This window comes from Devosia sp. (assembly GCF_028290625.1).
Lineage (GTDB): Bacteria > Pseudomonadota > Alphaproteobacteria > Rhizobiales > Devosiaceae > Devosia.
Window position 1 is genome coordinate 1 of the sequence record NZ_JAQGJM010000011.1, and the last position, 54,971, is coordinate 54,971.

Annotated in this window: 61 protein-coding genes; 23 read left to right on the top strand and 38 right to left on the bottom strand. The window is 62.5% G+C overall.

The genetic code is table 11. From position 1 onward, the window contains the following. Positions 1-286: 286 nt before the first annotated feature. The 10 genes from JWR51_RS05320 to JWR51_RS05365 all read right to left on the bottom strand — a co-directional run bounded on the left by JWR51_RS05320 (position 287) and on the right by JWR51_RS05365 (position 9,460). Entirely contained in the window at positions 287-712 is a 426-nt protein-coding gene (locus tag JWR51_RS05320) for a F0F1 ATP synthase subunit epsilon (RefSeq protein WP_299744685.1), read from the bottom strand. A gap of 86 nt (positions 713-798) precedes the next feature. Beyond that, on the bottom strand, positions 799-2,235 hold the full coding sequence (atpD, locus tag JWR51_RS05325; protein ID WP_299744688.1) for a F0F1 ATP synthase subunit beta: 1,437 nt from the start codon (positions 2,233-2,235) through the stop codon (positions 799-801). A gap of 21 nt (positions 2,236-2,256) precedes the next feature. Further along, positions 2,257-3,141, bottom strand: coding sequence for a F0F1 ATP synthase subunit gamma (locus JWR51_RS05330; protein WP_299744691.1), 885 nt, complete (start codon positions 3,139-3,141; stop codon positions 2,257-2,259). A gap of 84 nt (positions 3,142-3,225) precedes the next feature. Next, on the bottom strand, positions 3,226-4,761 hold the full coding sequence (gene atpA, locus JWR51_RS05335) for a F0F1 ATP synthase subunit alpha (protein WP_299744694.1): 1,536 nt from the start codon (positions 4,759-4,761) through the stop codon (positions 3,226-3,228). Next, positions 4,761-5,303 carry a F0F1 ATP synthase subunit delta gene (locus tag JWR51_RS05340; protein ID WP_299744697.1) on the bottom strand — a complete coding sequence of 181 codons (543 nt, stop codon included), beginning with the start codon at positions 5,301-5,303 and terminating at the stop codon, positions 4,761-4,763. Before JWR51_RS05340 ends, atpA begins: the two co-directional genes overlap by 1 nt. A gap of 229 nt (positions 5,304-5,532) precedes the next feature. After that, positions 5,533-5,841 carry a BrnA antitoxin family protein gene (locus JWR51_RS05345; protein ID WP_299744700.1) on the bottom strand — a complete coding sequence of 103 codons (309 nt, stop codon included), beginning with the start codon at positions 5,839-5,841 and terminating at the stop codon, positions 5,533-5,535. After that, a complete protein-coding gene (locus JWR51_RS05350) occupies positions 5,831-6,097 on the bottom strand; it encodes a BrnT family toxin (RefSeq protein ID WP_299744703.1) in 267 nt (88 codons plus the stop codon). The genes JWR51_RS05345 and JWR51_RS05350 overlap by 11 nt, the downstream gene beginning before the upstream one ends. Positions 6,098-6,155: 58 nt before the next feature. After that, on the bottom strand, positions 6,156-8,324 hold the full coding sequence (locus JWR51_RS05355) for a primosomal protein N' (RefSeq protein WP_299744706.1): 2,169 nt from the start codon (positions 8,322-8,324) through the stop codon (positions 6,156-6,158). 62 nt (positions 8,325-8,386) lie between these two features. Then, on the bottom strand, positions 8,387-9,064 hold the full coding sequence (locus JWR51_RS05360; RefSeq protein ID WP_299744709.1) for a L,D-transpeptidase: 678 nt from the start codon (positions 9,062-9,064) through the stop codon (positions 8,387-8,389). Positions 9,065-9,127: 63 nt separating this feature from the next. Further along, positions 9,128-9,460: a hypothetical protein gene (locus JWR51_RS05365; protein WP_299744712.1), complete on the bottom strand. Its 333-nt coding sequence runs from the start codon at positions 9,458-9,460 to the stop codon at positions 9,128-9,130. 222 nt (positions 9,461-9,682) lie between these two features. Between JWR51_RS05365 and JWR51_RS05370 the strand changes: the two genes are divergently transcribed. Further along, the gene (locus JWR51_RS05370) at positions 9,683-9,874 is read left to right on the top strand and encodes a hypothetical protein (RefSeq protein WP_299744715.1); all 192 of its coding nucleotides are present in this window, start codon (positions 9,683-9,685) and stop codon (positions 9,872-9,874) included. Positions 9,875-9,881: 7 nt separating this feature from the next. Here JWR51_RS05370 and JWR51_RS05375 read toward each other — a convergent pair whose 3' ends face one another. Beyond that, positions 9,882-10,856 (bottom strand): omptin family outer membrane protease, encoded by a 975-nt coding sequence (locus JWR51_RS05375; protein ID WP_299744718.1) that lies wholly within the window; start codon positions 10,854-10,856, stop codon positions 9,882-9,884. Between the two features lie 84 nt (positions 10,857-10,940). On the opposite strand from JWR51_RS05375, the gene JWR51_RS05380 reads away from it, so the two are divergent. The 3 genes from JWR51_RS05380 to JWR51_RS05390 all read left to right on the top strand — a co-directional run bounded on the left by JWR51_RS05380 (position 10,941) and on the right by JWR51_RS05390 (position 14,636). Beyond that, on the top strand, positions 10,941-11,870 hold the full coding sequence (locus tag JWR51_RS05380; RefSeq protein ID WP_299744721.1) for a tyrosine recombinase XerC: 930 nt from the start codon (positions 10,941-10,943) through the stop codon (positions 11,868-11,870). A 210-nt stretch (positions 11,871-12,080) separates the two neighbouring features. After that, the gene (locus JWR51_RS05385; RefSeq protein WP_299744724.1) at positions 12,081-13,022 is read left to right on the top strand and encodes a DMT family transporter; all 942 of its coding nucleotides are present in this window, start codon (positions 12,081-12,083) and stop codon (positions 13,020-13,022) included. Positions 13,023-13,106: 84 nt separating this feature from the next. After that, positions 13,107-14,636 (top strand): hypothetical protein, encoded by a 1,530-nt coding sequence (locus tag JWR51_RS05390; RefSeq protein WP_299744726.1) that lies wholly within the window; start codon positions 13,107-13,109, stop codon positions 14,634-14,636. A gap of 207 nt (positions 14,637-14,843) precedes the next feature. On the opposite strand, the gene JWR51_RS05395 is transcribed toward JWR51_RS05390, so the two are convergent. The 8 genes from JWR51_RS05395 to JWR51_RS05430 all read right to left on the bottom strand — a co-directional run bounded on the left by JWR51_RS05395 (position 14,844) and on the right by JWR51_RS05430 (position 19,669). Next, positions 14,844-15,626 carry a succinate dehydrogenase iron-sulfur subunit gene (locus JWR51_RS05395; RefSeq protein WP_299744729.1) on the bottom strand — a complete coding sequence of 261 codons (783 nt, stop codon included), beginning with the start codon at positions 15,624-15,626 and terminating at the stop codon, positions 14,844-14,846. Between the two features lie 24 nt (positions 15,627-15,650). After that, positions 15,651-15,944, bottom strand: coding sequence for a hypothetical protein (locus JWR51_RS05400; RefSeq protein ID WP_299744732.1), 294 nt, complete (start codon positions 15,942-15,944; stop codon positions 15,651-15,653). After that, complete coding sequence (locus tag JWR51_RS05405; protein ID WP_299744735.1) at positions 15,941-16,372, bottom strand: DUF3052 domain-containing protein; 432 nt, start codon at positions 16,370-16,372, stop codon at positions 15,941-15,943. Before JWR51_RS05405 ends, JWR51_RS05400 begins: the two co-directional genes overlap by 4 nt. Next, complete coding sequence (locus JWR51_RS05410) at positions 16,369-16,743, bottom strand: hypothetical protein (protein WP_299744738.1); 375 nt, start codon at positions 16,741-16,743, stop codon at positions 16,369-16,371. The genes JWR51_RS05405 and JWR51_RS05410 overlap by 4 nt, the downstream gene beginning before the upstream one ends. A 70-nt stretch (positions 16,744-16,813) precedes the next feature. After that, on the bottom strand, positions 16,814-18,628 hold the full coding sequence (sdhA, locus tag JWR51_RS05415) for a succinate dehydrogenase flavoprotein subunit (RefSeq protein ID WP_299744741.1): 1,815 nt from the start codon (positions 18,626-18,628) through the stop codon (positions 16,814-16,816). A gap of 4 nt (positions 18,629-18,632) precedes the next feature. Next, a complete protein-coding gene (gene sdhD, locus JWR51_RS05420) occupies positions 18,633-19,025 on the bottom strand; it encodes a succinate dehydrogenase, hydrophobic membrane anchor protein (protein WP_299744744.1) in 393 nt (130 codons plus the stop codon). Beyond that, positions 19,025-19,411, bottom strand: coding sequence for a succinate dehydrogenase, cytochrome b556 subunit (gene sdhC / locus JWR51_RS05425; protein WP_299744747.1), 387 nt, complete (start codon positions 19,409-19,411; stop codon positions 19,025-19,027). Before sdhC ends, sdhD begins: the two co-directional genes overlap by 1 nt. Positions 19,412-19,531: 120 nt before the next feature. Continuing rightward, the gene (locus JWR51_RS05430; RefSeq protein ID WP_299744750.1) at positions 19,532-19,669 is read right to left on the bottom strand and encodes a hypothetical protein; all 138 of its coding nucleotides are present in this window, start codon (positions 19,667-19,669) and stop codon (positions 19,532-19,534) included. 203 nt (positions 19,670-19,872) lie between these two features. Between JWR51_RS05430 and JWR51_RS05435 the strand changes: the two genes are divergently transcribed. After that, positions 19,873-20,442, top strand: coding sequence for an NUDIX domain-containing protein (locus tag JWR51_RS05435; RefSeq protein WP_299744753.1), 570 nt, complete (start codon positions 19,873-19,875; stop codon positions 20,440-20,442). A 225-nt stretch (positions 20,443-20,667) separates the two neighbouring features. Here the strand turns inward: JWR51_RS05435 and JWR51_RS05440 are convergent, their stop codons facing one another. Next, entirely contained in the window at positions 20,668-20,874 is a 207-nt protein-coding gene (locus JWR51_RS05440; RefSeq protein WP_299744756.1) for a DUF1737 domain-containing protein, read from the bottom strand. A gap of 73 nt (positions 20,875-20,947) precedes the next feature. Between JWR51_RS05440 and JWR51_RS05445 the strand changes: the two genes are divergently transcribed. From JWR51_RS05445 to JWR51_RS05455, 3 genes are all read left to right on the top strand, one after another. Beyond that, positions 20,948-21,589, top strand: coding sequence for a carbonic anhydrase (locus tag JWR51_RS05445; protein WP_299744759.1), 642 nt, complete (start codon positions 20,948-20,950; stop codon positions 21,587-21,589). Positions 21,590-22,001: 412 nt separating this feature from the next. After that, positions 22,002-22,238: a hypothetical protein gene (locus JWR51_RS05450; RefSeq protein WP_299744762.1), complete on the top strand. Its 237-nt coding sequence runs from the start codon at positions 22,002-22,004 to the stop codon at positions 22,236-22,238. Between the two features lie 105 nt (positions 22,239-22,343). After that, a complete protein-coding gene (locus JWR51_RS05455; RefSeq protein WP_299744765.1) occupies positions 22,344-22,682 on the top strand; it encodes a hypothetical protein in 339 nt (112 codons plus the stop codon). Between the two features lie 47 nt (positions 22,683-22,729). On the opposite strand, the gene JWR51_RS05460 is transcribed toward JWR51_RS05455, so the two are convergent. Together JWR51_RS05460 and JWR51_RS05465 are read right to left on the bottom strand one after the other, a co-directional pair. Then, positions 22,730-23,614, bottom strand: a complete 885-nt coding sequence (locus JWR51_RS05460) for an EamA family transporter (protein ID WP_299744768.1) — start codon at positions 23,612-23,614, stop codon at positions 22,730-22,732. Between the two features lie 173 nt (positions 23,615-23,787). Further along, positions 23,788-24,831 (bottom strand): aspartate-semialdehyde dehydrogenase, encoded by a 1,044-nt coding sequence (locus JWR51_RS05465; protein ID WP_299744771.1) that lies wholly within the window; start codon positions 24,829-24,831, stop codon positions 23,788-23,790. A gap of 467 nt (positions 24,832-25,298) precedes the next feature. On the opposite strand from JWR51_RS05465, the gene JWR51_RS05470 reads away from it, so the two are divergent. Then, positions 25,299-26,489 (top strand): NAD(P)/FAD-dependent oxidoreductase, encoded by a 1,191-nt coding sequence (locus JWR51_RS05470; protein WP_299744774.1) that lies wholly within the window; start codon positions 25,299-25,301, stop codon positions 26,487-26,489. Here JWR51_RS05470 and JWR51_RS05475 read toward each other — a convergent pair. Together JWR51_RS05475 and JWR51_RS05480 are read right to left on the bottom strand one after the other, a co-directional pair. After that, a complete protein-coding gene (locus JWR51_RS05475; RefSeq protein ID WP_299744777.1) occupies positions 26,486-27,286 on the bottom strand; it encodes an alpha/beta hydrolase in 801 nt (266 codons plus the stop codon). The genes JWR51_RS05470 and JWR51_RS05475 overlap by 4 nt on opposite strands. 163 nt (positions 27,287-27,449) lie before the next feature. Then, entirely contained in the window at positions 27,450-28,001 is a 552-nt protein-coding gene (locus JWR51_RS05480; RefSeq protein ID WP_299744780.1) for a hypothetical protein, read from the bottom strand. Between the two features lie 160 nt (positions 28,002-28,161). On the opposite strand from JWR51_RS05480, the gene JWR51_RS05485 reads away from it, so the two are divergent. From JWR51_RS05485 to JWR51_RS05510, 5 genes are all read left to right on the top strand, one after another. After that, positions 28,162-28,485, top strand: coding sequence for a metalloregulator ArsR/SmtB family transcription factor (locus JWR51_RS05485; RefSeq protein WP_299744783.1), 324 nt, complete (start codon positions 28,162-28,164; stop codon positions 28,483-28,485). Continuing rightward, complete coding sequence (locus JWR51_RS05490) at positions 28,482-28,907, top strand: SRPBCC domain-containing protein (protein WP_299744785.1); 426 nt, start codon at positions 28,482-28,484, stop codon at positions 28,905-28,907. Before JWR51_RS05485 ends, JWR51_RS05490 begins: the two co-directional genes overlap by 4 nt. 26 nt (positions 28,908-28,933) lie before the next feature. Then, a complete protein-coding gene (locus JWR51_RS05495) occupies positions 28,934-29,326 on the top strand; it encodes a VOC family protein (RefSeq protein ID WP_299744788.1) in 393 nt (130 codons plus the stop codon). A gap of 75 nt (positions 29,327-29,401) precedes the next feature. After that, a complete protein-coding gene (locus JWR51_RS05500; protein WP_299744791.1) occupies positions 29,402-29,752 on the top strand; it encodes a DUF1801 domain-containing protein in 351 nt (116 codons plus the stop codon). Between the two features lie 221 nt (positions 29,753-29,973). Continuing rightward, positions 29,974-30,486, top strand: a complete 513-nt coding sequence (locus JWR51_RS05510) for a hypothetical protein (protein ID WP_299744794.1) — start codon at positions 29,974-29,976, stop codon at positions 30,484-30,486. A gap of 65 nt (positions 30,487-30,551) precedes the next feature. On the opposite strand, the gene JWR51_RS05515 is transcribed toward JWR51_RS05510, so the two are convergent. Further along, on the bottom strand, positions 30,552-31,115 hold the full coding sequence (locus JWR51_RS05515) for an acyloxyacyl hydrolase (protein ID WP_299744797.1): 564 nt from the start codon (positions 31,113-31,115) through the stop codon (positions 30,552-30,554). Positions 31,116-31,385: 270 nt separating this feature from the next. Between JWR51_RS05515 and JWR51_RS05520 the strand changes: the two genes are divergently transcribed. Next, on the top strand, positions 31,386-32,396 hold the full coding sequence (locus JWR51_RS05520; RefSeq protein WP_299744800.1) for an LLM class flavin-dependent oxidoreductase: 1,011 nt from the start codon (positions 31,386-31,388) through the stop codon (positions 32,394-32,396). Positions 32,397-32,477: 81 nt separating this feature from the next. Next, complete coding sequence (locus tag JWR51_RS05525) at positions 32,478-32,768, top strand: 4a-hydroxytetrahydrobiopterin dehydratase (protein WP_299744803.1); 291 nt, start codon at positions 32,478-32,480, stop codon at positions 32,766-32,768. A gap of 2 nt (positions 32,769-32,770) precedes the next feature. On the opposite strand, the gene JWR51_RS05530 is transcribed toward JWR51_RS05525, so the two are convergent. Genes JWR51_RS05530 through JWR51_RS05540 form a run of 3 tightly spaced genes read right to left on the bottom strand, consistent with a single transcriptional unit; the run spans position 32,771 to position 38,596 of the window. Continuing rightward, on the bottom strand, positions 32,771-36,226 hold the full coding sequence (locus tag JWR51_RS05530) for an error-prone DNA polymerase (RefSeq protein ID WP_299744805.1): 3,456 nt from the start codon (positions 36,224-36,226) through the stop codon (positions 32,771-32,773). Beyond that, positions 36,223-37,902: a DNA polymerase Y family protein gene (locus JWR51_RS05535; RefSeq protein WP_299744810.1), complete on the bottom strand. Its 1,680-nt coding sequence runs from the start codon at positions 37,900-37,902 to the stop codon at positions 36,223-36,225. The genes JWR51_RS05530 and JWR51_RS05535 overlap by 4 nt, the downstream gene beginning before the upstream one ends. Next, positions 37,787-38,596 (bottom strand): hypothetical protein, encoded by an 810-nt coding sequence (locus tag JWR51_RS05540; RefSeq protein ID WP_299744813.1) that lies wholly within the window; start codon positions 38,594-38,596, stop codon positions 37,787-37,789. The genes JWR51_RS05535 and JWR51_RS05540 overlap by 116 nt, the downstream gene beginning before the upstream one ends. A gap of 237 nt (positions 38,597-38,833) precedes the next feature. On the opposite strand from JWR51_RS05540, the gene JWR51_RS05545 reads away from it, so the two are divergent. Continuing rightward, the gene (locus tag JWR51_RS05545) at positions 38,834-39,274 is read left to right on the top strand and encodes a TerB family tellurite resistance protein (protein WP_299744816.1); all 441 of its coding nucleotides are present in this window, start codon (positions 38,834-38,836) and stop codon (positions 39,272-39,274) included. A gap of 13 nt (positions 39,275-39,287) precedes the next feature. Here the strand turns inward: JWR51_RS05545 and JWR51_RS05550 are convergent, their stop codons facing one another. Then, complete coding sequence (locus JWR51_RS05550; protein WP_299744819.1) at positions 39,288-39,863, bottom strand: hypothetical protein; 576 nt, start codon at positions 39,861-39,863, stop codon at positions 39,288-39,290. Positions 39,864-39,981: 118 nt separating this feature from the next. Here JWR51_RS05550 and ppa point away from each other — a divergent pair, with 118 nt between their 5' ends. From ppa to JWR51_RS05565, 3 genes are all read left to right on the top strand, one after another. After that, entirely contained in the window at positions 39,982-40,515 is a 534-nt protein-coding gene (ppa, locus tag JWR51_RS05555; RefSeq protein ID WP_299744821.1) for an inorganic diphosphatase, read from the top strand. 63 nt (positions 40,516-40,578) lie between these two features. Further along, positions 40,579-41,961: a serine hydrolase gene (locus JWR51_RS05560; RefSeq protein ID WP_299744824.1), complete on the top strand. Its 1,383-nt coding sequence runs from the start codon at positions 40,579-40,581 to the stop codon at positions 41,959-41,961. Beyond that, positions 41,958-42,566 carry a chloramphenicol phosphotransferase gene (locus JWR51_RS05565; RefSeq protein ID WP_299744827.1) on the top strand — a complete coding sequence of 203 codons (609 nt, stop codon included), beginning with the start codon at positions 41,958-41,960 and terminating at the stop codon, positions 42,564-42,566. The genes JWR51_RS05560 and JWR51_RS05565 overlap by 4 nt, the downstream gene beginning before the upstream one ends. A gap of 37 nt (positions 42,567-42,603) precedes the next feature. Here the strand turns inward: JWR51_RS05565 and JWR51_RS05570 are convergent, their stop codons facing one another. Beyond that, a complete protein-coding gene (locus JWR51_RS05570; RefSeq protein ID WP_299744829.1) occupies positions 42,604-43,026 on the bottom strand; it encodes a VOC family protein in 423 nt (140 codons plus the stop codon). A gap of 222 nt (positions 43,027-43,248) precedes the next feature. On the opposite strand from JWR51_RS05570, the gene JWR51_RS05575 reads away from it, so the two are divergent. Then, entirely contained in the window at positions 43,249-43,446 is a 198-nt protein-coding gene (locus tag JWR51_RS05575; RefSeq protein WP_299744832.1) for a hypothetical protein, read from the top strand. 41 nt (positions 43,447-43,487) lie between these two features. Here the strand turns inward: JWR51_RS05575 and JWR51_RS05580 are convergent, their stop codons facing one another. Further along, positions 43,488-43,964, bottom strand: a complete 477-nt coding sequence (locus tag JWR51_RS05580) for a VOC family protein (RefSeq protein ID WP_299744834.1) — start codon at positions 43,962-43,964, stop codon at positions 43,488-43,490. A 288-nt stretch (positions 43,965-44,252) separates the two neighbouring features. Here JWR51_RS05580 and JWR51_RS05585 point away from each other — a divergent pair, with 288 nt between their 5' ends. Beyond that, positions 44,253-45,167 carry an aromatic alcohol reductase gene (locus tag JWR51_RS05585; protein WP_299744836.1) on the top strand — a complete coding sequence of 305 codons (915 nt, stop codon included), beginning with the start codon at positions 44,253-44,255 and terminating at the stop codon, positions 45,165-45,167. Between the two features lie 463 nt (positions 45,168-45,630). Here the strand turns inward: JWR51_RS05585 and JWR51_RS05590 are convergent, their stop codons facing one another. After that, the gene (locus tag JWR51_RS05590) at positions 45,631-45,999 is read right to left on the bottom strand and encodes a helix-turn-helix domain-containing protein (protein ID WP_299744839.1); all 369 of its coding nucleotides are present in this window, start codon (positions 45,997-45,999) and stop codon (positions 45,631-45,633) included. Positions 46,000-46,144: 145 nt separating this feature from the next. Between JWR51_RS05590 and JWR51_RS05595 the strand changes: the two genes are divergently transcribed. Then, on the top strand, positions 46,145-46,609 hold the full coding sequence (locus JWR51_RS05595) for a nuclear transport factor 2 family protein (RefSeq protein ID WP_299744842.1): 465 nt from the start codon (positions 46,145-46,147) through the stop codon (positions 46,607-46,609). 614 nt (positions 46,610-47,223) lie between these two features. Here the strand turns inward: JWR51_RS05595 and JWR51_RS05600 are convergent. The 6 genes from JWR51_RS05600 to typA form a co-directional block, all read right to left on the bottom strand. After that, entirely contained in the window at positions 47,224-48,681 is a 1,458-nt protein-coding gene (locus JWR51_RS05600; RefSeq protein WP_299744845.1) for a hypothetical protein, read from the bottom strand. A gap of 206 nt (positions 48,682-48,887) precedes the next feature. Further along, positions 48,888-51,029, bottom strand: a complete 2,142-nt coding sequence (locus JWR51_RS05605) for a sodium-translocating pyrophosphatase (RefSeq protein ID WP_299744848.1) — start codon at positions 51,027-51,029, stop codon at positions 48,888-48,890. 300 nt (positions 51,030-51,329) lie between these two features. Further along, complete coding sequence (locus JWR51_RS05610) at positions 51,330-51,644, bottom strand: DUF167 family protein (protein WP_299744851.1); 315 nt, start codon at positions 51,642-51,644, stop codon at positions 51,330-51,332. Between the two features lie 2 nt (positions 51,645-51,646). Next, complete coding sequence (locus tag JWR51_RS05615) at positions 51,647-51,943, bottom strand: YggT family protein (protein WP_299731968.1); 297 nt, start codon at positions 51,941-51,943, stop codon at positions 51,647-51,649. A 310-nt stretch (positions 51,944-52,253) separates the two neighbouring features. Continuing rightward, on the bottom strand, positions 52,254-52,862 hold the full coding sequence (locus tag JWR51_RS05620; protein ID WP_299744854.1) for a DedA family protein: 609 nt from the start codon (positions 52,860-52,862) through the stop codon (positions 52,254-52,256). A gap of 110 nt (positions 52,863-52,972) precedes the next feature. Further along, entirely contained in the window at positions 52,973-54,787 is a 1,815-nt protein-coding gene (typA, locus tag JWR51_RS05625; protein WP_299744857.1) for a translational GTPase TypA, read from the bottom strand. Positions 54,788-54,971 lie beyond the last annotated feature (184 nt).

A 54,971-nucleotide genomic window follows, 5' to 3' on the forward strand; every position in this document is an offset into this window, starting at 1 on the left:
GCCGTGATCCTCGGCTGCACCGAAATCGGCATGCTGGTCGACGACAGCGTCAGCCCGCTGCCGGTCTACGACACGACGGAATTGCACGCGCGAGCGCTGGTTGCCGCCGCGCTGGAATGAGAGCGAACCACGGCGCAGCGAGCGCACGACCCCGTCCTGCAGACTCGAGGGGTGTGTGACTCAGTGACAGGCCCCAAGAGGACCCCTCATCCGCCTTCCGGGCACCTTCTCCCTCAAGGGGAGAAGGGAACCACGGGCGTGGTGCACCCGCTGCCTGGCACTGACCCTAGTGAATATGGCCTTGGTTCAAATGCTCGGCTTCCAGCATCAGGTTAAGCCAGCCACTCACCAATTCCTGCGCAAACGTCCGCGCCTCGGGGGTCGGAGCGGCAGCGAGTTCGGCCTGGGCTTCGCTCAGCGCCGTCTGGATGGCGGCGCGATCGAAATCGGCATAGCCGCTGGCTTCCTCGGCAAGCACCGTGAGCCCCTCGGGGGAGACGTCGGCAAAGCCGCCGCGCACGTAGAAGGTGCGCGAGACGCCGTCATTGCCGGTCACGGTGATGAAGCCGGGCTTCAGCGTCGTCATCAGCGGTGCGTGGTCGCCCATCACCGAGAAATAGCCTTCGCGTCCGGGAATGGTCACCGAACGGACGTCATCCGACAGCACCAGGCGCTCGGGCGAAACGATTTCGATCTTGATGCCTTCGGCCATGTCTTTGGGTCCCTGGAAGCGTATTGGAAAGGAAAGGCCGCTTGCGGCCTCTCCCAAAAGTTCAGTGCAGTAGCTTGGGCGGCAGCTTAGGCCGCGGCGGCGAGCTTCTGCGCCTTCTTGACGGCATCTTCGATGGTGCCGACCATGTAGAACGCCGATTCCGGCAGATGGTCGTAATCGCCGGCAACCAGGCCCGCAAAGCCCTTGATGGTATCTTCGATGGCGACGAACACGCCCGAAGTGCCGGTAAACGCCTCGGCCACGAAGAACGGCTGGCTCATGAAGCGCTCGATCTTGCGGGCGCGCGCCACGGTCAGTTTGTCTTCTTCGCTGAGTTCGTCCATGCCGAGGATGGCGATGATGTCCTGCAGCGACTTGTAGCGCTGCAGGATTTCCTGCACGCGGCGGGCGGTGTTGTAGTGCTCTTCGCCAACGATCGAGGCATCGAGCATGCGCGAGGTCGAATCCAGCGGATCGACGGCCGGGTAGATGCCCTTTTCCGAGATGGCGCGGTTCAGCACGGTGGTTGCATCAAGGTGCGCGAACGAAGAAGCCGGCGCCGGGTCGGTCAAATCGTCGGCGGGCACGAACACGGCCTGCACCGAGGTGATCGAACCCTTGTTCGTCGTCGTGATGCGTTCCTGCATCGCGCCCATGTCGGTCGCCAGCGTCGGCTGGTAACCCACCGCGGAGGGGATACGACCCAGCAGAGCCGACATTTCGGCGCCGGCCTGGGTGAAGCGGAAGATGTTGTCCACGAAGAACAGCACATCCTGGCCCTGGTCGCGGAAGTTTTCCGCAACGGTCAGACCGGTCAGCGCCACGCGGGCACGGGCACCAGGGGGCTCGTTCATCTGGCCGAACACGAGGGCGCACTTGGAACCAGCGGCCGAGCCACCGTTCTCATGCGGGTCCTTGTTCACGCCCGATTCGATCATTTCGTGATAGAGATCGTTGCCTTCGCGGGTGCGTTCACCGACGCCTGCGAACACCGAGTAACCACCATGCGCCTTGGCGACGTTGTTGATCAGTTCCTGGATCAGCACGGTCTTGCCCACGCCGGCGCCGCCCATCAGGCCGATCTTACCGCCACGTGCGTAAGGAGCGATCAGGTCCACGACCTTGATGCCGGTGACCAGAACCTGGCTTTCCGGGTTCTGCTCAGCGAATGACGGCGCATCCTGGTGGATTTCGCGCTTGTCGGTTTCGCCGATCGGGCCGGCTTCGTCGATCGGCTCGCCGATGACGTTCATGATACGGCCGAGGGTTGCTTCACCAACCGGCACCATGATGGCAGTGCCCAGATCGGTCACTTCGGCGCCGCGCACCAAGCCTTCGGTGGTGTCCATAGCAATGGTGCGCACGGCGTTTTCGCCCAGATGCTGGGCTACTTCCAGCACGAGGCGCTGGCCATTGTTGTAGGTTTCCAGCGCATTGAGGATCGCGGGCAGGTGGTCGTCGAATACGACGTCGACCACGGCGCCGATGACCTGCGATACGCGACCGGCCTTTTTGTCTGCCATTTGTTGGTCCTCGCTTGAGAGTTAGAGCGCTTCCGCGCCCGAAATGATTTCGATGAGTTCTTTGGTGATCTGGGCCTGGCGCTGGCGGTTGTAGCTCAGCTGCAGCTGACCGATCATTTCGCCGGCGTTCCGGGTCGCATTGTCCATCGCGGACATCTGCGCGCCATAGAACGAGGCGCTGTTTTCCAGCAGTGCCCGCAGGATCTGCACCGAGATATTGCGCGGCAGCAGGTCTTCGACGATCGCCTCTTCGCTGGGCTCGTATTCGTAGGGGATGGCGGCGGTCGCAGCCTCGCCTTCGCCCTTGACGGGCAGCTTTGCCGGGATGATCTGCAGCGCCGTCGGCACCTGGCTGATCACCGACTGGAAGCGCGCGAAGAACAGCGTCGCCACGTCGAATTCGCCAGCGGCGAACATCGCCAGCACCTTTTCGGCGACCTGGCTGGCCTGGGCAAACCCGACCTGCTTGATCTCGCGGAAATTGAAGGTGTCGACGATATTGTCCGGATATTGCCGGCGCAGGATTTCGTGACCCTTGCGGCCGACCGTCAGCATCTTGACCGTCTTGCCCTGGCCGATCAGCTTGGCCGCATGCTCGCGCGCCAGACGGGCGATCGAGGAATTGAAGCCGCCAGCAAGGCCGCGCTCGCCGGTCGCCACGATCAGCAGATGCACCTGGTCCTTGCCATTGCCGCCCAGCAGGACCGGAGCATTGGCCTGGCCGTCATAGACCGCACCAAGCGCTGCCAGCACCTTTTCCATGCGCTCGGCATAGGGGCGCGCAGCCTGGGCCGCATCCTGGGCACGGCGCAGCTTAGCCGCCGCGACCATCTGCATGGCCTTGGTGATCTTCTGCGTCGACTTGACCGAGTCGATTCGGTTCTTGAGGTCCTTCAGCGAAGCCATGGGGCCCCTGCTCCTTATGTGGCCTTCGGAGCGTGACCGGCAAAAGTGGGTTCCACTTTTGCCGTGCAATCACGCGACGACGAACTAAGCCGCGTAGCTCTTCTTGACTTCGTCGAGCGCTGCCTTGAGCTGCGCACGCGTGTCATCGGACAGCGCCTTGTCGGCAGCGATGGTGCCCAGCAGGGCCGCATACTTGCCACGCAGGGCCGACAGCACCGACTTTTCGAAGTCGGCGACCTTGTTGACCGGCAGGCTGTCGAGATAGCCGTTGGCACCGGCGAAGATCACCGCGACCTGCTCTTCCATCTTGAGCGGGCTGAACTGGGGCTGCTTGAGCAGCTCGGTCAAGCGCGCACCGCGATTAAGCAGACGCTGGGTCGAAGCATCCAGATCGGAACCGAACTGAGCAAAGGCGGCCATTTCGCGATACTGCGAAAGTTCGCCCTTGAGCGAGCCCGCAACCTGCTTCATCGCCTTGACCTGAGCGGACGAACCCACGCGGCTCACCGACAGACCGACGTTCACGGCAGGACGGATGCCCTGGAAGAACAGGTTGGTCTCGAGGAAGATCTGGCCGTCGGTGATCGAAATCACGTTGGTCGGGATATAAGCCGACACGTCGTTGGCCTGGGTCTCGATCACCGGCAGAGCGGTCAGCGAGCCCGAACCGTGAGCTTCGTTCAGCTTGGCGGCGCGTTCCAGCAGGCGCGAATGCAGGTAGAACACGTCGCCCGGATAGGCTTCGCGGCCCGGCGGACGACGCAGCAGCAGCGACATCTGGCGGTAGGCAACGGCCTGCTTGGTCAGATCGTCATAGGCGATCACGGCATGCATGCCGTTGTCGCGGAAGAATTCGCCGATGGCGCAGCCGGTGAACGGCGCGATGTACTGGAGCGGTGCCGGATCGGACGCAGTTGCGGCGATGACGACCGAATACTGCAGCGCGCCGGCTTCTTCGAGCTGGCGCACGAACTGTGCCACGGTCGAACGCTTCTGGCCGATGGCGACATAGATGCAATACAGCTTGTCGGTTTCCGACGCATTGGCGTCGTGGGCCGGCTTCTGGTTGAGGAAAGTGTCAAGAATGATCGCCGACTTGCCGGTCTGGCGGTCACCAATGATCAGCTCGCGCTGGCCACGGCCGACGGGGATCAGCGCATCGATGGCCTTGAGGCCGGTCGACATCGGCTCATGCACCGACTTGCGCGGCAGGATGCCCGGTGCCTTGACGTCGACGCGGCGGCGTTCGGTGTGCTCGATCGGGCCCTTGCCATCGATCGGATTGCCGAGACCATCGACGACGCGGCCAAGCAGGCCCTTGCCGACTGGAGTGTCCACGATCGAGCCGGTGCGCTTGACGACGTCACCTTCCTTGATCGAACGGTCATTGCCGAAAATCACGACGCCGACATTGTCGGTTTCGAGGTTCAGCGCCATGCCCTTGATGCCGCCCGGGAACTCGACGAGCTCACCGGCCTGCACCTTGTCCAGGCCATAAACGCGGGCGATACCGTCACCAACGCTGAGCACCTGGCCGACTTCGGAAACCTGGGCTTCCTGGCCGAAATTCTTGATCTGGTCCTTGAGGATCGCAGAAATTTCCGCGGCTTTGATGTCCATTATCCGACCTCTTTCATGGCGATCTTCATCGCAGCGAGTTTTGTCTTGAGGGAGCTGTCGATCATCTGGCTGCCGACCTTCACCTGAAGGCCGCCAATCAAGGAGGAGTCGACGAATTGGTTGAGCGTGACGGTCTTGCCGATCTTGGCCTTGAGCGTCGCGGCGAGGTCAGCGACCTGCGCGCCGGTCAGTGGCGTCGCCGAAGTCACGTCGGCCGTGACTTCGCCACGCGCCTTGGCGGCGAGTTCGCGGAAGCCGATGATGATCTGATCGAGCGCGAACAGGCGCCCGTTCTTGGCGACCAGCTTGAGGAAATTGGCAACCAGCGCGTTGGTGTTGGCCTTGGCCAGCAGCGCATCGAGCGCGCCTGCCTTGGCATCGCCGGTGATCACCGGGGAGCGCAGGAAGCGGGCGAAATCTTCGCTCTCCCCGATCAGCCGGGAAATATCGGATAGCGACGTCTCGACGGACGCCAACTGGTTCTCGCTCTCAGCGAGATCGAACAGCGCCGACGCGTAAGGTCGTGCGATCTGCACAAGCACTGAATTCTGCGCTGCCAATGCCGCATCACCCTCTTGGTTGCCGCCTGCCTCTTCGTCCAAAACTCGAAGGAATCCAGGCGGTCGCTGACGCTTGTTGTTTTTATGAGAAAGGGGCCGTCTGGAGACCCCTTCAAAGTCGCGCCCGCTCTAACACGAGCGTCGCGCGGCTTGCAAGGCTTGGGGCAGAGATTCCCGCGCGGTGAAAGTGTCGCAGGGGGCGTGGCGAGCCCTATTGCCCGCTCTCGTCCTTCTCGGCCTTGATCGCTTCGCCCAGCATGTCGTTCAGCCGCGTTTGCCACCCGGCCCCCGTACCCCGGAAATAAGCAACAATCTTGGGATCAAGTCGGATACTCACTGCGACCTTTTTATCTGCCGAGGGTGGACGACCAGGCATCGGCAGTCCCCGCTCGGCAAAAAACTCACGAGCGGGACGTGATCGGGCGATTGCCGCATGTGTCAGTTCCGGCAGGTCGTCATCAGGTGTTCCGTATTCAGGAGCCTCTGGTTTCTCGCCAAGAGCTCTGGGATCACGTTCCATAGCGCTGGTAATCCTTGCTGTTGAACCGTCGGGCGCTGATAATTCGAACGACATCGACACGTATGGTGAAAGCGATGTGGTAGCCGAACCCATCGTCAGCAAAACCGTGAGCGACGAGCCGCTCTTCACCGTAATCTCTGCGATCATCGACTTCGATAATCGCTTCGCTCCATCCGAACGTCTCCGCTAGCGCAAACGCCACGCCATGCTTGATCTGGTTCGACCGGTTCTTCGCCTCGTCCCATTCGAATTCCATCGAGCCCCCTCAATGTAGTCCCAGGCTATGCGTCCGTCAATTTTCGTATATACGAAAATTACATAAAGCTCATCGGATCAATATCCACCTGCACGCGCAGGTTGCCGGTCACCTTCTCAGCCGATCCGAGCCAGAACCGGACATAGCCCGACAAATCGAAATCCTTGCCACTCTGCGCCAGGAGCCGCACTCGATGGCGCCCGCGCACCATGGCGACAGGCGCATCGGCTGGGCCGAACAGTTTTACCCCGTCCGCCATCGGGGCGGCCGATAGCAGCTTCTTGGCAAACCCCATGGCGGCGTCATGCTCGTTGGCGGAGACGATCAGCGCTGCCAGTCGCCCGAATGGCGGCAGGCCACCGGCCTCGCGCGCCAGCAGTTCGTGCGCGTAGAACGCCTCACGATCCCCGCTAACCATCGCCTTCATGACCGGATGGTCGGGATGGTAGGTCTGCAAAAAAGCCTTGCCGGTGCGTGACGCGCGCCCGGCCCGCCCCGCCACCTGGGTCAAAATCTGGAACGTCTTTTCCCCCGCGCGCGGATCGCCATGCGCCAGCCCCAGATCGGCATCCAGCACACCCACCACGCTGAGCTTTTCGAAATGGTGCCCCTTGGACACCAGCTGGGTGCCGATAATCAGGTCGAACTCGCCCTTTTCGATTTCGACAAATCGGTCGCGCAATTGCGCATTGCTGCCCATGTCCGAGGACAGGATCACGCGCCGCGCATCGGGAAACCGCGCCGCGGCCTCCTCGGCCACCCGCTCGATCCCCGGCCCAACCGCGGTCAGCGTATCGGCCTCGCCGCACTTGCCGCACACTTTTGGCGTGCGCACTTCGTGCCCGCAATGATGACACATCAGCACGCCCCGGAACCGGTGCTCCACCATCCAGGCCGAGCAATCGGGACACTGATATTGATGCCCGCAGGCGCGACACAGTGTCAGTGGCGCATAACCGCGCCGGTTGAGGAACAGCAGCGCCTGCTCGCCCCGCTCGATCGCCGAAAACACTTCGCGCGCCAGTTGCGGGGCGATCCATTGGCCCTTTTCCGGCCCGTCGACACGCATGTCGATGGTGGTGATATTGGGCATCGCTGCCTCGGCAAAGCGCGAGGTCAGCAGCACATGCGCGTAGCGGCCCACATTGGCATTGTTGCGCGTCTCGACCGACGGCGTCGCCGAGGACAGGATCACCCGCGCATTGGCCAGGTGCGCCCGCACCACCGCCATGTCACGCGCGTGATAGTTGACGCCCTCGGCCTGCTTGTAGGCGCCGTCATGCTCTTCATCGAGCACCAGCATGCCCAGTTCGCGAAACGGCAGGAACAGCGCCGAACGCGCCCCCACCACCGCCCGCACCTTGCCGTCCAGCACGCCGCGCCACACCTTGCCACGCTGCACCGGCGTCATGTCAGAATGCCACTCGGCAGGCCTTGTGCCAAACCGCTTGGTGAACCGCTCGAGGAAGGTATGCGTCAGCGCGATCTCCGGCAGCAGGATCAGCGCTTGCCGCCCGGCCCGCAAGGTGTCGGCCACCGCCTCGAAAAATACCTCGGTCTTGCCGCCACCCGTTACCCCATCGAGCAGGGCCACGCCAAAAGCATGCGGATCGAGCGCCGTGATCTGGTCCAGCGCCGCTTGTTGCTCGACATTGAGCGTGGCAACCGCACTATCCGGATCTGGTGGCAATACGATCGGTGGCGGCGCCATTTCCAGCCGCTCCACCGCCCCGGCCCGCTCCAGCCCCTCGATCACCGAGAGCGAAACCCCGGCCGCGCCGATCAGTGCCGGCTTGGGCCAGGCCATATCGTCATTGAGCACGTCGAGCACTCGTAACCGCGCCGGAGTCAGCTTTTCCGGCTCGAACCCGGTTCGGCGAAACGCCACTACAGGCTTGGGCGCGTCCAGCGCCTCGCTGGAACGCAGCACCGCCCGCAGCACCTGCCCCGGGGGCGCCAGCGTATAGCGCGCCACCCATTCCACCAGCTTCAGCAATTCCTCGCTGAGCGGCGGCACCTCATAGGCATAGCCAATGTCCTTGAGCCGGTTATGGGCGAAATTGTCCTTGGGCGGGCCCCAAACCACGCCCAGTGTCAGCCGCGGCCCCAGCGGTACCGCGACGATCGAGCCGCGCGTCACGCTCATGCCCGCAGGCACACGATAGGAATACGGCCCCTCGACCGCCACTCCTACCATCACCGCAACAATGTCCGGACGATCCAGCATCAGTACCCGCTTTGTTCACTGCGCAAAGATAGGGATTGCGCAGTGATTCTACGAGCCGCCCTCTACATCACCACCAGGATCGAGCCGGTTTTCACCGAATCGGCCAGATGGATCACGTCCTGCTGTAGCAGCCGCACGCAGCCGCTCGACACAGCCTTGCCGATGCTGGTCTCATCGGGATTGCCGTGGATACGATAGATGGTATCGACCTGCCCCTGGTGGATGTACATCGCCCGCGCGCCGAGCGGATTACCGATCCCCGGCTCCATGCCGTGACGGTATTGCTCCAGCTCCGGTTGGCGGTCGATCATTTCGGATGGCGGCGTCCAGGTCGGCCACTTCTTCTTGTAGGCGATATGGGCGCGCCCGGCCCACGCAAAGCCGTCACGCCCGATGCCGACGCCATAGCGCGTCGCCATGCCGGCATCGCCCACATGGTAGAGGAACCGGTTGGCGGTATCGACCACGACCGTGCCGGGCTTTTCGCCGGTGGGATCGACAAGCTGCTGGCGCCAGTACAGCGGGTCAACCAGCGTCATATCGGCGGCGCGGAGGGAATAACCCTCGTCTTCGAGCGGGCCGTACATCATCTGCACATCGGGCGGCACCGCGTGACGCGGCGGTGCGGCGGCCACCACAAGACGTTGCGGCGTGGTGGTGGCGCAGCCTGCCAAGGCCAGTGCCGATAGGCTGGCAGCGCTCGCCAGAAACTGGCGGCGGCCAAGAGAAACATTGATCATGTGAATACTCGGATGAGCGGCCAGGCGGCCGCGAAAAGGAAAATAGTGAAGCTGACTTGCGGCTCAGCCCAGCCTGGGCGGCGGCAATTCGGCCTCGGGCGTCACCGCCGTCAGCGATGGCACCGTGCCCCGTGGGAGCTGATGGCCGGTCGATGGCCGAACAGTCGAAACCGAGGTCGCCATCACGCCCAGGTCAGGATGACAGGGCAGCAGGCGCTTGCCGCCCACAAGGTGGCACCCCACCACGATCCGGTCCGACGCCGGTTCGGACACTGCGCTATCGCTGGGAATTGACGTCCATATCGGTCCCCGCACGCCCGCGCCCAGCGAAACGCTGGGTGCGCTCAGGGCAACCAGTGCCATGATCAGGGCCAAAATGCTGAGGAAACGCGTCATACTTCCCCTCTACAGTGTGCCCTTGCGCCATGAAAGGTCGGTCACGCTGCCGTGTAGCGGCCTAGCGGCGTCCCAGCGTGCAGTGGTGCAAATTGGCTACAGAAAGCACCATGCCAAGGCAGCAGGCGTCGGTTTTCGCCGCAATGCTGCGATCCTAAAACCTGCTGACAGGGTCTGACAGCAGTTCGGCGCATGCTCATTCTCCAAGCAAAGGAGGATGTCATGACCGCCATGACCGATCGTCTGCCCGCCACAAATGAACTGACTGCCATTGCCGAACGAGCCAGTCTTTACGAAATGCTGGTGGCGGCTATGAAGCGCCAGCGCAAGCCGCAGCCCTTGCCGACCTGGCTTTACGCCGATATCGGCCTGGAGCCGAGCCAGGATCGCGAATTCGTCCCACGCGGTCGCTGAGTTTCACCTAGAAGCTGGCTTTTAGACCTGCCGTTATGTCGATCGTGCGCAGGTCCAGCCCGCCACTATTGCTGCCATGAAACACCAATGCGCCGGTGTTGGTGTCGCGCACGTCGCTGGTGGCACGGGTGGTGAACACCTGATTGTAGCGCGCCGCTAAGAATACCTGCGATGTGGGGCCTAAATCGAACGCCGCATTGGCGCCAATTGCCAGCGTCGGCGCGATATTGAGTGCATCGGAAAACCGCAGGTCACGCTGCCAATGCTCATCGGTCGAGCGGCCGAACACCGTCACCCCGGCGCGCAACATACCGCCCAAATGCAGCCTGCCATTGTCCATCTGCCCGTCGACGCCGGCAAACACCGACGGCAATTGCTGCCGGTAGGTGGCCGCCGGCCCCGCTGGAATGTCGAAACTATTGTTGCGAAACCCGCCTGTGCTGTAGAGCGCGCTGCCGCCGGATGCCGTCCATTGCACGTCGCTATATTGCAGCCCGCCATTGAGATTGATCGAGCCGGCCTCGCCCCGCACCAGATCGTAGCCTAAAGCCGCGCTAGCGCTGGCGAAATAATCCAGTTGTGTATCGGGATGCTGGCTGCGATCGGTCCAATCATCGGGGCCATCGCCCGGCACGAAGGGACCGGCGCCGTCATAATCCTGCCAGTCATAGTCTTCCATGTAGGAGCTGCCCGATAGCGCCAGCGCGCCCTCGGCCTTGAGCGTGAAACCATTGCCGAGCTGCACAACAGCGCCACTGCGCAAGACCGGCGCCGTGCTTTGCCAGGTCAACTGGCTCAGTGTGTGATTGCCGTCGAACACGAATTCATTGGCTTGCAGGTTCATGGCCCCGATGCTGGCCGAAAACACCACGCGATCGTCCAGCGTCCCGCTGCCGATATCCTGCGCCAGCGCAGGGGCGCAGCCCAGCGCTAGCGCCAGCCCGGCACCATATCGCCATGATGATCGCAGCATTATGGGCATTGGTGCTCCATGGCCTCCTACCTCGTGTATAAAGCCATTGTGGCGTTAAACAACGCTTTACCAGCTACGCCGAGACTACGGGCCATGGCCGATTCTGCCTTTGCCACCGATGAAACCGTTCGCGCCCAGATCAATCTCTGGCAGCGCGACCTCGGCTCCGTGCGCCGCCTGGCCGACAATACGCTCGAGGCCTATAGCCGCGATCTCGACCAGTTCCTGACCTTTCTCTGCGCCCACACCGGCGGCCCCGTCACCTTGACGACATTCCGAGAACTGCGCGGCGCCGACATCCGCGCCTTCATGGCCCAGCGCCGCAATGATAGCCTGGGCTCCCGCTCATTGGCCCGCGTCCTGTCCGCGCTCAAATCCTTTTTCCGCTTCCTCGAGCGCGAAGGCGTGGTCGCTACCGAAGCGCTCAACATCATCCGCACGCCCAAGTTGGCCCGCTCGCTGCCCAAGGCACTGACGGTGATCGAGGCGCGCAGTGTCACCACCGCCACGGCTGACCAGAATGAAGCCCCTTGGGTCGCCGCCCGCGACATGGCCGTACTCTCGCTGTGCTACGGCGCGGGCCTGCGCATTTCCGAAGCGCTGGCCGTCACCCGCGGCGATCTCGAAGACACAGCGCTCCGCGTCACCGGCAAGGGCGGCAAAATCCGCCTCGTGCCGCTGATCGACGCCGTTCGCCGGTCCATCGATACCTATCTCGAGCACTGCCCGTTCAAGCTTTGGCCCGAAGAGCCGCTGTTTCGCGGCATCAAGGGCGGCGTGCTGTCGCCGCGCCTGATCCAGCTTCGCGTCGTCAAGCTCCGCAGTGGGCTCGGCCTGCCGCCTTCGGCCACCCCGCATGCGCTGCGCCATTCCTTTGCCACCCACCTGCTCAGCCGGGGCGGCGACCTGCGCGCCATTCAGGAATTGCTCGGTCACGCCTCGCTGTCCACCACCCAGATCTATACCGCCGTCGATACCGACCGCCTGCTCGACAGCTATCGCAAGGCCCATCCGCGCGGCTGAATTGATTAGCATCCTATTGGCTTTACAGTCGCGGCCGCGCAATGCTACCAAGCTGCCATGCACTCGTCCGCCAATCTCCTCCTTACGATCTGGCTTTCTGGCACCCTTCGGGCCCGGACCGAGCGCTGACGACCTAAGCGATCATGTTCACCGGCCCGCCCTCGTGGCGCTCCGGTGTGCTACAGGCGGGTCCTTCCAGGACTTCACATAATGTCATCGCCTGCCGCAGTCCCCAGCGCCACCGATCCCCTTGGCTATGCCTTCGCGGTTGGCGGGGCCATCCTGTTCTCGTCAAAATCCATCCTGATCAAGCTCGCTTATGCGCAGGGCGCGCCGACAGAGACCCTGCTCGCCTTGCGTATGCTGGTGGCGCTGCCGGTCTATGTGGTCATCTTTTTCGTGCTACTGCGCCGCCAGCCCGAACTGAGGGCCAAGCTGACGCCGACCCTGGTGCTGCCCGCCATGGCCACCGGCATCCTGGGCTATTACGTTTCCAGCTATCTCGATTTCGCCGCGCTGAACTACATCACCGCCCAATATGGACGGCTGGTGCTGTTCACCTATCCGTTCTTCGTGGTGCTGTTCGGCGCGCTGTTTTTCCGCGAAAAGTTCGACTGGCGCATCGTGCCCGGCATGCTGGTGGCCTATGGGGGCATCGTGCTGATCTTCGGTTGGAGCTTTTTGGACCAGCCCGACGGCCTGCTGCATGGCACGTTGCTGGTGCTGACTGCCGCCGTCACCTTTGCCTTCTATCAATTGTTCGCCAAGGGCCGCATGCGCCAGATGGGCACGGGCCTGTTCACCTGTATCGGCATGTCGACCGCGGCCGTCTGCGCCATCGCCCAGAGCATGGTCATCGGCGGCCCCGATGCCTTCGTTCATCTGCCGCACATGGTGTGGGTCTATGGACTAGGCCTGGGCGTGTTTGCCACCGTGCTGCCGTCGTTCCTGATGAATGCTGCCATCGCGCGGATCGGGCCACGCGCCAATTCCTCGACCGCGGCCTTCGGCCCGATCGTTACAATTGCCTTTGCCGTAGTGTTTTTATCGGAACCATTTACGGTCTTCCATGCCGTCGGAACTGCCTTAGTCATCCTGGGTTCAGTAATGTTCAGCCATGCAGAGCGTCAGGAAAGAAACCGCCAAGTCTAAATCTTTGGGACAAGGCTTTTGAGCGCCGCAAAGCCGCTGTAATGTGCAGCCAGGCCTTATGGACAGACCTTTGGGAGAACATTGATGATCGCTACCAGAAAGCTGCTGACGTGCACCTTGGCAGGACTTATCCTGTCCACGGGTCTGGCACTGCCGGCCTTTGCACAAAAGATCGGCGCACCGACAGCGCCCGCCACGACCGCGGCGACGACGGGTGACGTCGATTTCGGCGACGACAGCGGCCAGTGGCCCAAGGACAGTGAGTGCGACGACTCGCGCTTCGAAGGAAGCGGCATGGCCACCGAAATGGACGACAGCGCCATCAGCAAGGACGCCACCGACTGTAGCGCCGCCTTCGCCAAGGGCACCATCACCCTCAAGGACACTGGCACCGCCACCGACGCCCCCGTCGCCATCAACAATACCGATATCGACTTTGGCGACGACAGCAGCGAATGGAACAATGACGGCGAGTGCGACGATCCGCGCTTCCAGGGCACCGGTTCGGCCAGCGAACTGGTCGACGCCGACCTGATGAAGGACGCCACCGATTGCAAGGCCGCCTATGAGAAGGGCACCATCACCCTCAAGGACACCGGCACTGCCACCGACGTCCCCGTCGCCATCAACAATACCGATATCGACTTCGGCGATGACTCCAGCGAATGGAGCAAGGACGGCGAGTGCGATGACTCGCGCTTCGACGGCACCGGCATGGCCTCCGAAATGGACGACAGTGCTATCGCCAAAGACGCCACCGATTGCAGCGCCGCCTTTGCCAAGGGTACTATCACCCTCAAGGACGCCGGCACGACGCCGGTCGCCAATGCCGATGTCGAATTCGGCGACGACAGCAGCCAGTGGTCCAAGGATGGCGAATGCGACGATCCGCGCTTCGAGGGCACGGGCTCGGCGAGCCAGTTGCTCGACGAAGACAAGTTGCATGACGCTACCGATTGCCAGGCCGCCTTCACCGCCGGCACCATCACCCTCAAGAACGACGGCACCGACGGCGGCGACGTTCCGGTTGTTGCCACCGGCGACATCGTCTTCGGCGACGATAGCGGCGAATACAACAATGACCAGGAATGCGACGATCCGCGCTTCGAAGGTTCGGGCGTTGCCAGCGAGCCGGTTGCCGAAAACCGCATGCACGACGCCACCGACTGCAAGGCCGCTGTGGAAGCCGGCAATGCGACCATGAAGGCCGGCGAGACCAACGAAGCCAACGCCTTCGAATACGGCACCGACAATTCCAAATATGCCAATGACGGCGAATGCGACGACAAGCGCTTCACCGGCACCGGCATGGACAAGAAGCTGCTCGAGGAAGACGTCTCCAACGACGCGACCGATTGCCGCACCATGGTGGAATCGGGCGCCCTGAGCATCATCCCGGTCTACGATCCCGCCTATCTCGCCGGCGCTCCCTATGACAGCAAGGGCATCAACTTCGGCGACAATACCTCGAGCTACGCCAATGACGACCAGTGCGACGACCCACGCTTCCAGGGCCCGGGCACTGCCTCGACGCTGCTCGACGGCGACCTCCGCCACGACCGCGACGACTGCAAGAAGGCGTATGAAGCCGGCACCGTCATCCTGATCGACTAAGCGGGCTGATCTCAAACGACAAACGGCGGGACCCAGGTCCCGCCGTTTTTGTTTCCGCCTTACTTACACCACCCATCGGGTCGTTTGAGATTCATGTCAGGCTGGGTCGAAAACTGCGCTCTTCGAGAACCGGAGCGGAGCGTACTTAAGTACGTGAGCACCGGAAGCGCAGAAGAGCACAGTTTGCAGGCCAGCATGGCGTGAAGATCAAGCGGCCCGAGGTTCGACCATCATCTTCTTGATTTCCGCAATCGCCTTGGCCGGGTTCAGCCCCTTGGGGCAAACCTTGGCACAGTTCATGATGGTGTGGCAGCGATAAAGCTTGAACGGATCTTCCAGGTCATCCAACCGCTCGGTCTGGCTCTGGTCGCGCGAATCGATCAGCCAGCGATAGGCCTGCAGCAAAGCTGCCGGTCCCAGATACTTTTCCCCGTTCCACCAATAGCTCGGGCACGAGGTCGAGCAGCAGGCGCAGAGGATGCATTCATAGAGCCCGTCGAGCTTGGCGCGCTCGGGCACGCTCTGCGTCCATTCCTTGTCCGGCGCCGGCGTCGTGGTCTTGAGCCAGGGCTCGATGGCGCGGTGTTGCGCGTAGAAGTTCGACAGGTCCGGGATCAGGTCCTTGACCACCGGCATGTGCGGCAGTGGGTAGATCTTGATCGGTCCGCTGGAGTCATCCATGCCCTTAGTACAGGCCAAGGTATTCAGCCCGTTGATGTTCATCGAGCATGAGCCGCAAATGCCCTCGCGGCAGGAGCGGCGCAGCGTCAGCGTCGCATCGACCTTGTTCTTGATCCACAGCAGGCCATCCAGAATCATCGGCCCGCAATCGTCGAGATCGACGAAATAGGTATCGATGCGCGGATTATCCTCGCTGTCCGGATTGTAGCGATAGATGTGGTATTCGCGCAGCCGCTTGGCGCCGGCCGGCTTGGGCCAGGTCTTGCCCTTTGCGGGCCGCGAATTCTTGGGGAGCAGCAGCTCGACCATCTCGGTATTCCCTAGTCCTGAAACTCAGTAGTTCGGCTTGCAGATCTGGTTGCTGTGCGCGACGTAGTCGTTGTAGCGGACCGCATATTTCGGATCGAGCGTCTTGCCACCCATGGAGGCAATCACCACCGTCATGAAGTCGCTGTCGATCAGCTTGTCGGTCGCCTCGGCCTTGCAGGAGCACAGCGGCTCATCCTGCGCGATGCCCATGCAGGTGGCATGAAACTCGGCCTTCTGCTCCGAAGTCGGCGGCGCCGCCATCGCGGAACTCGCGCCCAGGCCCGCCAGCAACAGCCCGATAACCAACGCCGTCTTCATCTCAATTCCTTCCGGATCACCAATTTCAGGCCCGACCAGATCGCGTCGACCGCACAGACCTTCACATCCACCAGCCCGATCGGCAACATCACCTCGCGGATCGTGTCCTCGGTGATGTCGGTGGGCACCTTGCTGGCCTTTTTCGGCCAGCTCACCCAGATCGCCCCGTCCCGGTCGATACTATCCAGCAATGGTTTCGCGGCCGTCTCCAACTCATTCCGCGATGTCGTAAACCCGTGGATCACGTCATATCCCGGATCGCCATCGGTGAAGCTCGCCCACCCCGCCTGCGCCATCTCGACGAAATGCCGCGACACGCGCAGCGCATTCAGGCTCTCCGGCAAATTGATGAACAACACCCGCTGTCCGTCCTTGAGCCCAAGCTTCTGCGCCAGCGGCGTGCCCGAATAACCGGCGGCCTCGCTCATCGCTCGGCCTTCTCGTAAACCGCGTCCTCGATCGGCTCTACTTCTGGCGGCGGGTCTATCCAGGCGCAGTTCTTCAGCGTTAGCTGTTTGCGGCCATCGAGCAGTATGTCGCAGCTGCTGGCCACGCCTTCGAAGTCCTGCCAGAATTTTTCGTCGTGGAAGGCGTACTGTCCTTCCGAGGTTGAGCACTGGGTCAGATCGTGTTGTGTGCTACAGATCACCTCCGTCACCGCGCCCTCGACGCGACCCTTGAGGCACAACTGGGTGGACACCGAAACGCCGTTCTCGGCGGCCTCCGCCATGTACTCATCGCTCCAGCCGGTCTGGTTCCAGCAGCCTTGCATGGCTCGGGCCACTTCGGTCTCGCTCATGGGTGCGGCCACCGCTTGCGCGGTGCCCGCTATCCCCATCACCAAGACCAAAGCCGCCCCAATCCGCATCTCAATAAACGCGTGCCTTCGGCGCGATCTTCTTCAGATCAATCCCGCCTTGGTCAAACGGCGTCAGCGGGTCGACATGGACCGGACGATAGCCCAGCGTCACGGCGCCGGTATCGGTATCGATCCAGCTCAGCGTGTGCTTGCGCCAGTTGACGTCGTCGCGGCTGGGGAAATCCTCATGCGCATGGGCGCCGCGGCTTTCGTGGCGGGCTTCTGCCGAAACCACCGTGACCATCGCATTGGCCATCAGGTTTTCCAGTTCCAGCGTTTCCACCAGGTCCGAATTCCAGATCAGCGAGCGATCGCTAACCCGCACGTCGGGCAGTTGGCCATAAATTTCGGTCATCCGCTTGACGCCCGACTGCAGCGACTCCGAGGTGCGGAACACCGCGGCATCTTCCTGCATGGTGTGCTGCATGGCGTCGCGCAGAGCCGCCGTCGGCTTGGTGCCATTGGCATTGCGCAGCCGGTCGAACCGCGCCAGGATCTTCTCGTCCTGTGCCGGATTGATCGCCGGGATCGGCGCCGAGCGGTCCATCACCACACCGGCCCGCAGCGCAGCGGCGCGGCCGAACACCACGAGGTCGGTCAGCGAATTGGAGCCCAGGCGATTGGCGCCATGCACCGAGGCGCAGGCGGCTTCGCCCACGGCCATCAGCCCCGGCACGATCGCATCGGGGTTTTCCGGCGTCGGATTGAGCACTTCGCCATGATAATTGGCCGGGATGCCGCCCATATTGTAATGCACCGTCGGCAGCACCGGGATCGGCTCGCGCGTCAGGTCGACGCCGGCAAAAATCTTGGCCGATTCGGTAATGCCCGGCAGGCGCTCATGCAGCACTTTCGGATCGAGATGATCGAGGTGCAGGTAGATGTGGTCCTTCTTCGGGCCCACGCCGCGCCCTTCGCGAATTTCCAGCGTCATGCAGCGGCTCACGACGTCGCGCGATGCGAGGTCCTTGGCATTGGGCGCATAGCGCTCCATGAAGCGCTCGCCTTCGGAGTTCGTCAGATAGCCGCCCTCGCCACGGGCGCCTTCGGTGATCAGCACGCCAGCGCCATAGATCCCGGTGGGATGGAACTGCACGAATTCCATGTCCTGCAGCGGCAGTCCGGCCCGCGCCACCATGCCATTGCCGTCGCCGGTGCATGTGTGGGCGGAGGTCGCCGAGAAATACGAGCGGCCATAACCGCCGGTGGCCAAAACCGTGGTCTTGGCGCGGAAGCGATGCAGCGTGCCGTCATCCAGCTTCCAGGCCATCACGCCCTCGCAGGCGCCGTTCTCGCCCATGATCAGGTCGAGGGCAAAATATTCGATATAGAACTGCGCATTGTGGCGCAGGCTCTGGCCATAGAGCGTGTGCAGAATGGCGTGGCCGGTACGATCGGCGGCGGCGCAGGTGCGCTGCACCGGCGGGCCATCGCCATATTCGGTCATGTGGCCGCCAAACGGGCGCTGATAGATTTTGCCAGCTTCGGTGCGCGAGAACGGCACGCCGTAATGCTCGAGCTCATAGATGGCGGCCGGGGCTTCTCGCGCCAGGTATTCCATGGCGTCGTTATCGCCCAGCCAGTCCGAGCCCTTGACGGTATCGTACATGTGCCACTGCCAGCTGTCGGGACCCATATTCTGCAGGGACGCCGCGATGCCGCCCTGCGCCGCGACAGTGTGCGAGCGGGTGGGAAATACCTTGGTGATGCAGGCGGTATTGAACCCCTGCTCGGCCATGCCCAGCGTAGCGCGCAGCCCGGCGCCGCCGGCCCCCACCACCACGACATCGAATTCATGGTCGATGATCTCGTATGCAGAAGCCACGGCGCTAACCCCAGAAGACCAGTTTGAGGATCGAGGCGACACCAGCCGCCGCGATAACGATGCAGAACATGGTATTGAGCATCATGAGGAGGCTATAGACGCGCCCGGCGAAGTAATCCTCGAGCACGTCGCGCATGCCGTTGCGCATGTGCACCGTGGCGATCACCAGCAGCACGGCCAGCGGAATGCCGATCCACCCATTGCCGATGGTCGCCACCATATCGGCGCGATCCTGCCCGGCCAGTTTCATCACCACATAGAGCAGCAGGATCAGGAAGACGATATTGATCGCCCCGGTGGTGCGCTGGATGATGAAGTGACGCGTGGAGGCTTTGGCGTCGCCGTATTTGCTCTTGGGATTGGCGATGACGTCGCGGGTAATGATCTGTTCGCGCATTATGCCACCCACACGAAAAGGGTCCAGATCGCCAGTGTCAGCACGACAGAGAGGACAAGATTGGCCCAGGCCAGCATTTCGCGCTGCCCCGGCTCCATGCCCTGGATGAAATCCCAGATGAAATGGCGGATGCCACCCAGCATGTGATGCACCAGGCTCCACGTGTAGAGGAACAGCACCAACTGGCCGAACCAGCTGCCATAGACAGTGTTGACCACATCGAGCGGCCCCTGCCCCCAGGCGGCGGCGGCCAGCCAGATGACGAGGAACGCGGTGCCGGCATAATTGGCAATGCCGGTGGCCCGATGCACGATCGACATCGTCATCGTGATGGTCCAGCGGTAAATCTGCAGGTGGGGAGATAGAGGACGGGGTCGAACCGACATAGGGCCTCGCTGTTACGCGGCGGGGCGCCGCTACAGTTTGGAATGGTTCGAGACTTCTAGCCCCGCAATGTTACAAAATCAAAGCCGTAAAACGCATGGCGCCATAAACTTTGGCCGCAATCAGCGCGACGCGAAGTCCAGGCCCAAGGCTGAGGCCGAAATCGGCGGCAATTCGGCGCTCTGCACCGGGGCGTGGACCCATAGGTTCATCAGCAGGGTGAAAGCGGCGATGCCGATGGCGGATGCAAGATAGTCCATGAAATTTCTCCGGGATGTGGCGCCACCAGCCGCTATCGCCGGGTCGCCGTGATGTTGGCCCTCCTACAAAGCCGCGCCCCACCCCGGCGTGAATTGCGCGTTAAGTTTGCATTCATGCGCTCACCCGCCTTGCACGCCCCGCACTTGTCGGCCGCCGCCAAGCCTGCCATTGGCATGGGCGGCGAAGACGCGAGAGGGCGGACATGGACGAGCGCATCAAACTGATCGGCATCGAGACCCTGTCCAAGGCCTGGGGCACGCTGACCCGCGCCACGCTGGACTATCGCCGTCTCGATGGCAGCTGGCACACCCAGAGCCGCGAGGTCTATGACCACGGCAATGCGGCGGCGATCATCCTGTTCGATCCGGCCCGCCGCACCGTGCTGCTGACCCGCCAATACCGCTACCCCGTCAGCCTCAATGGCGATCCCGCCTGGCTGATCGAAGCCTGCGCGGGCCTGCTCGATGGCGATGACAAGCTGGTCGGCGTCATGCGCGAGGCGCTGGAGGAAACCGGCCACCAGCCGCGCGACGTACAATTCCTGTTCGACGCCTATATGAGCCCCGGCTCACTGACCGAGCGCCTGTCGCTGTTCGTCGGCCATTACGACGCCGGCACCAAAGTTGCCGATGGCGGCGGGTTGGAGGCGGAAGGCGAGGAAATCGAGCTGCTCGAAATGGGGCTGGATGAGGCCATGGGGATGGTGCGCGGCGGCGGCATCATCGACGCCAAGACCATCATGCTGCTGCAATGGGTGGCGCTGAACCGGTAGGTCGGCGGCAGGCGGTGCAACGCCCTCGTGGTTCGAGGGTCGCTGCGCTCCCGCCTCACCATGAGGGCTACTGCTAGATCTCAAATTCCCAGTAGCCCTCATGGTGAGGTGCGAGTGCTTACGAGCCTCGAACCACGAGGGCGTGGCGCGATCTCAGGCTAGACCCGGCCCGCGCCGGGGTGACACCGAGTATGTGGCACCAGCAAGAGCACCCCTTCGGACAGTTCAAAAATCCACCAGCTTCTTGTCCGGATCGTAGGGCTGGTCCTTGGCCAGCCGCGTCACCGCTTGCCCGCACCGCATCTTCTTGGTGAAGCCGTCATAGGCGTAGCTCGGCGAGCCATGCAGCGCCCAACCTTCGGACAATGCCTTGGTTACCTTGTGGCAAAAGCTGGAATCGTCCTCGCCCGACAAGAAGCGGTAAATCTGCATGCATGCCTCCAATGCGGCGCCCACCAATGCGCCGGAGTTGATCTTGTCCGCTCTTAGCGCTAATCGAATGCCCATGCATCGGTTTCCTGAAGAACTGCTGACGGGTCACGCCAATTTCATGGCCGGGCGCTATGCTCGTGAACGGGACCGGATTCGCGACCTGGCCGCGCAGGGCCAAAACCCCACCACCATGATCATCGCCTGCTGCGATAGCCGCTCGGCCCCGGAGACGATTTTCGACGCGGGTCCGGGCGAGCTCTTCGTGCTGCGCAACGTCGCCAACCTGGTGCCGAACTACCAGCCCGATGGCGGCCAGCACGGTACTTCGGCGGGTATCGAGTTTGCCGTCAAGGCGCTGGGCATCAAGAACATCGTCATCATGGGCCATGGCCGCTGCGGTGGCATCAAGGCCGCGCTCAACACCGATTCGACCCCGCTCGACGCCGGCGATTTCATCGGCAAATGGATGGCCATGCTGGGCGACCTGCCCGATCAGGTCGGCCAGAACGACCTGATGACCCCCGCCGAACGCCAGACCGCGCTGGAGCGCATTTCCATCCGCTCCTCGATCAACAATCTGCGGACCTTCCCCTACGTTGCCGAGCTGGAGGCCGCCGGCAAGCTGGCCGTGCACGGCGCCTGGTTCGATATCTCGACCGGCGAACTCTGGGTCATGGACGGCGATACCGGCGACTTCGTGCGTCCCCTGATCTGAGCCTGGCGCCCACCGGCGCTAGACTTGCCTCACCCAGAAAAACCCGTCCCGTTCACGGCCCCGTGAGCGCTCAATAGTCCGGCGGGTGCCGATCCCCGGGCAGCAAATCTTGCCTGCCACAAAAAAGCACTTCCCGCCCCGAATAACCGGGCCGGCACGATTCCGAGCAATGACAATAGGACGCAAGTTTTATATCGCCATAGCCGAGAAAACTTCGGTTTATCTTGCAGTTACCTCAAAAATCCATTGCCCAGAAATGACCCGATTGTGTCCGGATCAGCACCAATTTTTGGGCCGCTGCGGACCACATTGAGCTTCCATTGTCTTGCTCACGGGCCGCAGGAGAGCGGGCCGTCGGGAGCCGGCTAACCGGGTGCCGCTTTTATCTCCACCAACATGGAGCTTAACCGCCATGAAGAAGATCATTCTGTCGTCGCTCGTCGTTCTCGGCCTGTCCACCGCAGCCTTTGCGCAGGCGGCGACCGATTTCGCCACCGTGGATGCCGATGCCAGCGGGGGCGTGTCCTGGGCTGAAGCCTCAGCGGCTGTGCCGACGCTGACCGAAGACGCCTTCAAGACCGCTGACGCCGATGCGAGCGGCGAGCTGTCCGCCGAGGAATATGCCGTCGTGGCGGCGCCTGCTCCTTAAGGCATCGTGACCAGCGGAGCCGCCCCACGCCCGGGGTGGCTCCGCTCCTCTATCGTTTCAGCCTGCCGCGGCCTTTTTGGCGCGGCCCCTAAATGGAGATTTCATATGCACAAGATTGCTTTGAGCCTTGCCGTATTCGGCCTGTCCGCTACCGCCGCGTTCGCGCAGACACCCACCACGTTTGCCGATCTCGATGCCGACGCCAATGGCGAGTTGTCGATTACCGAAATCCAGGTGGCCTGGCCCGATCTGGCCCAGGATGAGTTCACCACCGCTGACGCCGATGCCAGCGGAGGTCTGTCGACGGCCGAACTGAGCACGCTACAGCCCGCGGCCGGCGCTCCTGCCGCCGAAACCCTGCCGGCCCCGACCCTGGCCCCGAGCGACAGCATGGCGCCGGCCGCCGACGCCGCCCCGGAAACGCCTGACTCGCTGATTCAGTGATCCCCGTCAGCTAACGCCTTTGGCCGCTCCGGTTCGCCGGGGCGGCATTATGCTATTGGGGCGGACCGCAGCCGCGCCAGCACGCGCGGCCCGAACACATTGAGCACCAGCCCGACGAAAATCAGTGCGCTGCCCAGGATTTCGAGGCTGCTGACCGCTTCCCCGAGCAGCACCATCGCTGCGGCAAAACCTACCACCGGCACCAGCAGCGAAAACGGCGCCACGAGACTCGCGGGATGCCTCCCCAACAGCACCGCCCAGGCGCCATAACCCAACAGCGTCGAGCCATAGGCGATGAACAGCACCGAACCGATCGCCTGCAGGCTCACATGTCCCAGCGCCGCGAAGGCCTGCGGTCCCTCGAATACCAGCGACAGCACCAGCATGGGGATCGGCGGCACCAGACTCCCCCACACCACGAAGCCCAGCATGTCCACCTTGCCGGCGCGCTTGGTGGCGATATTGGAAATGCCCCAGAAGAACGCTGCCAGCAGCGTCATCAGCAGCGGCACCAACACCGCGCCGCCCAGTTGCTCGGCCGCAATCGCCCCCAGCCCCGCCAGGGCCACCGCCGCTCCGCCGATCTGGAACGGCCCCGGCCGCTCCCCCAGGAACAGCACAGCCAGCGCCATGGTGAAGAACACCTGGATCTGCATGACCAAGCTGGCCAGCCCCGCCGGCATGCCCAGTTTTACCGCCGAAAATAGCAGGCTGAACTGCAGCACGCCCACCGTCACGCCATAGACGATCAGCAGGCTCCAACTCACAGCCGGCTTGCGAATGAAAAACACCGCCGGCAGCGCACAGCCGATATAGCGCAGCGCCGTCAACAGGAATGGAGACACCTCCGCCACGCCCCATTTGATGGCCACGAAATTGAGGCCCCAAACGATGACGACAAGAAGGGCAAGCAGCAGGTCGCGCAGGGGCATGACAGGTCCTAGTTGCGGGTGGTGCCGGACACCCCTCATCCGCCCTTCGAGCACCTTCTTCCACAAGGGGAGAAGGTAATAGAGCCGAGAGTTATCGGTCGTACCCCCTCTCCCCTTGCGGGAGAGGGACTGACCATTCTGCGTTCAGCAGAATAGTCAGGGTGAGGGGGCTCTTACGCCGCCGCCCGCTTGTCCATCAACCCACGCTCGATCAGCGTCTCGGCGATCTGGATCGCGTTGAGCGCCGCGCCCTTGCGCAGGTTGTCCGACACCACCCAGATGGCGAGGCCATTCTCAACCGTATTGTCTTCGCGGATGCGCGACACGAAGGTGTCGTATTCACCAACCGCGTCGATCGGGGTCGCGTAGCCACCCGGCTCGCGCTTGTCGAGGACCGAAATGCCCGGCGCTTCACGCAGCAGGTCACGCGCTTCGTCGGCCGAAATGGGGTTCTCGAACTCGATATTGACCGCTTCCGAATGGCCCACGAACACCGGCACGCGCACGGCGGTGCAGGTTACGCGGATCTTGGGATCGAGAATCTTCTTGGTCTCGGCCAGCACCTTCCACTCTTCCTTGGTGTAGCCGTCTTCCATGAACACATCGATGTGCGGGATGACGTTGAAGGCGATCTGCTTGGGGAACTTGCCGACCGTGGCTGTATCGTTGACGAAAATGCCCTTGGTCTGGTTCCACAGCTCGTCGACGCCTTCCTTGCCGGCGCCCGAAACGGACTGGTAGGTCGACACCACGATGCGGGTGATCTTGGCAAAGTCGTGCAGGGGCTTGAGCGCCACGACCAATTGGGCGGTCGAGCAGTTCGGATTGGCGATGATATTGTTGCGCTTGGGGTTGGCCATATAGGCGTCCAGCACATGCGCGTTCACTTCGGGCACGATCAGCGGCACGTCCGAATGATAACGCCAGAAGCTGGAATTATCGATGACGATGATGCCCATGGCCCCGAGCTTGGGCGCCCAGTCCTTGGAAATGGTCGAGCCCGCCGACATGATGGCGAAATCCACGCCCTTGAAGTCGTAGTCGTCGAGATTCTTGGCCTTGAGAATCTTGTCGCCGTAGGAAATTTCGCGCCCGGTGGAGCGCGAGGAGGCGAGAGCGATCACCTCGTCGGCCGGAAACTTGCGTTCGGCCAGAATGTTGAGAACTTCACGGCCCACATTGCCAGTGGCACCGATAACAGCGACGCGATAACCCATTTTTGGAACTCCAGTCCCTTACCATTTCCGCCCCCGCGCGACGCTGTGCGTCGCGGCCCATCCGGGTTCAGCCTCTCCCCGTCGGGAGACGACCCGGGGAAAAGCGTCAGGCGGTTTTGGTAGTTTTGGTTGCAAACGCAGCAAAACCACGACGGGCTTTAAGCCCGGTGGTGGTCATCATGGCGATGATGAAAGCGCTGCGCATCGGTTTGACTGCTTTGTTGAAAGCACGGTTCTCATACGCCCAAATGGCAAAGAGTCAATGAATTTGGTCGGGCTGTGGTGGCACGCCCCGTGGTTCGAGGCTCGTTTCGCTCACGCCTCACCATGAGGCTACTGAGAGTTTTGAAACCTCATGGTGAGGTGCGAGCTCTTAGCGAGCCTCGAACCACGAGGTTGGGCACTCAAGGCTTGCCTCCCCGACCTCCATGGCTGTAACTGCGCCAAACCTGAAAGACCCAAAAAACATGGCCCATTACGACGTAATCATTCTCGGCGCCGGCGCCGCCGGCATGATGGCCGCCATCGAGGCCGGCAAGCGCGGCCGCACGGTGCTGCTGGTCGACCATGTGCAATATGCCGGCGAGAAAATCCGCATCTCCGGCGGCGGCCGCTGCAATTTCACCAACGTGAATGCCACGGTCGAGATCGGCCGTGACCGTTTCCTGTCCCAGAACCCGCGCTTCGCCCTCTCGGCGCTGAGCCGCTACACCCCGGAAAACTTCATCGCGCTGGTGCGCCGCCACGGCATCACTTTCCATGAAAAAGTGCTCGGCCAATTGTTCTGCGATGGCCCCGCCACCCAGATCAACACCATGCTGCTGGGCGAAATGCGCGAGGCCGGCGTCGCCTTCTCGTTCTCGACCAATGTCGAGGCCGTCGAAAAGACCGAGACCGGCTTTTCCGTCCGCTTCGCCTCCGGCTACGCCACCAGCGACAGCCTGATCATCGCCACTGGCGGCAAATCCATTCCCAAGATGGGCGCCACCAGTTTCGGCTACCAGGTCGCCACCCAGTTTGGCCTCCGCGTCACCGAGACCCGCCCCGCTCTGGTGCCATTGACCTTCGAAACCGGAGCGCTGGAAAGGCTCAAGGAGCTGGCCGGCATCGCCACCGACGCCATCGTCAGCCACGGCAAGACCAAGTTCGAGGAAGCGCTGCTATTCACCCACCGCGGCCTGTCCGGCCCCGCGATCCTGCAGATTTCCTCCTATTGGCGCGAAGGCGATTCGATTTCGGTCGACCTGATGCCCAATGCCAGCGCCATGGATTTCCTGCGCGCGGCCCGCACCGCCACGCCCAAGCTGCAGGTGCAGACCATCATCGCCAATGCCCTGCCCAAGCGGCTGGCCCAGTTGCTCGGCGATGAGCTCGACATGCACACCATGATCGGCGACTTCCCCGACAAGAAGCTCGCCATCGTGGAAGCCAAGCTCAAGGCCTGGAGCCTCAAGCCGGTCGGCTCGGAAGGCTATCGCACCGCCGAAGTCACCCTGGGCGGCGTCGATACCCGCGACCTCGACGCCAAGACCATGGCGGCCCGCGCTGTCCCCGGCCTCTATTTTGTCGGCGAAGTCGTCGACGTCACCGGCTGGCTCGGCGGCTACAATTTCCAATGGGCCTGGGCTTCAGGGTGGGCGGCCGGCCAAGCGGCTTAAGGCAGCTTCTCCAGGAAACCCAGCACCACCGCGTTGAACACTTCGGGCCGCTGCAATGGCGCAAAGTGGCTGACCTCCTTCAGCTCAACGAGTTCCGCCCCCGGAATGGTTCGGGCGATATAAGCCGCGTGCTCCGGCTTGATGAACTCGTCATGCTCGCTCTGCACCACGGTCACCGGCACGCTGATTGCCGCCAGATCCGCCGCCGAATAATTCGGCTGCGTCCGCTGCATCAGCCCGACTGCGTCGGAAAACGCCTGGAAATCGTCCGGCGTCGTCGATAGCGCCGCATAATCCGCCTGATGCCGCCCGATGCAGTTGCCGAGCATCCGTGTGAATTCGAACGGCTTGGTGCCGCTATCATCCACATTGCAGGCGAAAAACAGCACGCCGCTGACCCGCTCCGGCGCCATCCGGGACATGGCCAGCCCGATGCAGGCGCCATCGCTCCACCCCACGATCGGTGCCCGCCCGATCTTGAGCGCGTCCATCACCGCCAGAACATCGCTAGCCATCAAATCGTAGCTGAACGGCTGCCCATCGCGGGTACTATGGCCATGCCCGCGGCTGTCGATCAGCACCGCCCGATAGCCGGTCCCCACCAGCGCCGGCACCTGATGGGCAAAATTGCCGCTATGGCCCAACCCGCCATGCAGCAGGATCACCGGCGCGCCGGTCCCGTAGCTCACATGCCAGATGCGTGCGCCCCTATGCTCCACGGCTCCCGTTTCGCCGCCAGCTGGCAAGGCCGCGCCCTCAGCCGCGAAAATTTCCAACCCGTCGTCGTGCCAAATCATGTCGATGCTCCTGTGTCTGTCGCACCTCGTCGACTGGCCGACGCCCGCTTCGACAATGCCCACCAGAAAACATTCTATCTATGCGGCCTGCACGAACATGATGCGATTGCCCTATCAATCACCGGCCTGCCCCGGGACGGTGGGCTCTAGGACCAGTCCGACCTCAAAATCTATGGCCGACCCGCACCATCAGATTGGTTGCCGCCCGGTGGGGATCGTCACAGGTCCCAAAATCCGGCAGATGCTCCAGCGTCCCAATCAGCGAAAATCCCGCCGGCAATTGGAGTCCGGCGCTTCCCGCCAGCCTCAGCGCCACGCCGCAGCCGAAATTGCGTGACGCGTCCCCGCTCGGCGCGTTCACCAGCGCACTGGTCAGCACCGCCCCCGCGCTGGCTTCCACGAACACCGGCAACACCGGTACCTGCACCGTCCAGCTCAGCCCCGCATAGATATCGCTCTCGCCTTCGCCAAAGCTGACGCTGGCACCCACATGCGGCCGCAGCTCGCCCAGCACCGCCCAGGCATTGAGATCAGGCACCGCGAATAGCAACTCCACATTGGCGTCGCGGATCGAGCCCGGATCGAGCAGCGCATCACCGCTGGTCACCACGCCCGCGCGCATTTCGGGCAGCCAATTCATCTGCGCCTGTGCCGCCCCGCTGGCCAGTACCAGCAGCACCAACCCGACCAGCGCTCGCAATCCAACCCGGCCCATCAGCGCCCACCCCTGAAAAACGCAGTTGAGCCCCGGTTGCCGCCATCGTCAAAATTTGAATCAAATCATGCTGACCAAATGCTTTCGATCCGGCCCTCTTGACTAACCCATACCTGGATGGCTATAGATTAATCCATAGCCATCCAGGTATGGATAAAAAATGCTCACCTCGCAGGACCTGCTATTCAAGACGCTGGCCGACCCGACCCGGAGGGCCATCTTCGAGCGCCTGTGCCGCGAGGGCGAACAGACCGTGGGCGCCCTGACCGTCCATGCGGGCGTGTCGCAACCCGTCGTCTCCAAGCATCTCGGCATTCTCAAGCAGGCCGGGCTGGTGATTGACCGCCACGAGGGCCGCCAGACTCATTGCACCGCCCAGCTTGGCGCGCTGGCTCCCCTGGTCGACTGGACGCGGGAAATGGCGGGGTTTTGGGAAAACCGCTTCGACGACCTGGAAGATCTGCTCAAGAGGATGGACCAATGAGCGACGCCGCCACCCAGACCCGCTCGGTCGTCATCGAGCGCGAAATCGCCCATCCACCCGAAAAAATCTGGCGCGCGCTGACCCAGCCGCACCTGATCGAGGAATGGCTGATGAAGAACGATTTCAGCCCGATCGCCCGCCACCAGTTCAACCTGCGGCGCGAGCCGATGCCGGGCGTGAACGTGGTGATCGATTGTGAAGTTCTGGCGGTCGAGCCGCACAAGACGCTGTCTTACAGTTGGGCCGCCTATGGGCTGGACAGCGTCGTCACCTGGACGCTGACGCCGATCCCGGCCGGAACCCTGTTGCGCATGGAACAGGCGGGCTTCCGGCCCGACCAGACCCAGGCGTTCCATGGGGCCCGCGCCGGCTGGCGCGAATTCCTCACCGCCCTCGACGCCGTCCTGGCACGGACCGATTGACGAACCCCAACCACAGGAGAAGACCCATGAAGATCAGGCTGACCACGATTTACGTCGACGACCAGGAACGCGCACTGCGCTTCTACACCGACATCCTGGGCATGGCCGTCAAGGCCGATTTCAGCAACGGCCCCTATCGCTGGCTGACCGTGATCTCGCCCGACGAGCCGGAGGGCACCGAACTGCAACTGGCGCTCAACGACAATCCGGCGGCCAAGGCCTATCAGCAAGCCATGTTCCAGCAGGGCCAGCCCGCGGTCATGTTCTATAGCGATGACATCAAGGGCGACCATGAGCGCATCACGGCGCGTGGCGGACAATTCAGCATGCCGCCCACCGAGGTCACCGGCTCCACCATCGCCCAGTTGAACGACACCTGCGGCAACCTCATCCAGATCACCCAATTGGCGCGCTGGTAGGCTTTGTATGTTCGTCGCACCCTACATCGCCAACCGGCGCCGCGAGCGGCGGATCGCCAGACAGGAGTGATCGCAATGGCAACGAAAGCTGATGGCGAAGCCGAAGTCCGCGCCAGGATCGCCGCGTTGCGCGCACCCTACAATGCCATGGGCGAGCGCATTCATGCGCTCATCCTGCGCAGTGCACCGGTCCTGCAGGCCCGGATCTGGTATGGCATGCCCGGCTATGCCAAGGGCAACGGCCCCGCCCTCTGCTTCTTCCGCCTGGACGAAAAATACATGACCTTCGGGCTGACCGAGAAGGCGCATCACATCCGCGAGGCGGGCGCCAGCGACCAGCTCATGGCCTCCGCCTGGTTTTTCGAAACGCTCGATGAGGCCACGGAAGCCCGGATCGCCGAGATCGTACAACGGGCAGCGCGCTGAGCCGCTCAAAACCAAGAATCGGAGGCATGCCGCAATGACCCCAACCGAACAGATCGACCAGCTTATCGCCAGCCTCACCGATTGGCGCGGGACGACGCTGGCCAGCATCCGCCAGATCATCCTAGCGGCCGATCCCGAGATGTAGTCGCAGCCTTAGTCAGCTCTGGTTCAGCCGGCCGCGATCATTTATCCTCCTCACCTTGGCTCAGGAGGAGGTTCCCATGCGCTTCTTTGCCGTAACTCTTGCTTTCGTCGCCCTCACCTACCCCGCTCTCGCTGGCGATCTCACGCCCTATCTCATCCGCACCATGCTGGCCAAGGATAACCCGACCGCCGTGGTGCAGGCGATCGACAATGGCGACGCGGAAAACAATCCCTGGTTCGGCGTACTCGACCAGATCGAGACCGGCGATCAGGACTGGATCGCCCTCGTGCCCCTGCTCGCGCCCGGCACCGATGCGGGCACCGCCGAGGGCCTAGTCATCACCCTGTCGCGCACCCTCAAGACCAACGCCCCTGCCGTGCTCCAGCTGATCGCCGATGGCCAGTTCACAGTCGATGACATTTGCCTGGACAACGACATCGAGGTGCCCGTCACCGACTACATCGCGTTCCTCGACAAAATAGTCGTAACCGTCGCAGCCGTGCTCGACCCTGCACTGCGCGATGTCCGCAACGCCTGCTTGCACCAGATCGGCACCGCTCGCATCTCGGCTTTGGTGGACGGCTATTAGAAAAAAGCCGCCGAATGAAACCGGCGGCTTGCGATCAGGTCTGTTACTAGACGGCCTTAGCGGTCCTAGAATTTCCAGCCGACGCGCAGGCCGAAATTGGACAGCCCGTCATTGGCGTCGCACCAGTCGTTATTGGACGTGTGCTCATAGGTCAGCGTTGCCGTGGCATTGTCGCCCAGCTTGGTGCCGATACCGTAGCGCTGGTAGAAATTGACCGAGCAGCCGAAATTCTTCGTGCCCGCAGGGGCACCCTGATTATACCCCGTATGGGCGGCGGCGCCCAACGTGCCTTCAAGGTAAATCGGCGTATCGAAGATCGGCAACTGCCAGGTCAGCCCGAGATGCGCCAGGCTCTCATGCCCGCCGAAGTTGACCGTTGCGCCCAGTTCGGGCCGCGGCGAGCCGATCCAACGGAAGGCATCCAGCTCGGGCGTCGTGAACAACACGTCGAAGCTGACATTCTCGATCCGGCTGACGTCCCATTCCCCAACCCGAAACGGCAGAGCCGCATAGTCGACGTCATAGGTGTGGATGCCGAAGCGCAATTCATCGACCCAGCCGGCCAACGGCTTGGGCGACAGCAAATCCTGCGCGCTCGCTGGCGCCGCAGCAGCCGCTGCGAACAGCATCACCAAACCGATTATCCGTCGAAAAGCCATCTGCCGCACTCGAACCTTACATTGCCCCTATGAGCCGTCATCGTCGGGCCAAGTCAATGCCATCACGGCAATTCTTGGCCGCCTGTGCTGAACCGAACACGCCGACACTGCGCTATCTTCGTTCATCGGCCGTTAAACGCGCCGATTCCCCATCTCGCTTTCATCGTAGTTTGCCGATATAGAATCCAGCAACAGTTTTGTCCCGCCCTTCCGTTGATTATCCCGTAAAGACGCCGCGCCATGACCGCACTTATTCCCCTCTCGATGCAGGACCTTGCCCCGATCGCCGAAGGCATTTCCACCGCCGATGCGATGGCGGAGACCATAAAGCTGGCCCAACTGGGCGACGCCTTGGGGTTTACCCGCCTCTGGTATGCCGAGCATCACGGCATGCCCTCGATTGCCTCTTCGGTCCCCGAAATCCTGATCGGCTCGGCTGCGGCGCACACCAAATCCATCCGCGTCGGCTCCGGCGGCGTCATGCTGCTCAACCACGCGCCACTGCGTATTGTCGAGGCCTATCGCACGCTCGAGGGCCTGCATCCCGGCCGCATCGACCTGGGCCTGGGTCGCGCACCGGGCGGCGACGGCTACGCCATGCGGGCACTGCGTACCGGTGGGGGCGAGGAATTTTCGGCCTATCTCAGCGAATTGATGGCCTTCGAGGAAGACAGTTTTCCGCCCGACCATCCCTATTCGCGCGTGCCGGTCGCGCCGGGCGGCATCAGCCTGCCCCCGCTCTGGCTGCTGGGCTCCTCGGGCGCCAGCGCGCAGGCGGCCGGGCAATTGGGCATCGGCTACGCCTTCGCCGCCCATTTCAGCCATACGCCACCTGCGCCGGCCTTCGAATCCTACCGCTATGCGTTCAGGGCCACGCAGGCGTTCCCAAAGCCCTATGCGATGATGTGCGTCTCGGTCGTGTGCGCCCCCACCGACGAGGAGGCGCGCTATCTCTCCAGCTCCCAGGAACTGAGCTGGGCGCTGTTCCATTCCGGCCAGATCCGCAAGCTTGTCTCTCCCGAGGAAGCGACGGCCCACGCCTATACCGAACAGGAACGCCGCATCATCGAGCATCAATCGACGCTCTGGATCGTCGGCTCTCCCCAGACCGTGCGCGACCAGATCATGGCCAAGGTCGCCGACAGCAACCCCGACGAGGTGATGATCACCACCACCATCCACGACTACGCTCTTCGTCGTCGCTCCTATCGGCTCGTCGCCGAGGCGTTTGGTATCGAACCGCGGCAATAATCGCGCCGTGTTGGAACCGGACACGGAACCGGCGTGTTCGAGGTCTAGACGGGACCATCGGCGGGAACAGGACATCATAAAATGGCGGACAAGCTTACCTCCAAGCAGCGCGACACGGCCCTTCGTGGCCTCAATGGCTGGGTCTATGACGAGGGCAGCGACGCCATCAGCCACGTCTTCAAATTCAAGAACTTTTCCGAAGCATTCGGCTTCATGACCCGCGTCGCCCTCGCCGCCGACAAGGCTGGCCACCACCCCGACTGGTCCAACGCCTACGATACCGTCACCATCGTGCTCTCCACGCACGATGCCGGCGGCCTGACCGACAAGGACGTCGCCCTCGCCAAAGCCATCGACGCCATCCTCGCCTGACCTCAATGAAAATTGCGCCCGCCCGGCAAAGCCGCATAGGCGCGGCGGCGGGCCATCTCTTCCTCGCGCACAACATGGCGATCCCGGCTTGGGCTGACTGGCGGTCCGGACTTGCCTTCGTCGGCCCGCGCTACCACGGCATCGCCGATATCGGCACCATTGCTGATGGCAAGAAGCTGGGGCGTCAGGTCGGTCATGTCTTCGACGATGACATGGATCACCAGCCCTTCGGCCTGCACCCTGCCTTTGACCGCCAGCATGCGGCTCGACAGTAATGTCCTGCGCATCACGTCATTCTCGAACAGTTTGGGCCAGACCACTAGGTTGGCCACGCCTGTCTCGTCTTCCAGCGTGACGAAGATCACCCCGCTCGCGGTCCCCGGCCGCTGCCGGACCAGCACCAGCCCGGCGACCTCGATACGGTGTCCCGGTGTCACGGTAGAAAGGTTACATGTCCGTGTCGTCCCGCGCGCATCCAGCATAGGCCGCATAAACTGTGCGGGGTGTCCCTTGAGCGAGAGAGTGAGACTGGCATAGTCGTGAATGACCTCCTCGCCAGGGGACATCGGGGGCAGGTTACCCGACTCCTCCATAGCCGACCCGGTGGGCAATCCAGAGGCGGCAAAGAGCGGTAGCGTTTCTGCGCCATGGCTGCCCACCAGTCCTTTGACCGCCCACAGCGCCTCGCGCCGATTGAGCTTTAATGACTGGGCGAAAGCATCCGCTCGGGCCAGCTTTTCGAGACTGGCGACAGGCACTCCGGTTCTGAGCCAGAGATCGCGAATTGAAGCATAGCCCTCCCCGCGCTGCTCGACGATGCGCAAAATGTCTTTCTTGGCCAGCCCCTCGACCTGCCGCAGACCCAATCGGAGCGCTTTGTCCGAGCGGATATCGTTCTGCATCCCGGCGTGCTTGGGCCAAATATGCTCCCCAATGGCCCAGCCGCCCTCTTCCAGCGAGCTGTCATAGTCCGAGCAGTTGATATCGGCGGCGCGGATCTCGACACCATGCTCGGCAGCATCGCGTACCAGCTGGCTGGGTGCATAGAAGCCCATCGGCTGGGAGTTGAGCAGCGCACAGAGGAACACATCCGGATAATGGCATTTGAGCCAGCACGAGGCATAGACCAGCAGCGCAAAGGACGCCGCATGACTTTCGGGAAAGCCGTATTCGGCAAAACCCTTGATCTGCTCGAAGGCACTGCGGGCAAATTCGGGCTTGTAGTTGTTCTTCTCCATACCCGCGAGAAAATCGGCTTCAAACTGCTCGATCTTGCCGGTACGTCGCCAGGCGGCCATCGCACGACGCAATTCGTCCGCGCGTCCGGCTGAAAATCCAGCGCCCACAATAGCAATCTGCATGGCCTGTTCTTGAAACAGCGGTATGCCTAATGTCCGATAGAGCACCGCCTCCAACGCCTTGCTGGGGTATTCAACCTTCTCGATACCTTGCCGGCGTTTGAGATAAGGATGCACCATTCCGCCCTGAATCGGACCGGGTCGGACAATCGCCACCTCGATCACCAGATCGTAGAACTTCTCTGGCTTCAGGCGCGGCAGCATGGACATTTGCGCGCGACTTTCGATCTGAAACACCCCGATCGTGTCGGCGCGCTGGATCATCGCATAGACCGGTTTGGCGAGCGCCGGAGCTTCGAACTCCTCATTTTGGAGTTCGGCAAGCCTCACTTCGCGCTTGTAATGCTTTTCCATCAACCCGAACGCTCGCTGAAGGCAGGTCAGCATGCCCAGCGCCAGCACATCGACCTTGAGGATCTTCAGGGCATCGATGTCGTCCTTGTTCCATTCGATGATGGTGCGGCTATCCATGGCCGACTTGCTGATCGGCACCATGCTTTCCAGCGAGTCCCGGGTGATGACAAAGCCACCCACATGCTGGCTGAGATGACGCGGAAAACTTCGCAACACTTTCACCACCTCGAACATTTGCGCCAGGACCGGATCATCCGGGTTAAGGCCGATACCGGCGACATTGCGCAAATCGACACCTGATCCCCAACCCCAGTGCAATTGATTGAAGGCGGTGATCGTGTCGTCCGAAATGCCGAACACCTTGGCGGTCTCGCGGATGGCACTCTTGGAGCGATAGCAGATGACGTTGGCGGTGAGCCCGGTGCGTTTGCCGCCATACTTTTGGTAGACGTACTGCATCACCTCTTCGCGCCGCTCGTGCTCGAAATCGACGTCGATATCAGGAGGCTCGTCGCGCTCGGTCGAGATAAACCGCCCGAACACCAGAGTGGCCTTGCGCGGATCGACTTCAGTGATTTCGAGGCAATAACAAACTGTCGAATTGGCCGCCGAGCCGCGGCCTTGGCAGAGAATGCCCAGATCATAACGGGCGTGACGGACGATATCCTGCACCGTCAGGAAATAGGCGGCATACCCTTTTTCGTCGATGAGTTTGAGCTCTTCGCGTATCTGCCCCTCGGTGCCGGGCGGCAAACCTTGGGGGAAGCGTTTGGCGGCGCCCTCCCAGGTCAGTCGCTCCAGCGTTTGCTGGGCCGTCTCGCCATTGCCAATGGTTTCCTCGGGATAATTGTATTCGAGTTGATTGAGCGAAAATCCGATCCGGTTAGTGAAGCGCTGCGTTTCAGCAATGGCTTCCGGATGCTCGGCAAAAAGCCGCGCCATTTCGTCTCGCGGCTTGAGATGGCGCTCGGCATTGGCCTGCAGCCGCCGCCCCGCTGTTTCCAGTGTCAGATGTTCGCGGATGCAGGTGACGACGTCCTGAACGATAGCCCGATCCGGGTCGTGATACAGCACGTCATTGCTGGCCAGCATAGGCGCGCCACAGCGGCGGCCTAGATCGTCAATGCGATTGAGGCGAGCTCGGTCCCGACCAAGATAGCGCGCAATACCCGCCACCCAGACATTGCCGGGGAAGTGCCGGGCCAGTCTAGCGAGTACGGTTTCGCTCAAGGACCAGTGGCGTTCATCGGGGATGAGGATGAAAAGCTGACCCGCGGCAAAGTTTTCGGCCGGCCCCTGATAGTCAGTCGAGGTGACAGGACCCTCCGATGCCAGCAAATCCGTCAGCTTCAACAGCGGCTTGCCCTTTTCGCCATTCTGGTTGGCGATAGTGAGCAGTTTGCACAATCGTCCATAGGCTACCCGATCAGCGGGATAGGCCACGATGTCGGGAGTGCCATCGGCGAAACACAGTCGCACGCCGACCAGATAGCGGAAATCGGAGAAATCATCGCCGCGTTCGCGCGCCGTGACAAAGCCCCTGACTACTCCGGCAAAGCTGTTGCGGTCACAGAGACCCAAACCGTCCAGGCCAAGATGCATGGCGCCCGAAACCAATTCTTCGGGATGTGAACCGCTCTGCAGGAAAGAGAAATTGCTCGTCGTGACCAGTTCGGTAAAGGCTGGCGCCAAGGACACCGCGACCGCTTTTCCTGGCGACTTGGTGAAAGGAACAACCTCGCTCATGAGAAAAACCCATGCAAATACCAGGTTGGGTTTGGCGCCACACCATAGATACCGAGACGGAACAGCCAGAAGCGGCGACCGCCAGCATCTTCCGCGATGTAATAATCACGAACGGCGTTCCAGGTGTAAAAAAGCGGTACATTCGGTGTGTAGGGCGGCTCCTTGCCCTGTTGTTTGAGCTCATTCAGTTCTTGTTGCGTGAGGGGCGGGACCAGGACGAGGCGCTGGCCGCTGCGCCACCATTCGGCATTGAGCCGCTCCGGACCCTGGGCCTTGACGAACCTGTAGCTCACCCTGCGCCAGATCATCGCCATCGGCGGACCGTCAGGCACTTCGGCCGTAATCCCGATTGGTTCAGGCATAGGCAGCAGTCGGAGAGGACGCGCCTGTTCGGGATCCGGCGCCGCGGCGGGGTTGTCGGCACTGCGGGCAATCACCGGCTCAAGCCGCACCGCACGTTCGGGAATATGGGTATCGACGAAGGCGCTACGCACGACCGACAGTGTGCCCAGCCGGCTGCTCATGCGATCGTAAAGGTGGCCCAGATCCGTATCGTCTCCGCGCGAAAATGCCCCCAACTGACTTGGCTCCAACGGCGCCACTGAGCTGGCTGCCAGGCGGATCATATCAATGCCGAAGCCGGCGTCGTATTCTCCCTGCAGGCGTTCGGCACGATTGGCGAACAGCCGCGCGATATGATCAGGATCGCGTGTCGGGCTGCCGGCATTGACCGACAGCGTCATGACCTTGTGGTCGACTCGATAAAGAAACAGGTGAAACGCCTGCGCACCAAGCCCCTCGCTTTCAAGACGAATGCCGAGTTGGATGGCCAGGTCCTGAGTGGTCATCAGCACGTCGTCCATCAGCCCGATCGGATCGGGGAATTTTCGTTCGGCATAACGTTCGGCAACGGGCAGGCGCGGAGCTATGCGCTCTTCGGCGTAGCCAAAGGCCTGATCGAGCCGCATGATCAGGGAGGCCCCGAAGCGGGCCTGCAAGCCCTTGCGGTCACGGCCGCGCAACTGTCCGATCTGCTTGAGGCCCATCTGGATCAGTCCCGCCACTTGCATCGGCGCCAGACGCAGGGCCGCGACCGAAAGGCCATCGAGCAGGCCCCCCGTCTGCTCAGCGGGAACGACGCGGTTCGGAGCGAAATGGCTGGCGGCCCAGGCGGCGCCGATGGTGGAAGCCACGGCACCGTCGGCGGCATAGCCCAGTTGGCGCAAGCGCAGCACCAGGGTGCGCAACATGCCCAGCTCACTCCCAAACAGATGCGATACTCCGGTGATATCGAGCACCAGATCACCATAGACGTTCATGTCGCTCATTACCGCCACCAGCGGGCTGGCATTGGAGTGCCAATCGGCAAAGGTGCCGAACGCCGCTTCCAGCAGCGGCAGATCGATTTCACGCGCAGTCAGATCCGGCACCATGGCGCGGGCATCGGCAAGATTCTGTCCGATAAAAAGCTTTTGCGCCCCAGCCAGCCGATCCACCGCTGCCAACCGCAACCCGCCTTTAATCCGCTCGTAAAGCGCCAAAGGACTGGTCAGTGCCGGTTCAGCCCGCTTCAGATAATCGGTCGGCCAGGTCGGCAAATAGAGCGCCAGATAGCGCCTGTCGTTCAACAGACCCGGCTGGGTGTCTTCTCCTGTCAGCGACGATCTGAAAGCCATTTTGCGTCCACTCCAGTAGCCATTCCTGGTTTTGCCTGTCGCCGATTACGCCCCGTTCCAGCCGGGCTCGCCATCGGGTTTCTCCGGGTGCGCGGGCATCGAATTGCGTGGTGGCGCTGAGCGCGGGCGTCAGGTGCCAGCGCAATTGGGCGGCGCTGGCCTCGCGCCAGGCGCCATAGCGCAGCAGGAACAATGACGTGCCGCCGGCATCGGCGCGCAGGCTGAGGCGGCGGCTGGCGGTGAAATCGAGCACTTTGGGATGGCCGGCGATATCGGCGATCACCGCCGCCACCGCGCCACAGGCCAAAGCTTCCTCGACGGCCCAGAGCAGCTCGATAATATTGGCCGGCCGGATCAACACTAGCGCATCGGGATCGAAGCCGAAGCTGGCGAGCCCCGGCCCGTAGGGCAGGCCCATCTCCTGGGCTTCGGCCAGCATCTGCAGATAGATCACCGCGCGGCGGGTGGGGGTCAGCAGGCTGCGCACCTGCCCCAGGGCAAAACCCAGCAGCGCCGCGCTATTGCGGCGCTCGTCGGCAAAAACTTCCTGCACCAGGCCAGGCGCCGGCACGATGAACCGATCGGGCTCGTGATCCTGCACGCTGACCGGCTCGCTCAGCACCGGCCGCCGCTCGATATTGGCGATGCTGGCGCGTAACGCCGCCAGCCGTTCCTGTTTTGCCGGGTTGCTCATGGAGCCAACCATTCCTGTTGTTTTTAGAACAAACAGGGAACACCAAATGCCGCTCCAGAGTCAAGCTGACTCTTTTCCCTCGCCTCAGGTGTGGCGACGCGGCATCAGCGCCGCACAAGACCGCGTGATGCCTGCGCCGCCGTCTTGAGAGAATCCGGGCCGCTGTCTATCGTGGTCTGGCCTGCCTCCCGGCGTGCCCCAATAGTGTCGTTTCGTCGCTCGTCAAAGGAGGCCCGCATGTTCGAGGCCCTGTCCCGCCTGTTCAACAAACCGGAAGCCGCCACCTCGATCCACGACCCCAAGCTGGCCGTGGCGGCGCTGCTGGTGCATCTGGCGGCCGTCGATGGACAGGTCAAGGATGAGGAACGCCAGGCCATCAAGGGCGCGCTGCAGGATCACTATGATCTCGATGAAACCGCAGTGGACCGGCTGGTCAAGGAAGCCTCGCTGCGCGACGCCGAATCGGTGGATTTCTACAAATTCACCTCGGCCCTGTCCTCGCTGGACAATGAGGACCGCATCGAAATCATTCGCATGATGTGGACCGTGGTGTTCTCCGACAAGGACAATCACGAGCTCGAGGACAACATGGTCTGGCGCATCGCCGAGCTGATCGGCGTTTCCGCGCGCGACCGCACCATTCTGCGCAACCAGATCGGCAAGGGCGGCAAGGCCTAAGCCCGCGCCAGGCTCAATCGCGCGCGTCCCAGGCGGTGAACTTGCCGATGATGTCCACCTTGTCATTAACGCAGTCGAACTTGCCGGCCTTGTCGGCGGCTTGCCGGGCGAGCTCGTTGGCATTGGGATTGGCCAGCGCGTCGATATAGGCGATGTGACAGGTCTGGCCTTCGAGCAATTGGGTCACCACCAGCACCTCGTTGGTTTCCTCATAGGTTTCCTGGTTCTGGGTGAAATAGCGCACGATGGTGGCCACCGGCAGCCAGCCGCCCGAGGCATTGCTGAGGCGCCATTCCAGTTTCGCTCCAAGGTGATTGAACGGCCCCAGGCTCTGCGAGCGGCCCGGTTCATCGTCGATATTGAAACCATAGGAGATGACGAAGCGCAGATCGCCCTCCGATATCTGCAGCGGATAACCCTTGTAGCCGGGGCAGGCCCAACTGGCGCCGAAATCGTCGGCGTTGAGCACCAGGCATTGGTCCAGATTGATATCCGTATAGGCGCTGTTGAAGCCGGCGAAGGCGGGTTGTGCCACGCCAAATGTGCCGGCCAAAGCCAGTATGGGCAGCCACCAAAAAGTCTTCGTCATCGTCTCATCTCCTCATGCGCATACCAGTATCGGCGGCAATATGGCTTGCTTTTGGGGCGTACCCTAGGCAGAACGCGGCCAGACTGCCGCCCTCCGTATGAACGAGACCTGACAGCAAATGAACATCGACGCCATTCCGACCGGCAAGAACCCGCCCGACGACCTCAACGTCATCATCGAAGTGCCGATGGGTGGCGAGCCGATCAAATACGAGATCGACAAAGCCAGTGGCGCGCTGTTCGTCGACCGTTTCCTCTATACGCCGATGCGTTACCCCGGCAATTACGGCTTTGTGCCCCACACGCTGTGCGGCGACGGTGATCCGCTCGACGTCATTGTGATGAATTCGCGGCCTCTGGTCCCTGGCGCGGTCGTGCGCTGCCGCCCCTTCGGCGTACTGTTTATGGAAGACGATGGCGGGCAGGACGAAAAAATCCTCGCTTTGCCGGTCAGCAAGCTCACCAAGATGTACGACAACATCAAGGATATCGGCGATATGCAGCCGATCCAGGTCGAGCGGGTGAAGCACTTCTTCACTCATTACAAGGATCTGGAACCCGGCAAGTGGGCCAAGATTTCCCATGTCGGCGGTTATGAGGATGCCAAGAAGGTCATTCTCGAGTCGATCGAGCGGGCCAACGCGGCGAAGTAGCCGCTGTCTCATCCTCGCCGCAAACGGGTGCATGGTCGGGACCAGTCCTGAGGGAAGATCACCATGAAACCCGTTCTCGCGGCGCTGGCCGCCGTGTTGCTGACATCCCAGCTTGCCTTGGCCCAAGCGCCCGTTGTGCTCCCCGATGAGGCGGCGGTCGCCCAGATTCTGGCCGACCGAATCACCCGCGATGGCCAGGGCGTCGGCATGGCGGTGGGTCTGGTTGAAGGCGCCACACCGCGTTTCGTGGTCCATGGCAATCTCGATACCGGCGGCGCGCCGGTCGATGAGCATACGCTGTTCGAAATCGGCTCGGTCACCAAGATCTTCACCGACCTGCTGCTGGCCGACATGGTACTGCGCGGCGAGATGAAGCTCGACGACCCGGTCGCCGATTACCTGCCCGCGGGCACGGTCATCCCCGAGCGGGACGGCAAGCAGATCACGCTGTTCGACCTGGCGACCCACAGCTCCGGCCTGCCGCGCATGCCGGCCAATATGGCGCCGGCCGATCCGTTCAATCCCTTTGCCGATTACAGCGCCGAGCAGCTTTATGCGTTCCTCGGCGTCTACACCTTGCCCCGCGATATCGGCACCCAGTTCGAATATTCCAATCTGGGCCTGGCGCTGCTCGGCCAAGCCATCGCCACCAAATCTGGCATGGATTACTCGACCTTGGTGCGCACCCGCATTCTGGAGCCGCTGGGCATGACCGACACGGCGATGACCCTGACGCCGGAGCAGACGGCGCGGCTCGCCACCGGCCATGACGGGCAATTGGAGGCCACCCCGCATTGGGATTTCGATGTCTTCGCGCCGGCCGGCGCCTACCGGTCCAGCGCCGCCGACATGGCCAAATTCGTCGCCGCCGCCAGCGGCGCGGTCTCGACGCCGCTGGACGCCGCCTTCGCGCTGATGCTGGAGCGCACCAGGCCGGTCGAACCCAGCACCAATATCGCGCTGGGCTGGCTGATCACCGACCATGATGGCAAACAGACTGTCTGGCATGACGGCATTACGGGCGGCTTTTGGGCCTTTATCGGCGTCAACCGCGCCAGCAAGGTGGGCGCTGTCGTGCTGGCCAATACCTCGACCACAAGCGGCATCAACGATATCGGCCTGCACCTGCTGGACCAGAGCGTGGCTTTGGCCGCGCAGCCCAAGCGCCATGTCGCGGTCGACATCGATCCGGCGCTGCTGGCCAACTATGTCGGCGATTACGCCTTGGCGCCGGACTTCGTGCTGACCGTCACCGCCGAGGATGGAAGCCTGTTCGTCCAGGCCACGAACCAGCCCAAAAACCAGGTGTTCTTCGAAGGCGACCACAATTTCTTCTACAAGGTTGTCGACGCGCAATTGAGCTTCACCATGGGGCCTGATGGCAAGGCCACCAGCATAATCCTGCATCAAAACGGTCAGGACATTCCGGGGCCGCGGCAACCATGAGCCTCGGCCAGATCGTCATTCTAAACGGTGCGCCACGAGCGGGGAAATCTTCGATCGCCGCAGCGGTGCAAGCGAGCCTGAATGGCACCTGGATCAATCTGGGCGTCGACACCTATGCCAAGGCCACGCCGTCGCAGTTAATGCCCGGCATAGGGCTTCGGCCGGGCGGCGAACGGCCGGACCTGGAAGTCGCAGTGCCGGTCCTCTATGCGGCGCTCTATGACAGCATCGCCGCCCATGCCCGGCTGGGGCTGAACGTCGTTGCCGATTTTGGTCATCACGACGACTACTCCCAGCCGCTCGGCATCCTGCCCGACTGTGCCCGGCGCCTGGTGGGCCTGCCGGTGCTGTTCGTCGGCGTCTATTGCCCGCTCAACACCATCATGGCCCGTCGCAATGCCGATCCACAGAACGGGTTTTATGCCACTGGCGAAACGGCACCGCCGCCGGTGCTGCGCTGGCAGGAGGCGGTGCATCTGCCGGGGATTTACGACCTCACAGTCGACACCTCCACAACCAGTCCGGAACAATGCGCGGCGGCCATCGCGGCAGCCATTGCCGAGCCACCGATCATCAGCGCCTTCGAACAGCTTGCCCGGCTGTAGTGGTTGCGGCCGCAGAACGACCGCAACCAGGGCTCGCCTATAGCCCGAAGGTCACATGCCCATCGGCATCGATCGGCCAGGACGGGTTCCAGGCGATTTCCCAGGCATGGTCATCGGGATCGGCCACATAGCCCCGAAACCCGCCATGCGGCGGGGCATCGCCGGGACGCAGGATGCGCCCGCCGGCGCTGGCCAACTGATCGAGCACGATCTGCACCTGCTCCTGGCTGGCCACGTTATGCGCCAATGAGAATGCGCCGGGCCGGACCAGGCCAGAGCGGTTCATATCCTGCTCCAGCGAGGCTTGCAGGAAGGTGCCGAGCACGAAGCCGTTCATCTGGTAGAAGGCGATTTCGGCATTTTCGAACACCGGCCGCCAGCCGAAACCTTCGGTATAAAAGCGCCGCGACCGTGCAAGATCGGTGACGCCCAGCGTAATGACGGAAATCTGGTTTTGCATATCCAAGTCCTTCTGCGCGCTGCCGCACCATTGCGTCAGCGTCAAAGGTCTTGGGACTCATCGCCTAAGCGAAGGACAGGACCCGCCAACACGGGGTCGGGCTAACCGCACCGACTGAACCTTTTTCGACAAGGCCGTTTTACCGCCTCCCGGGCGAAATGCAAACGTGATTTGCCGCTCTTTGACCGCGAGCGCATCGTCGCGCCAACACGGGAGATCTTCATGAAAATTCTCGGCAATATCGTCGGCGTGGTCCTGCTGGTGATCGGCGCGCTGTGGACGCTACAGGGTTCCAATGTACTCGCGGGGAGCGCCATGTCGGGCCAGAGCCAGTGGCTCTATGTCGGCATCGTCTTGCTCATTGTCGGGCTGGTCGTGCTGTACTGGACCAATATGCGGGCCCGCACGCCGCGCATCTGAGGCCAAGGGCAGGACTATGACAGCCCTGCCCCCGCCGGGGATTACTTACGCGGATTGAGCGGGCGCACGAGGCTGGTCAGGCCCTTGCCGGCATTGAACGCCTTGATGGCATCGAACTGCACGCAATCGGGGGCCATTTCCATCAGCTCGATGCGGTTGCCATCGGGATCTTCCACCCAGGCGCCAAAATTGTTGTCGAGGCCCTTCTTGCCATTGAACGGGTGCATCAGCGCAATGCCCGCCGCGTCCAGCTCGCGGATCGCCGCATTCATGTCATCGACAGTGATGCACAGGTGATTGAAGCCGGTCGGCTCCGGGCCGGGCGAGCGCGCCACGCCGCCGCCGGTGAGCTCGAGATAGAGATTATCGTCGAACTTCAGATAGACGATCCACGGCTTGTGGTCCTCGTCGGTCAGCTCGAGGAAAAGCTTGAACCCCAGCGTCTCGTAGAACGCGATCGAGGCCTTAAGGTCCCGCGTCTTGAAATTGATATGACCCAGCGTCTGAAACGCACCCATCGTCTTTCTCCCTATGCCCTAGCGGCTGTGGCAGAAGTTTTACGGCATATTATCGCTAATACAAGAGTGCTGGGGCAGATTATTCCCGTATTAACGCCCTTCACCCTCGCGCTGGTCGGTAGCGGGGACGGACAAAGGAACCTGATCCGGCGCGCTGAACCGCATCGAGCGACACCATGGTAGCGCGCCGCCCCGGCCTCGTGGATAAGTGCGTGCGCCGGCGTCGCTGACAGATGGCAACCTGCCCGCAGCCCCGGCGTTGCTTGGCGACACAGTGAGGATTTTTCCATGACATCGACAATCGCCGTGGCCGGCGCGACCGGCAATCTCGGTGGCCGCATCGCCCAGGCCCTGCGGCAGAACGGCGCCGAGGTGTGGGCGCTGGTGCGGCCCGAAACGGGAGAGGACAAGCTGGCGGGCCTGATCGCCAGCGGCTGCGGAATCGTCAAGGTCGACCTGGCCGATCCCGAGCAATTGCAGGCCGCGCTCAAGGGCGCCGATGTGGTCGTATCGGCACTGCAGGGGCTGCGCGATGTCATTATCGGCACGCAGGGCAACCTGCTGAAGGCCGCGGTGGCAGTGGGCGTCCGGCGCTTCATCCCCTCGGATTATGCGGCCGATTTCACCAGGACCGCCGGCGAACCCAACCGCAATTTCGACATGCGCCGCGACTTCGGCGTGATTCTCGACGCCGCGCCGATCGAGGCGGTCTCGGTTCTCAATGGCATGTTCATGGACCTGCTGGCCTATGGCATGCCGCTGTTCGACCTGCGCAAGCACAGCGTCAGCTATTGGGGCGAGCCCGACCAATTGCTCGACCTGACCACGATGGACGATACCGCCGCGGCGTCGGCTCTCGTCGCACTCGACCCACAGGCGCCGCGCTATGTGCGCGTGGCCGGCGACCAGATCAGCCCCACGGGCCTGGCGGCGCTGGGGGGCGAGCTGACCGGCACGCCGTTCGCACTGGTGTGCGCCGGCAGCATCGACGACCTCGGCCGCGCCATCGAGGCTGCGCGCACCGCGGACCCGCAGGGCGAGACCCAGGAATTCCCGCGCTGGCAGCAGATGCAATACAGCCGCAACATGATGAGCGGCAAAGCCAAGCTCGATCCGGTCGACAATGCGCGGTTTCCGTCGATCCGCTGGACCAGTGTGCGCGATCTGGCGACCGGCATGCTGGCGCGCCAGGGCAGCCGCTAGCATCGGGCATGCAGAAGCGCCGCACGGAAAACCGGCGGGTTTGGCGAGCGGCAATGGCGAGACCGAAGTCTCGGAGCGGGTAGAACCGCAGTGTGGTGAAACTCGGGTCTCGCCATCGCGCCGGGATTTTGCACATGCGCATCGAGCAGCCACCCTTGCGGGCTCGGTTTATCAACGATGTTAGCGGCACACCGTGCCACTGCGACCGCCACCCGGCTGGTTGTCAGCGTCCATGCGGGACCCTGGCGACCCAGGCTCCCCGGCAGTTCCCACGCTCATCACTCGTCATGATCGCGCTCTGGCATGGGCAATGGGGGGAGTGTAGGCGCAGGTGGAGGGGGCGGGGATAAGGGGGATGGATTGGGGTGGGCCTTCGGCGACAGAACCATAAGCTCAGTCGTCTCCTCCCCCTTGTGGGAGGGATCAAGGGTGGGGGTTCTTCTGGCCGTGGTCCGGCGCACGCCTACGCCGTCTCGCCATCATAAACCCGCTGCGCCGCCTCGATCGAGGAGCGCTCGGCGCTGGCCCAGCGGGCCAGCATGGACAAGGGACCGGTGAGCGACAGGCCAAGATCGGTGAGTTCGTAATCGACGCGCGGCGGAATGGTGGGAAACTGGGTGCGGCGGACCAGGCCATCACGCTGCAGGCCGCGCAGGGTCAGGGTGAGCATGCGGTGCGAAATGCCCGGAATGGCGCGCATCAGCCCGTTGAAGCGCTGCGGGCCTTCCGACAGGTGGCCGACCACCATGACGGTCCACTTGTCGCCGATGCGATCGATGACCTGGCCGAGGGCGCGGCAATCATCGCGCGGGTTGGCGACTTCAGTGGACATTGCAGGGCTCCGGATGCGCCTAACGATCAAAAGGTATCGTCAGGCAGGTTTTCATGCGTTCTTGCGCCGGGTTTCGGTCACCAGCATATACCAACGCACAAATTGTGCGTGGCTGCAATTGCCGCGACAAACCCGGAGACCGACCATGACCGATGACCTGGCCCTGCGCGTGCAGCGCCTCGAAGACCGCAACGCCATCAGCGAACGGGTGATCCGCTATGCCATGGCACTCGACGCACGGGACTGGGCGGCGTTCGGAGATTGTTTTACCGACAGCGTGTATGTGGATTTCTCCGCCGCCGGCCTACCCGCCGCCGACTTCGCCCGCGACGACTTCGTGGCCTTCGCCCGCACTGGCCTCGGCGCGTTCCCGGCCACCCAGCACCTGAGCCCCAACCACGTCATCACGTTTGACGCGACCGACCCCGACCGCGCGGTTTGCACCTCAGCCATGTTTGAGCAGCACCACCAGCCGGGAGCTGTCAGCGCCCCGGTTTTCCTCATGCACGGGAGTTACCGCAATGAACTGGTTCGGACGGCCGCCGGGTGGAAGATCGCACAGATCACCCAACACCTGAGCTGGATGGACGGGGCGCCGGAGGCGGCGTGAGGGCAGCAAAAGGTCCAGTCGACACCCTATCCCTTGCGGGGCTTGGGAGCGGCCCGAAGGGACAAATTGCTCCGATGGAGCGATTTGAGCGAACAAGGCCATGAGAGCTATGCTCGAATGGCTGGACCAAAGGGTGGGGGATGATTGGCCCGAATATCGGGGCTCTCGTCCCCCTTCCTGCTCGATCACGGACTTAGCGAAGGGCTAAGTCCTATCTCGCCTCCCTCCCCGCAAGGGGGGGAGGGTGGGTCCGGCGTGAGTGACCAGCTAATGCCCGAGGAGGGCACGCAGTTCTTCGCGCTGCTGGGCAAGGTGATCGGCATTCTCGAGGCGCAGGATGAGAAATCGCCTTGGCCGTGAGGCGCGTGCGCAAAGGAAAGGTCCGGGTGATTTCCTGAGCCCGCCCCACACTCGGTGTCACCCCGGCGCAGGCCGGGGCCCATCCTGAGGTCGTGTCGCACACCGCAAGATGGCGCAGCCGACAATTCAAGCACCTCGCGGCCGTTGCAATATCTCAGGATAGGCCTCGGCCTGCGCCGGGTGACACCGTGGGGTGTGGGGAGCGGGGATGATCCGAAATCCGGGAGTTGTTCATCTCGGCGGCAGTTCGGGCATCACATGCCCGCCTGTCCAACGGAAAGAGCCGTGGCCACAAAGCGGCCAATGTCTGCGCTCAGATCCTCGCTGCGAACCGAGCTGTTGATCGGCACCCAGCCGGACGACATCAGTACCGGCAAAAATGCGGGCGGCTGTATGGACCCATAATAGCGCACCGCGACGAGTTTTTCCCCGCTAGGCGACATATGCACAAGCTCGAACGGTCCGCCACGGCCTCGTCCAGCCTCGCGATAGGTACTTTCGGTACCGGTTCGCAAAATCAGGTATTCGGCAGGCAAGGCGGCAACAGGCTGGGCGTCGTATCGCGGTCGCTGCTTGCCGTCATTGGCAAACCGCAGATATGCGCCGTTATCTGGAAGATAGACAGCATCAATGCCCGCAATGCCCGCAAAGCTCCGCGCCGAAGCATTTCTGCTGGCGATAAGCACCGAACGCGGCAGCGGGTTTGGCTTATAGGTTTGAATGGACCTGATCTCGGAAAACTCACGCTCCGCGTCCCAGCGAGCGGCTTGCTGAAGGTAGAACCAATGCGCGATCGGCAATAGCGCTATTGCCAGCATCACCAGGGACACAAAGGTGCGCCGCACGATCAGCAGATAGGCCGCCGCCAGAATGGCCAGGTAGAGCGCTGCCGTTGGCAGGATTATATTGGGAATGGCGATCGGGATGGCGAAGATGGCACTCGGACCGAGTATCTCCATCACCTGCGTGGCGGCAAAAAAGGCCGTCACGAGCGCAACCGCCGACAACGGTTTCCAGGGAACCCCGGCAAACGTACCGACCAGAAAATGGCTGATGAAATCCTGCTGCCGCTCGGGGGAGCGTGGAATTTCATCGCGACGCACGGAGACCAGCCTATAGAGCGCGACGAGAGCGGCAATCAGGCCAGTCAATGCCGCTTCATCCAGCGGGAACGGTATGTAGAAACCGCGCATCATCAGGATCGTGCGCAGTCCGGTCAGCATCAGCAGCAGTATGGACGCGGCCAGCAGCAGCGCTGCAGCCAGGGTGGCGCCCCCGAATTTCGGGCGAAACGCAGCCTCGGGGAATAGGGCCATCGCAATGACGAGGATGACGCCCGCAAAGGCATGCAGCGGCAGCGTGGCACCGAGGCTGCCGATGGCCATCGCATAGCCCCAATGCGCCCCGAAGAGCGAGAGATACATCCAATCGATGCCGATCAGGACGGGGACGGCAAGTCCGCACCATGCCGGCAGACCCAGGACCTGTGCACGGCGCGCGCAGGCAATGAGCAGAACCACGCAAAGCGCAATCAGCGCCAGGGGCTTGAGGGCCATCGGGATGATGGACGCAACGACACCGCAGGCGCCTTGCGTAGCCATGCAGCCTGTTGCCATCGCCAGGCCATAGGTGATGTAAGGAAAAGCCAGCTGAAACACTAAGAATGCAAGCAAGGAGCCGCCGGCAACCCGACCGAAAGCGCTGCGGGGCACTACACTAGACAAAATGGACATATGAACCTGCAAAAACCAATACTTGCAGTGTCCGGTGGCGCAGAGATCGATGCAACGGGGTTTGGGGGACTGCGTTAATACAGCAATAATATTCGATTTAGCCGTTCGTCTGGACAAAACGCAAAGAAAAAGCCCGGAGTTTCCCTCCGGGCCTTCTTCATTCCAGTCCAGACAAAGTCTGGCGCCTAGCCCAGATGCGCCAGCACGGCCAACAACAGCAGTGCCACGATGTTGGTGATCTTGATCATCGGGTTCACAGCCGGACCGGCCGTGTCCTTGTAGGGGTCGCCGACGGTGTCGCCGGTGACGGAGGCCTTGTGCGCGTCGCCGCCCTTGTGGTGGACGACGCCGTGGCTATCGGTGAAGCCGTCTTCAAAACTCTTCTTGGCGTTATCCCAGGCGCCGCCGCCGGCGGTCATGGAGATGGCGACGAAGAGGCCGGTGACGATGACGCCCATCAGCATGGCGCCGAGAGCCGCGAAGCCTTCGGCGCGGCCGGCGATCCAGAAGATCAGGAAGAACACCACGATTGGCGAGAGCACCGGCAAGAGCGACGGCACGATCATTTCCTTGATCGCCGCCTTGGTCAGCATGTCCACGGCCTTGGCATAATCGGGCTTGGACGTGCCCAACATGATGCCCGGATCGGCCTTGAACTGGCGGCGTACCTCGACCACGACGGACATGGCCGCGCGGCCCACGGCGGTCATCGCCATGCCGCCGAAGAGGAAGGGCAAGAGGCCACCGAACAGCAGGCCGACCACCACATAGGGATTGGCCAGCGAGAAATTCACCGCCGCCATGCCATAGAAGAAGCTGCCTTCGACCGCATTGGCGACGAAGAACTGCAGATCCTGCGTATAGGCGGCGAACAGCACCAGGGCGCCGAGGCCGGCCGAGCCGATGGCATAGCCCTTGGTGACGGCCTTGGTGGTATTGCCCACCGCGTCGAGCGCGTCGGTATTGTGGCGGACGGCCTTGTCGAGACCGGCCATTTCGGCGATGCCGCCGGCATTGTCGGTGACGGGGCCGAAGGCGTCGAGCGCCACCACGATGCCTGCGAGAGCCAGCATGGTGGCAACCGCGAAGGCGATGCCGAACAGGCCAGCCAGATTATAGGTGACGATGATGCCGGCGATGATGACCAGGGCCGGCAGGGCGGTGGATTCCAGCGAGACCGCGAGGCCCTGGATCACGTTGGTGCCATGGCCGGTAACCGAGGCTTCGGCGATGGAATTGACCGGGCGCCGATTGGTGCCGGTGTAATATTCGGTGATGACGATGATCAGGCCGGTAATGGCCAGGCCGGTGACGCCGCACCAGAACAGGCTCCACGGCGTGAACGCCTTTTCGGCGGTGCCGAGGGCGGCATTGAGATCGCCGAAGACGAAGTACAGAACCGGCAACAGCACGATCAGCGACAGCACGCCGGTGGCGATGATGCCCTTGTAGAGCGCGCCCATGATATTGTTGGAGGCACCCAGCTTGACGAAATAGGTGCCGATGATCGAGGTGACGACGCAGGCGCCGCCAATGGCCAAAGGCAGCACCATGCCGGCGAGCTTATAGGCATCGGGCAGCACGATGGCGGCCAGCACCATGGTGGCCACAATGGTCACCACATAGGTTTCGAACAGGTCAGCCGCCATGCCGGCGCAATCGCCGACGTTGTCGCCCACGTTGTCCGCAATGGTGGCCGGGTTGCGCGGATCGTCTTCCGGAATGCCGGCTTCGACCTTGCCCACCATGTCGCCGCCCACGTCGGCGCCCTTGGTGAAGATGCCGCCGCCCAAACGAGCGAAGATCGAGATCAACGAGGCGCCGAAGCTCAGGGCCACCAGCGAGTCGATCACGGTGCGGCTGGTGGGCTCAAAGCCCATGCCGGTCAGGATGATGAAATAGAGCGTGACGCCCAGAAGGCCGAGGCCCGCGACCAGCATGCCGGTGACGGCGCCGGACTTGAACGCCAGGTCGAGCCCTTTGGCCAGCGACGTGGTCGCCGCCTGTGCCACCCGTACGTTTGCCCGCACGGAGACGTTCATGCCGATAAAGCCCGCGGCGCCGGACAGCACCGAGCCGATCAGGAAGCCGATGGCGGCATAGATGCCGAGAAGGAAAAACGCGGCGATCAGGATGACCACGCCCACAATGGCGATGGTGGTATATTGCCGCTTGAGATAGGCCGAGGCGCCTTCGCGCACGGCGGCTGAAATTTCCTGCATCCGGGCCGAGCCCGCATCGGCGGCCAGCAGGGTTCGCGTCGTGATGACGCCATAAACGATAGACAGACCGCCACACACGACGATCAGCCACAATGCCAAAGTCATAGACTTGTCCTCAAACTAGGGTCCTCCGAAGTCCCCTGCCGGGCGCCGATTCTGCGATCGGTCGTCCCAGCCCTCCGCGGGCCTTCTCGTGCGCCGAGCTTATTCGGATTGTTTTGGCTTAAGCAATGGGAATTGCGATGTTTTGTCGCGGGGCGACGGTGCCACGCCCCGTGGTTCGAGGCTCGCAAAGAGCTCGCACCTCACCATGAGGGCTACTGGTGGAATTGCGGATTTTCAGTAGCCCTCATGGTGAGGCGGAAGCGCAGCGACCCTCAAACCACGAGGGCGTGGCAGGATGGCTCAGCCCAGGCTCTCTATCGCCACCGCGAGCGCACCCGCATCTCCCCGGATCGTCAGCGTCTTCTGCCGCGCCGTCTCGCCACTGACCAATGTGATCGCCGATTTGGGCACGCCGAGCGCCCCGGCGAGCAGCGCGATGACCGCGGCATTGGCTCTCCCTTTGTCCGGAACTGCCTTGACACGCAGCCGCAGCACGGCGCTGCCATCGTCGCGTACTTCCACCCCCTCGATGGCGTCGCGGCCCGCATTGGGGGTGACGCGAACGAAAAGGCTCAGCCCGGTGGGGCTGAGCCGATAGGGCAAAACTGCCGTCACGCCTAGTACAGGCGCAGCAGGCGCGGCAGGTCGTTGGCGATGAACGACTGCAGGAAGAAGATGATGACGAAGACGATGATGGGGCTCAGGTCAAACCCGTTCACCGGCGGAATCAGGCGGCGGATCGGGCGCAGGATAGGCTCGGTGATCGCATTGACCACCTGCCACAGCCCGGCCACGAAGGCGTTGCGGGTATTGATCACGTTGAAGGATATCAGCCAGCTCATGATGATCATGATAAGAAACACCCACCAGACCAGGGTCAAAACCATGGAAAGGGTCTGCAGCAAAGCGATCATTAAGGTCCCCTGTGTCGTGAACAGTCACGGCAGCAATAGGTTACGTATGTAAGGCCGGTTTGCCTGGCCGACAAGTGCGGCGCCAGCAAGCATAAGAGCCCCGCACCGGGCAAAACGGGACGGGGCTCGAATGACTGACATCCGGTACGCAAAACCACAAATCCGGACAGGACCTCAAGTGCACGAAGCGTGCCAAGCGGCAGACCCCTGTCGGCGCTGGATTTTTCGGGTTAAGGTCTTGGAAAGTTTCGCGAATTGCGCGGGAATGAGATTGCAGAATGCGAGCACGGTTGCATTTTGCGAGTAGTGGTCAGCCGATATCCTTGATCGGCTTCCAGGTAACGAAGCGCCAGACGTAGATCACGACGGCCACGGCGACGACGGCGGTGGAAACCGGATCGACCCAGCCTTCGACCAGGTCGTATTGCTCGTGCAGCAGGTAGCCGGCGGCGGTGAGGAAGGCGGTCCAGATCGTGGTGCCCACGGCCGAGACGAGGAGGAACTTCCAAACGGGCATGGCGGCGAGCCCGGCGGGCACCGAGATCAGGGTGCGGATGGCGGGAACCAGGCGGCCGAACAGAACGGCCCACTGGCCGTAGCGGCCGAACCAGTGCACGGCCTTGTCGATATCGTCTTCCGAAATGGTGGCAAAGCGGCCGAAGCGATTGCACAGCGCACGGAAGCGCTCGATGCCGAGCAGGCGCGCCGCCACGTACCAGGCCAGCGTGCCCACGAGTGAGCCGAGCACGCCGGCCAGCAGCACGCCGACGACATTGAGATTGCCATTGGCGGCCGCAAAGCCGGCGAAGGGCATGATCAGTTCGGACGGGATGGGGGGGAAGATATTTTCGGCCACCATCATCAGGAAAATCCCCAGATAGCCCCACTGGGTCACGAAGCCGATGATCCATTCACTCATGGGATGCTCCTTGTGTCCGACAATAGAAAAGGGCCAACCCGCATTCCGCTCTACCACCTGAGTGACGAGAGCGGGTGCGCGTTGGCCCTTATGATCTTAAAACGCGAAGACTAGCTGGCCTTGGTGCCGCGCATGGCGCGCTTGCGATCATTGGGGTCGAGCCAGATCTTGCGCAGGCGGATCGACTTGGGAGTGACCTCGACATATTCGTCTTCGGCGATATAGCCGAGCGACTGCTCGAGGGTGAGCTTCTTGGGCGTGGTCAGGCGCACCGCTTCGTCCTTGGACGTGGTGCGGATATTGGTGAGCTGCTTGCCCTTGAGCGCGTTGACCTCAAGGTCGTTCTCGCGGGAATGCTCGCCGATGATCATGCCTTCATAGATATCGACGCCGGAGTCGATCATGATCGGGCCACGATCTTCCAGGTTCCACAGCGCGAACGCCACGGACTGGCCGGTGCCGTTGGAGATCAGCACGCCGGTGCGACGGCCTGGCAGGTCGCCCTTGAACGGGGCGAATTCATAGAACAGGCGGTTGAAGATGGCGGTGCCGCGGGTGTCGGACAAGAGCTCGGGCTGGTAGCCGATCAGCGAACGGGTCGGCACATGCAGGCGGATACGGGTACGGCCAATGCCGGAGGCACGCATTTCGACCAGGTCGCCTTTGCGCTCGGTCATCTTCTGCACCACGGTGCCGGTGTACTCGTCATCGACGTCGATGATGACTTCCTCGATCGGCTCCATCTTGACGCCGTCGACTTCGCGCATCAGCACCTTGGGGCGGCCGATGGTGAGCTCAAAACCTTCGCGGCGCATGTTTTCGATCAGCACGGCCAGCTGCAATTCGCCACGGCCGGCCACGTCGAACGAGTCATTGTCGTCGCCCGGCGTCACCTTGATGGCCACATTGCCTTCGGCTTCGCGCAGCAGGCGCTCACGGATGACGCGGGACTGCACCTTGTCGCCTTCGCGCCCGGCGAGCGGGCCGTCATTGATGCGGAAGGTCACCGACAGGGTCGGGGGATCGATCGGCTTGGACGCCAGCGGCGTCATGTTCTGCGGCACCGAAATGGTATCGGCCACGGTGGTGGTTTCGAGACCCGCGATGGCGACGATGTCGCCGGCTTCGCCGATATCGACCTGGGTGCGCTCGAGGCCACGGAAGGCCAGCACCTTGGAGACGCGGCCCTTTTCGATGATCTTGCCTTCACGCGACAGCGTGTGGATCGGATCGCCCGGCTTGACCTGGCCCGAGAAGATGCGGCCGGTCAGGATACGGCCGAGGAAGGGGTTGCGCTCGATAGTGGTGACCAGCATCTTGAACGGGCCTTCTTCGACCTTTGGTTCCTTGACGTAGTCGATGACCTTGTCGAGCAGCGGGCCAAGGTTGTCCTTGGGGCCTTCGGGCTGTTCGCTCATCCAGCCCTGCTTGGCCGAACCGTACAGCACCGGGAAATCGAGCTGCTCGGGGGTCGCGTCGAGCGCGATGAACAGATCGAAGATTTCTTCGAGAACTTCGAGGTGACGCTCGTCGGACTTGTCGATCTTGTTGATCGCCACGATCGGACGGAGGCCCTGGGCCAGGGCCTTGCCGAGCACGAACTTGGTCTGGGGCATCGGGCCTTCGGCCGCGTCCACCAGGATCACCACGCCATCGACCATGGACAGGATGCGCTCGACTTCACCGCCGAAGTCAGCGTGGCCGGGGGTGTCGACGATATTGATGCGGGTGTCTTTCCAGAGCAGGGAAGTCACCTTGGCCAGGATGGTGATGCCGCGCTCGCGCTCGATATCGTTGCTGTCCATGGCGCGTTCTTCGACGCGTTCATTCTCGCGGAACGAACCGGACTGCTTCAACAAAACGTCGATCAGCGTGGTCTTGCCGTGGTCAACGTGGGCGATAATGGCGATATTGCGCAAAGACATGGTGGAATCGAGCCTCTTTGGCATGATCCCAAAACCTTGGGCCGCGAAAGGGGCGGCGGCAAACGGCTGAACCATGCAGGAATAACATCGCGCCACCCCTCGCAGAATGCGGGACTGGCACAGTTGGCGGTGCCTTACATGAGAACAGGCTTTTCCACAAGCGCAGCGCGCGCAGAGGTGGGTT

Coding starts and splice junctions, on each gene's coding strand:
- JWR51_RS05550 (WP_299744819.1), bottom strand. CDS start 39,863: ATGACGAAGACTTTTTGGTGGCTGCCCATACTGGCTTTGGCCGGCACA.
- JWR51_RS05345 (WP_299744700.1), bottom strand. CDS start 5,841: ATGGAACGTGATCCCAGAGCTCTTGGCGAGAAACCAGAGGCTCCTGAA.
- JWR51_RS05620 (WP_299744854.1), bottom strand. CDS start 52,862: ATGAGTGAATGGATCATCGGCTTCGTGACCCAGTGGGGCTATCTGGGG.
- JWR51_RS05320 (WP_299744685.1), bottom strand. CDS start 712: ATGGCCGAAGGCATCAAGATCGAAATCGTTTCGCCCGAGCGCCTGGTG.
- atpD (WP_299744688.1), bottom strand. CDS start 2,235: ATGGCAGACAAAAAGGCCGGTCGCGTATCGCAGGTCATCGGCGCCGTG.
- JWR51_RS05455 (WP_299744765.1), top strand. CDS start 22,344: ATGCACAAGATTGCTTTGAGCCTTGCCGTATTCGGCCTGTCCGCTACC.
- JWR51_RS05485 (WP_299744783.1), top strand. CDS start 28,162: ATGCTCACCTCGCAGGACCTGCTATTCAAGACGCTGGCCGACCCGACC.
- JWR51_RS05460 (WP_299744768.1), bottom strand. CDS start 23,614: ATGCCCCTGCGCGACCTGCTGCTTGCCCTTCTTGTCGTCATCGTTTGG.
- JWR51_RS05570 (WP_299744829.1), bottom strand. CDS start 43,026: ATGCAAAACCAGATTTCCGTCATTACGCTGGGCGTCACCGATCTTGCA.
- JWR51_RS05495 (WP_299744788.1), top strand. CDS start 28,934: ATGAAGATCAGGCTGACCACGATTTACGTCGACGACCAGGAACGCGCA.
- JWR51_RS05540 (WP_299744813.1), bottom strand. CDS start 38,596: ATGAGCAACCCGGCAAAACAGGAACGGCTGGCGGCGTTACGCGCCAGC.
- JWR51_RS05350 (WP_299744703.1), bottom strand. CDS start 6,097: ATGGAATTCGAATGGGACGAGGCGAAGAACCGGTCGAACCAGATCAAG.
- JWR51_RS05360 (WP_299744709.1), bottom strand. CDS start 9,064: ATGATCAATGTTTCTCTTGGCCGCCGCCAGTTTCTGGCGAGCGCTGCC.
- JWR51_RS05370 (WP_299744715.1), top strand. CDS start 9,683: ATGACCGCCATGACCGATCGTCTGCCCGCCACAAATGAACTGACTGCC.
- JWR51_RS05500 (WP_299744791.1), top strand. CDS start 29,402: ATGGCAACGAAAGCTGATGGCGAAGCCGAAGTCCGCGCCAGGATCGCC.
- JWR51_RS05480 (WP_299744780.1), bottom strand. CDS start 28,001: ATGGGCCGGGTTGGATTGCGAGCGCTGGTCGGGTTGGTGCTGCTGGTA.
- JWR51_RS05430 (WP_299744750.1), bottom strand. CDS start 19,669: ATGGACTATCTTGCATCCGCCATCGGCATCGCCGCTTTCACCCTGCTG.
- JWR51_RS05565 (WP_299744827.1), top strand. CDS start 41,958: ATGAGCCTCGGCCAGATCGTCATTCTAAACGGTGCGCCACGAGCGGGG.
- JWR51_RS05390 (WP_299744726.1), top strand. CDS start 13,107: ATGATCGCTACCAGAAAGCTGCTGACGTGCACCTTGGCAGGACTTATC.
- JWR51_RS05450 (WP_299744762.1), top strand. CDS start 22,002: ATGAAGAAGATCATTCTGTCGTCGCTCGTCGTTCTCGGCCTGTCCACC.
- typA (WP_299744857.1), bottom strand. CDS start 54,787: ATGTCTTTGCGCAATATCGCCATTATCGCCCACGTTGACCACGGCAAG.
- JWR51_RS05475 (WP_299744777.1), bottom strand. CDS start 27,286: ATGATTTGGCACGACGACGGGTTGGAAATTTTCGCGGCTGAGGGCGCG.
- sdhD (WP_299744744.1), bottom strand. CDS start 19,025: ATGCGCGAACAGATCATTACCCGCGACGTCATCGCCAATCCCAAGAGC.
- JWR51_RS05400 (WP_299744732.1), bottom strand. CDS start 15,944: ATGAAGACGGCGTTGGTTATCGGGCTGTTGCTGGCGGGCCTGGGCGCG.
- JWR51_RS05535 (WP_299744810.1), bottom strand. CDS start 37,902: ATGGCTTTCAGATCGTCGCTGACAGGAGAAGACACCCAGCCGGGTCTG.
- JWR51_RS05330 (WP_299744691.1), bottom strand. CDS start 3,141: ATGGCTTCGCTGAAGGACCTCAAGAACCGAATCGACTCGGTCAAGTCG.
- JWR51_RS05510 (WP_299744794.1), top strand. CDS start 29,974: ATGCGCTTCTTTGCCGTAACTCTTGCTTTCGTCGCCCTCACCTACCCC.
- JWR51_RS05490 (WP_299744785.1), top strand. CDS start 28,482: ATGAGCGACGCCGCCACCCAGACCCGCTCGGTCGTCATCGAGCGCGAA.
- JWR51_RS05575 (WP_299744832.1), top strand. CDS start 43,249: ATGAAAATTCTCGGCAATATCGTCGGCGTGGTCCTGCTGGTGATCGGC.
- JWR51_RS05605 (WP_299744848.1), bottom strand. CDS start 51,029: ATGACTTTGGCATTGTGGCTGATCGTCGTGTGTGGCGGTCTGTCTATC.
- JWR51_RS05365 (WP_299744712.1), bottom strand. CDS start 9,460: ATGACGCGTTTCCTCAGCATTTTGGCCCTGATCATGGCACTGGTTGCC.
- JWR51_RS05355 (WP_299744706.1), bottom strand. CDS start 8,324: ATGCTGGATCGTCCGGACATTGTTGCGGTGATGGTAGGAGTGGCGGTC.
- JWR51_RS05530 (WP_299744805.1), bottom strand. CDS start 36,226: ATGAGCGAGGTTGTTCCTTTCACCAAGTCGCCAGGAAAAGCGGTCGCG.
- JWR51_RS05375 (WP_299744718.1), bottom strand. CDS start 10,856: ATGCCCATAATGCTGCGATCATCATGGCGATATGGTGCCGGGCTGGCG.
- JWR51_RS05545 (WP_299744816.1), top strand. CDS start 38,834: ATGTTCGAGGCCCTGTCCCGCCTGTTCAACAAACCGGAAGCCGCCACC.
- JWR51_RS05470 (WP_299744774.1), top strand. CDS start 25,299: ATGGCCCATTACGACGTAATCATTCTCGGCGCCGGCGCCGCCGGCATG.
- JWR51_RS05595 (WP_299744842.1), top strand. CDS start 46,145: ATGACCGATGACCTGGCCCTGCGCGTGCAGCGCCTCGAAGACCGCAAC.
- JWR51_RS05410 (WP_299744738.1), bottom strand. CDS start 16,743: ATGAGCGAGACCGAAGTGGCCCGAGCCATGCAAGGCTGCTGGAACCAG.
- JWR51_RS05590 (WP_299744839.1), bottom strand. CDS start 45,999: ATGTCCACTGAAGTCGCCAACCCGCGCGATGATTGCCGCGCCCTCGGC.
- JWR51_RS05560 (WP_299744824.1), top strand. CDS start 40,579: ATGAAACCCGTTCTCGCGGCGCTGGCCGCCGTGTTGCTGACATCCCAG.
- JWR51_RS05465 (WP_299744771.1), bottom strand. CDS start 24,831: ATGGGTTATCGCGTCGCTGTTATCGGTGCCACTGGCAATGTGGGCCGT.
- JWR51_RS05405 (WP_299744735.1), bottom strand. CDS start 16,372: ATGAGCGAGGCCGCCGGTTATTCGGGCACGCCGCTGGCGCAGAAGCTT.
- JWR51_RS05525 (WP_299744803.1), top strand. CDS start 32,478: ATGGCGGACAAGCTTACCTCCAAGCAGCGCGACACGGCCCTTCGTGGC.
- JWR51_RS05585 (WP_299744836.1), top strand. CDS start 44,253: ATGACATCGACAATCGCCGTGGCCGGCGCGACCGGCAATCTCGGTGGC.
- JWR51_RS05435 (WP_299744753.1), top strand. CDS start 19,873: ATGGACGAGCGCATCAAACTGATCGGCATCGAGACCCTGTCCAAGGCC.
- ppa (WP_299744821.1), top strand. CDS start 39,982: ATGAACATCGACGCCATTCCGACCGGCAAGAACCCGCCCGACGACCTC.
- JWR51_RS05395 (WP_299744729.1), bottom strand. CDS start 15,626: ATGGTCGAGCTGCTGCTCCCCAAGAATTCGCGGCCCGCAAAGGGCAAG.
- JWR51_RS05615 (WP_299731968.1), bottom strand. CDS start 51,943: ATGATCGCTTTGCTGCAGACCCTTTCCATGGTTTTGACCCTGGTCTGG.
- JWR51_RS05440 (WP_299744756.1), bottom strand. CDS start 20,874: ATGCAGATTTACCGCTTCTTGTCGGGCGAGGACGATTCCAGCTTTTGC.
- JWR51_RS05380 (WP_299744721.1), top strand. CDS start 10,941: ATGGCCGATTCTGCCTTTGCCACCGATGAAACCGTTCGCGCCCAGATC.
- JWR51_RS05385 (WP_299744724.1), top strand. CDS start 12,081: ATGTCATCGCCTGCCGCAGTCCCCAGCGCCACCGATCCCCTTGGCTAT.
- atpA (WP_299744694.1), bottom strand. CDS start 4,761: ATGGACATCAAAGCCGCGGAAATTTCTGCGATCCTCAAGGACCAGATC.
- JWR51_RS05515 (WP_299744797.1), bottom strand. CDS start 31,115: ATGCTGTTCGCAGCGGCTGCTGCGGCGCCAGCGAGCGCGCAGGATTTG.
- sdhC (WP_299744747.1), bottom strand. CDS start 19,411: ATGTCGGTTCGACCCCGTCCTCTATCTCCCCACCTGCAGATTTACCGC.
- JWR51_RS05580 (WP_299744834.1), bottom strand. CDS start 43,964: ATGGGTGCGTTTCAGACGCTGGGTCATATCAATTTCAAGACGCGGGAC.
- JWR51_RS05520 (WP_299744800.1), top strand. CDS start 31,386: ATGACCGCACTTATTCCCCTCTCGATGCAGGACCTTGCCCCGATCGCC.
- JWR51_RS05445 (WP_299744759.1), top strand. CDS start 20,948: ATGCATCGGTTTCCTGAAGAACTGCTGACGGGTCACGCCAATTTCATG.